General features: G+C 65.1%; 52 protein-coding genes and 3 pseudogenes (1 of these 55 only partly in view). 34 read left to right on the forward strand and 21 right to left on the reverse strand.

Features of this window, described 5'->3' with window-relative positions:
* Positions 1-270 precede the first annotated feature (270 nt).
* Positions 271-675, forward strand: a pseudogene (locus EAV90_RS16580) (hypothetical protein); the annotation flags it as partial.
* A 12-nt stretch (positions 676-687) separates the two neighbouring features.
* Here EAV90_RS16580 and EAV90_RS16585 read toward each other — a convergent pair.
* Positions 688-1,266, reverse strand: coding sequence for a MarR family winged helix-turn-helix transcriptional regulator (locus EAV90_RS16585; RefSeq protein ID WP_129144039.1), 579 nt, complete (start codon positions 1,264-1,266; stop codon positions 688-690).
* Positions 1,267-1,439: 173 nt separating this feature from the next.
* Positions 1,440-1,568, reverse strand: a complete 129-nt coding sequence (locus tag EAV90_RS41255) for a hypothetical protein (protein ID WP_283809951.1) — start codon at positions 1,566-1,568, stop codon at positions 1,440-1,442.
* 382 nt (positions 1,569-1,950) lie between these two features.
* Here EAV90_RS41255 and EAV90_RS16590 point away from each other — a divergent pair, with 382 nt between their 5' ends.
* Positions 1,951-2,838, forward strand: a complete 888-nt coding sequence (locus EAV90_RS16590; RefSeq protein ID WP_122401795.1) for a dienelactone hydrolase family protein — start codon at positions 1,951-1,953, stop codon at positions 2,836-2,838.
* A gap of 60 nt (positions 2,839-2,898) precedes the next feature.
* Here EAV90_RS16590 and EAV90_RS16595 read toward each other — a convergent pair whose 3' ends face one another.
* Positions 2,899-4,167 (reverse strand): serine hydrolase domain-containing protein, encoded by a 1,269-nt coding sequence (locus EAV90_RS16595; RefSeq protein WP_122401796.1) that lies wholly within the window; start codon positions 4,165-4,167, stop codon positions 2,899-2,901.
* Between the two features lie 122 nt (positions 4,168-4,289).
* On the reverse strand, positions 4,290-5,138 hold the full coding sequence (locus EAV90_RS16600) for an SDR family oxidoreductase (RefSeq protein ID WP_129144040.1): 849 nt from the start codon (positions 5,136-5,138) through the stop codon (positions 4,290-4,292).
* A 155-nt stretch (positions 5,139-5,293) separates the two neighbouring features.
* Between EAV90_RS16600 and EAV90_RS16605 the strand changes: the two genes are divergently transcribed.
* Positions 5,294-6,067 (forward strand): HAD family hydrolase, encoded by a 774-nt coding sequence (locus EAV90_RS16605; RefSeq protein WP_244607925.1) that lies wholly within the window; start codon positions 5,294-5,296, stop codon positions 6,065-6,067.
* A gap of 24 nt (positions 6,068-6,091) precedes the next feature.
* Here the strand turns inward: EAV90_RS16605 and EAV90_RS16610 are convergent, their stop codons facing one another.
* Both EAV90_RS16610 and EAV90_RS16615 read right to left on the reverse strand, forming a co-directional pair.
* The gene (locus EAV90_RS16610; RefSeq protein WP_122401798.1) at positions 6,092-6,499 is read right to left on the reverse strand and encodes a nuclear transport factor 2 family protein; all 408 of its coding nucleotides are present in this window, start codon (positions 6,497-6,499) and stop codon (positions 6,092-6,094) included.
* Positions 6,500-6,593: 94 nt separating this feature from the next.
* Positions 6,594-8,069: a mannitol dehydrogenase family protein gene (locus EAV90_RS16615; protein ID WP_208738508.1), complete on the reverse strand. Its 1,476-nt coding sequence runs from the start codon at positions 8,067-8,069 to the stop codon at positions 6,594-6,596.
* A 146-nt stretch (positions 8,070-8,215) separates the two neighbouring features.
* Between EAV90_RS16615 and EAV90_RS16620 the strand changes: the two genes are divergently transcribed.
* From EAV90_RS16620 to uxuA, 6 genes are all read left to right on the forward strand, one after another.
* Complete coding sequence (locus EAV90_RS16620; RefSeq protein WP_122406486.1) at positions 8,216-9,031, forward strand: FadR/GntR family transcriptional regulator; 816 nt, start codon at positions 8,216-8,218, stop codon at positions 9,029-9,031.
* A gap of 83 nt (positions 9,032-9,114) precedes the next feature.
* Positions 9,115-10,080, forward strand: coding sequence for a sialic acid TRAP transporter substrate-binding protein SiaP (locus tag EAV90_RS16625; protein ID WP_376707294.1), 966 nt, complete (start codon positions 9,115-9,117; stop codon positions 10,078-10,080).
* 111 nt (positions 10,081-10,191) lie between these two features.
* A complete protein-coding gene (locus EAV90_RS16630) occupies positions 10,192-10,770 on the forward strand; it encodes a TRAP transporter small permease (protein WP_122401801.1) in 579 nt (192 codons plus the stop codon).
* Positions 10,771-10,774: 4 nt separating this feature from the next.
* Positions 10,775-12,181 (forward strand): TRAP transporter large permease, encoded by a 1,407-nt coding sequence (locus tag EAV90_RS16635; RefSeq protein ID WP_122401802.1) that lies wholly within the window; start codon positions 10,775-10,777, stop codon positions 12,179-12,181.
* Positions 12,178-13,227, forward strand: coding sequence for an L-idonate 5-dehydrogenase (locus EAV90_RS16640; protein WP_129144042.1), 1,050 nt, complete (start codon positions 12,178-12,180; stop codon positions 13,225-13,227). The genes EAV90_RS16635 and EAV90_RS16640 overlap by 4 nt, the downstream gene beginning before the upstream one ends.
* Before the next feature lie 14 nt (positions 13,228-13,241).
* The gene (gene uxuA, locus EAV90_RS16645; protein ID WP_129144043.1) at positions 13,242-14,432 is read left to right on the forward strand and encodes a mannonate dehydratase; all 1,191 of its coding nucleotides are present in this window, start codon (positions 13,242-13,244) and stop codon (positions 14,430-14,432) included.
* 169 nt (positions 14,433-14,601) lie between these two features.
* Here the strand turns inward: uxuA and EAV90_RS16650 are convergent, their stop codons facing one another.
* On the reverse strand, positions 14,602-15,540 hold the full coding sequence (locus EAV90_RS16650) for a LysR family transcriptional regulator (RefSeq protein WP_129144044.1): 939 nt from the start codon (positions 15,538-15,540) through the stop codon (positions 14,602-14,604).
* Between the two features lie 211 nt (positions 15,541-15,751).
* On the opposite strand from EAV90_RS16650, the gene EAV90_RS16655 reads away from it, so the two are divergent.
* The 6 genes from EAV90_RS16655 to EAV90_RS16680 all read left to right on the forward strand — a co-directional run bounded on the left by EAV90_RS16655 (position 15,752) and on the right by EAV90_RS16680 (position 21,638).
* Positions 15,752-16,831 carry an ABC transporter ATP-binding protein gene (locus EAV90_RS16655; RefSeq protein ID WP_162500154.1) on the forward strand — a complete coding sequence of 360 codons (1,080 nt, stop codon included), beginning with the start codon at positions 15,752-15,754 and terminating at the stop codon, positions 16,829-16,831.
* 36 nt (positions 16,832-16,867) lie between these two features.
* Positions 16,868-17,584, forward strand: coding sequence for an HAD family hydrolase (locus tag EAV90_RS16660; protein ID WP_129144045.1), 717 nt, complete (start codon positions 16,868-16,870; stop codon positions 17,582-17,584).
* A gap of 14 nt (positions 17,585-17,598) precedes the next feature.
* Positions 17,599-18,906: an NAD(P)/FAD-dependent oxidoreductase gene (locus tag EAV90_RS16665; protein ID WP_129144046.1), complete on the forward strand. Its 1,308-nt coding sequence runs from the start codon at positions 17,599-17,601 to the stop codon at positions 18,904-18,906.
* A gap of 22 nt (positions 18,907-18,928) precedes the next feature.
* Complete coding sequence (locus EAV90_RS16670) at positions 18,929-19,975, forward strand: ABC transporter substrate-binding protein (RefSeq protein ID WP_129144047.1); 1,047 nt, start codon at positions 18,929-18,931, stop codon at positions 19,973-19,975.
* Positions 19,976-20,043: 68 nt separating this feature from the next.
* Positions 20,044-20,856 carry an ABC transporter permease gene (locus tag EAV90_RS16675; protein ID WP_162500555.1) on the forward strand — a complete coding sequence of 271 codons (813 nt, stop codon included), beginning with the start codon at positions 20,044-20,046 and terminating at the stop codon, positions 20,854-20,856.
* Positions 20,853-21,638, forward strand: coding sequence for an ABC transporter permease (locus tag EAV90_RS16680; protein WP_129144048.1), 786 nt, complete (start codon positions 20,853-20,855; stop codon positions 21,636-21,638). Before EAV90_RS16675 ends, EAV90_RS16680 begins: the two co-directional genes overlap by 4 nt.
* Before the next feature lie 16 nt (positions 21,639-21,654).
* Here EAV90_RS16680 and EAV90_RS16685 read toward each other — a convergent pair whose 3' ends face one another.
* Entirely contained in the window at positions 21,655-22,344 is a 690-nt protein-coding gene (locus EAV90_RS16685; RefSeq protein WP_129144107.1) for an aspartate/glutamate racemase family protein, read from the reverse strand.
* A 214-nt stretch (positions 22,345-22,558) separates the two neighbouring features.
* Here EAV90_RS16685 and EAV90_RS16690 point away from each other — a divergent pair, with 214 nt between their 5' ends.
* The 4 genes and pseudogenes from EAV90_RS16690 to EAV90_RS16705 form a co-directional block, all read left to right on the forward strand.
* The gene (locus tag EAV90_RS16690) at positions 22,559-24,220 is read left to right on the forward strand and encodes a thiamine pyrophosphate-binding protein (RefSeq protein WP_129144049.1); all 1,662 of its coding nucleotides are present in this window, start codon (positions 22,559-22,561) and stop codon (positions 24,218-24,220) included.
* Between the two features lie 4 nt (positions 24,221-24,224).
* A complete protein-coding gene (locus EAV90_RS16695) occupies positions 24,225-25,490 on the forward strand; it encodes an NAD(P)/FAD-dependent oxidoreductase (protein ID WP_129144050.1) in 1,266 nt (421 codons plus the stop codon).
* A 9-nt stretch (positions 25,491-25,499) separates the two neighbouring features.
* Positions 25,500-25,643: pseudogene (locus EAV90_RS40615) on the forward strand (aspartate/glutamate racemase family protein); the annotation flags it as partial.
* Between the two features lie 38 nt (positions 25,644-25,681).
* Positions 25,682-26,277, forward strand: a pseudogene (locus EAV90_RS16705) (SDR family NAD(P)-dependent oxidoreductase); the annotation flags it as partial.
* Positions 26,278-26,290: 13 nt separating this feature from the next.
* On the opposite strand, the gene EAV90_RS16710 reads toward EAV90_RS16705, so the two are convergent.
* From EAV90_RS16710 to EAV90_RS16720, 3 genes are read right to left on the reverse strand one after another with little or no spacing between them, the layout of a single operon-like run.
* Positions 26,291-27,085: an IclR family transcriptional regulator gene (locus tag EAV90_RS16710; protein WP_122401814.1), complete on the reverse strand. Its 795-nt coding sequence runs from the start codon at positions 27,083-27,085 to the stop codon at positions 26,291-26,293.
* 20 nt (positions 27,086-27,105) lie between these two features.
* Positions 27,106-28,839: an FAD-dependent oxidoreductase gene (locus EAV90_RS16715; RefSeq protein WP_129144051.1), complete on the reverse strand. Its 1,734-nt coding sequence runs from the start codon at positions 28,837-28,839 to the stop codon at positions 27,106-27,108.
* Between the two features lie 8 nt (positions 28,840-28,847).
* On the reverse strand, positions 28,848-30,062 hold the full coding sequence (locus EAV90_RS16720) for an ABC transporter substrate-binding protein (RefSeq protein ID WP_122401816.1): 1,215 nt from the start codon (positions 30,060-30,062) through the stop codon (positions 28,848-28,850).
* 525 nt (positions 30,063-30,587) lie between these two features.
* Here EAV90_RS16720 and EAV90_RS16725 point away from each other — a divergent pair.
* Entirely contained in the window at positions 30,588-31,889 is a 1,302-nt protein-coding gene (locus tag EAV90_RS16725) for an MFS transporter (protein ID WP_129144052.1), read from the forward strand.
* On the opposite strand, the gene EAV90_RS16730 is transcribed toward EAV90_RS16725, so the two are convergent.
* Entirely contained in the window at positions 31,878-33,377 is a 1,500-nt protein-coding gene (locus EAV90_RS16730) for a glycosyl hydrolase family 79 N-terminal domain-containing protein (protein WP_245509544.1), read from the reverse strand. The two genes, EAV90_RS16725 and EAV90_RS16730, sit on opposite strands and share 12 nt — an antisense overlap.
* 351 nt (positions 33,378-33,728) lie before the next feature.
* Here EAV90_RS16730 and EAV90_RS16735 point away from each other — a divergent pair, with 351 nt between their 5' ends.
* The 4 genes from EAV90_RS16735 to EAV90_RS16750 all read left to right on the forward strand — a co-directional run bounded on the left by EAV90_RS16735 (position 33,729) and on the right by EAV90_RS16750 (position 36,458).
* A complete protein-coding gene (locus tag EAV90_RS16735) occupies positions 33,729-34,190 on the forward strand; it encodes an Hsp20 family protein (protein WP_122401819.1) in 462 nt (153 codons plus the stop codon).
* Between the two features lie 74 nt (positions 34,191-34,264).
* Positions 34,265-34,756 carry an Hsp20/alpha crystallin family protein gene (locus EAV90_RS16740; RefSeq protein WP_122401820.1) on the forward strand — a complete coding sequence of 164 codons (492 nt, stop codon included), beginning with the start codon at positions 34,265-34,267 and terminating at the stop codon, positions 34,754-34,756.
* Between the two features lie 89 nt (positions 34,757-34,845).
* Entirely contained in the window at positions 34,846-35,187 is a 342-nt protein-coding gene (locus EAV90_RS16745) for a hypothetical protein (RefSeq protein WP_129144054.1), read from the forward strand.
* 164 nt (positions 35,188-35,351) lie between these two features.
* Complete coding sequence (locus EAV90_RS16750) at positions 35,352-36,458, forward strand: trypsin-like peptidase domain-containing protein (protein WP_129144055.1); 1,107 nt, start codon at positions 35,352-35,354, stop codon at positions 36,456-36,458.
* 79 nt (positions 36,459-36,537) lie between these two features.
* Here EAV90_RS16750 and EAV90_RS39540 read toward each other — a convergent pair whose 3' ends face one another.
* Together EAV90_RS39540 and EAV90_RS16755 are read right to left on the reverse strand one after the other, a co-directional pair.
* Positions 36,538-36,714, reverse strand: coding sequence for a hypothetical protein (locus EAV90_RS39540; protein ID WP_164936970.1), 177 nt, complete (start codon positions 36,712-36,714; stop codon positions 36,538-36,540).
* Entirely contained in the window at positions 36,711-36,932 is a 222-nt protein-coding gene (locus tag EAV90_RS16755; RefSeq protein ID WP_376707291.1) for a hypothetical protein, read from the reverse strand. The genes EAV90_RS39540 and EAV90_RS16755 overlap by 4 nt, the downstream gene beginning before the upstream one ends.
* 196 nt (positions 36,933-37,128) lie before the next feature.
* Here EAV90_RS16755 and EAV90_RS16760 point away from each other — a divergent pair, with 196 nt between their 5' ends.
* Together EAV90_RS16760 and EAV90_RS16765 are read left to right on the forward strand one after the other, a co-directional pair.
* Positions 37,129-37,926, forward strand: a complete 798-nt coding sequence (locus EAV90_RS16760; protein WP_129144056.1) for a fumarylacetoacetate hydrolase family protein — start codon at positions 37,129-37,131, stop codon at positions 37,924-37,926.
* Between the two features lie 146 nt (positions 37,927-38,072).
* Positions 38,073-38,456 (forward strand): hypothetical protein, encoded by a 384-nt coding sequence (locus tag EAV90_RS16765; protein WP_162500155.1) that lies wholly within the window; start codon positions 38,073-38,075, stop codon positions 38,454-38,456.
* Between the two features lie 48 nt (positions 38,457-38,504).
* Here the strand turns inward: EAV90_RS16765 and EAV90_RS16770 are convergent, their stop codons facing one another.
* The gene (locus EAV90_RS16770) at positions 38,505-39,356 is read right to left on the reverse strand and encodes an HpcH/HpaI aldolase/citrate lyase family protein (RefSeq protein ID WP_164936971.1); all 852 of its coding nucleotides are present in this window, start codon (positions 39,354-39,356) and stop codon (positions 38,505-38,507) included.
* Positions 39,356-39,859, reverse strand: coding sequence for a MaoC family dehydratase (locus EAV90_RS16775; RefSeq protein ID WP_347338425.1), 504 nt, complete (start codon positions 39,857-39,859; stop codon positions 39,356-39,358). The genes EAV90_RS16770 and EAV90_RS16775 overlap by 1 nt, the downstream gene beginning before the upstream one ends.
* A gap of 180 nt (positions 39,860-40,039) precedes the next feature.
* Between EAV90_RS16775 and EAV90_RS16780 the strand changes: the two genes are divergently transcribed.
* Positions 40,040-41,206, forward strand: coding sequence for an acyl-CoA dehydrogenase family protein (locus EAV90_RS16780; protein WP_092297474.1), 1,167 nt, complete (start codon positions 40,040-40,042; stop codon positions 41,204-41,206).
* A gap of 32 nt (positions 41,207-41,238) precedes the next feature.
* Here EAV90_RS16780 and EAV90_RS16785 read toward each other — a convergent pair whose 3' ends face one another.
* The 4 genes from EAV90_RS16785 to EAV90_RS16800 all read right to left on the reverse strand — a co-directional run bounded on the left by EAV90_RS16785 (position 41,239) and on the right by EAV90_RS16800 (position 44,251).
* Positions 41,239-42,813, reverse strand: a complete 1,575-nt coding sequence (locus EAV90_RS16785; protein ID WP_129144058.1) for an AMP-binding protein — start codon at positions 42,811-42,813, stop codon at positions 41,239-41,241.
* A 33-nt stretch (positions 42,814-42,846) separates the two neighbouring features.
* Positions 42,847-43,482: a uracil phosphoribosyltransferase gene (gene upp / locus EAV90_RS16790; protein ID WP_122401826.1), complete on the reverse strand. Its 636-nt coding sequence runs from the start codon at positions 43,480-43,482 to the stop codon at positions 42,847-42,849.
* A gap of 166 nt (positions 43,483-43,648) precedes the next feature.
* Entirely contained in the window at positions 43,649-43,777 is a 129-nt protein-coding gene (locus tag EAV90_RS41260; RefSeq protein WP_283810479.1) for a hypothetical protein, read from the reverse strand.
* Between the two features lie 6 nt (positions 43,778-43,783).
* A complete protein-coding gene (locus tag EAV90_RS16800; protein WP_122401827.1) occupies positions 43,784-44,251 on the reverse strand; it encodes a hypothetical protein in 468 nt (155 codons plus the stop codon).
* Between the two features lie 385 nt (positions 44,252-44,636).
* Here EAV90_RS16800 and EAV90_RS16805 point away from each other — a divergent pair, with 385 nt between their 5' ends.
* From EAV90_RS16805 to EAV90_RS16830, 6 genes are all read left to right on the forward strand, one after another.
* Positions 44,637-44,726, forward strand: coding sequence for a K(+)-transporting ATPase subunit F (locus EAV90_RS16805; RefSeq protein WP_091879689.1), 90 nt, complete (start codon positions 44,637-44,639; stop codon positions 44,724-44,726).
* Between the two features lie 40 nt (positions 44,727-44,766).
* Entirely contained in the window at positions 44,767-46,470 is a 1,704-nt protein-coding gene (gene kdpA, locus EAV90_RS16810) for a potassium-transporting ATPase subunit KdpA (RefSeq protein ID WP_129144059.1), read from the forward strand.
* Between the two features lie 24 nt (positions 46,471-46,494).
* Positions 46,495-48,612 carry a potassium-transporting ATPase subunit KdpB gene (kdpB, locus tag EAV90_RS16815; protein ID WP_129144060.1) on the forward strand — a complete coding sequence of 706 codons (2,118 nt, stop codon included), beginning with the start codon at positions 46,495-46,497 and terminating at the stop codon, positions 48,610-48,612.
* Positions 48,613-48,719: 107 nt separating this feature from the next.
* Positions 48,720-49,325: a K(+)-transporting ATPase subunit C gene (locus EAV90_RS16820; protein ID WP_129144061.1), complete on the forward strand. Its 606-nt coding sequence runs from the start codon at positions 48,720-48,722 to the stop codon at positions 49,323-49,325.
* A 40-nt stretch (positions 49,326-49,365) separates the two neighbouring features.
* Positions 49,366-52,089 carry a sensor histidine kinase gene (locus EAV90_RS16825; RefSeq protein WP_129144062.1) on the forward strand — a complete coding sequence of 908 codons (2,724 nt, stop codon included), beginning with the start codon at positions 49,366-49,368 and terminating at the stop codon, positions 52,087-52,089.
* The gene (locus EAV90_RS16830) at positions 52,086-52,775 is read left to right on the forward strand and encodes a response regulator (RefSeq protein WP_129144063.1); all 690 of its coding nucleotides are present in this window, start codon (positions 52,086-52,088) and stop codon (positions 52,773-52,775) included. The genes EAV90_RS16825 and EAV90_RS16830 overlap by 4 nt, the downstream gene beginning before the upstream one ends.
* Before the next feature lie 172 nt (positions 52,776-52,947).
* Here the strand turns inward: EAV90_RS16830 and ku are convergent, their stop codons facing one another.
* Positions 52,948-53,832 (reverse strand): non-homologous end joining protein Ku, encoded by an 885-nt coding sequence (gene ku / locus EAV90_RS16840; RefSeq protein WP_129144064.1) that lies wholly within the window; start codon positions 53,830-53,832, stop codon positions 52,948-52,950.
* A gap of 117 nt (positions 53,833-53,949) precedes the next feature.
* On the opposite strand from ku, the gene ligD reads away from it, so the two are divergent.
* On the forward strand, positions 53,950-55,695 hold the 5' portion of the coding sequence (ligD, locus tag EAV90_RS16845; RefSeq protein WP_129144108.1) for a DNA ligase D. 930 nt of this gene lie beyond the right edge of the window; only the first 1,746 of its 2,676 coding nucleotides appear in the window; its start codon is at positions 53,950-53,952; its stop codon lies off the right edge, out of view.

Here is a 55,695-nt window from a genome sequence, read left to right on the forward strand (position 1 = left end):
AAGCTGCGCAGCCCCGCCGAGCTGCGTAACCACTCTCGTCCAGTCCTCGTTCAGAAGCGATTCGTCTGCCATCCCGCCTTGGAATCACGTGTGATTCCAACACTCAAGAACAAACTTAACGCCTATGCGGCCTTCCCTGCGAGGGTGGAGCGACGAAGCAAAAGCTCGGGCGAAATCAGCCGCGAGAATGGGAGGGCATGTCTGCGATTCAAACGTGGATCGGGGAGCAGAGCAGCGCCGATGCCTCTTGCTCCGTCATTGCGGGCGCCCGCCTCATCCCTGGACCGGATCGAGCGGGTGAGTTCGTCCTCGACGGCGAAGCTCGACAAGCTCGCTCAGGTGCAGGCCCAGGCTCCCGCGCCGGCAATCGTGCAATCGCAGCCGGTGCCACAGCAAGGGCCGATGATGGCCTCGGTCACAGCGCCTGAATTCACGGGATCGGTGCCTGCGCCCGAGCGTGCGCCTGCGCCGCGGAAGACGATCAAGGGCTGGTCGGTCCGCCAAGCCTATGAGGGGATTGCGATCCTGCAAGGCCCGAACGGCGTCATCGAGGCGGTGCTCGGACAACAGGTGCCCGGTCTTGGCCGCATCGAAGAGATCAGGAACGAGAACGGACGCCTGGTGGTGGAAGCCGGCGGCGGCGTCATCTATTCGTCGCGCAAGGCAACGCCTTGATCGAACCGCCTCCTATTGGCGGTGATGCTCGAAGCTGGTGCATAGCAGCTCGACCTCCGCCTCCGCGATCGGCGCGCGAAACAGGCGGCAGCTGAACTCGACGGTCGTCTTGCCGTCCGTGCTGGTGCGATCTTCCCGCAAGAAGATGCACCGCTTGCAGATGTCCGTGTGGTGCCGCTGCTCGGCAGCATCCGAGTGGTCCAGCACGTGCCGGAACGTGTCGCGGAAGCGGATCTTGACCTCGTCGTCGAGAACGGCAATCGCCTCGACGAGAACGTTCACGGGGTCGCGCACCAGGAACTTCTTGCCCTGCTGCGTCACGCTCAACATCACCGACCGCTTGTCCGTGGCCGAGCGCTTTCGTTCGAGATAACCGAGCCGCTCGAGCTCGCCGATGATGAACGAGGCGGTACCGCGCGTGGTGCCGACGTAGCTCGCCAGCGCCGACGGCGTTCGGGAAAACCGGTTGGCGCGGGAGAGGAACCGCAGCGCCATCCATTCGCGGTCCCGCAAACCGTGCTTGGTGCCTTCGAACCATAGGATTCGCGCGGCCTGCTCCAACAGTTCAATCGATTCACGAGCCAAATTCATTTCAGTTCCAGGTCGGATAGACGTTTGTTCAATTGAGCCTTGGGCAGCGCAATCTGAGTGGACGGGAATGAAACCCGGGCGCTCTTTCGTCCGTTGCCGGGCGGCCGATCACGCGTCGGGGCGGAAGCCTCTCCGTTTCCGGCGATGGAACTTCCGGCCGTGGAACTAGGGCGTCACAAAGAAAATTCGAGTAAATCGCGCGACGCAGATTTTCCGAAAACTTCAATCAAATAACGACGGTTCGCACGAGAATTGGCGACGATCTGCGATGCATGAGCAACATGACTTGTCAGCGTCGTCATCACGATTGCCATTTGTTGCGGCTGTGCCTGTCGAGTGAACGAACAACAGCATTCACTGCGACGTCCGACGATCGGGCCCACAGGGAAGAACCGCATTTTTCGGTTAACGGATGTTGCGATGCAATGCAGCTAGACGGTTAAATCCGGCACACGCCCTATCCAGGGAACGTCGAAGTGTCGTTGGGAATCCAATGCGGTTCAGCGCTCAACCGTGTCGCATCGGCAGCCACTCTCGGCAACATCCTCAAAATTCGACGATCGCCGGCCCTCGTGGCTTGGCGTGAAAGCGAGCGTGCTCGCAGGCTGGTGACTTGCGTTCCGCCGGCAATTATCGGCGAATGCGTCGCCCCGGGGGATGCCAATCAGCAGGAAGGAATGGCCAATGAGCTTCGAAACCACCATGACGTCCGACGTCGTCGGCCTGACCAAAAGTGCTCCGGTCTCGCGCCGTGGATTCATGAGTGCCACCGCGGCCGTGGCGGCAGGCTATACGCTTGCGGCCGGGCCGGTCCGCGCCGAGGTGGTCACGACCGACACCAAGGGTCTCGAGGCCGGCGATGCCAAGATCAAGGTCGGCTCCGAAGAGATGCCCGCCTATTTCGCCCGCCCGGCCGGCAACACCAAGGCGCCGGTGATCATCGTGGCGATGGAGATCTTCGGCCTGCACGAATACATCAAGGACGTGACGCGACGCCTCGCCAAGCTCGGCGCGTTGGCGGTCGCACCCGACTATTATTTCCGCAAGGGCGTCGACCTGACCAAGATCGCGGACGTCAAGGACCTGCTGCCGGTGGTGAATGCGAAGCCGGATGCCGAGCTGTTGTCGGATCTCGATGCGTCGGTGGCGTGGGCGGGATCGCAAGGCGGTGACGCCACCCGGCTCGGCATCATCGGCTTCTGCCGGGGCGGCCGCACGGTTTGGGAGTACGCCGCCCACAGCGGCGCTCTCAAGGCGGGCGCTGCCTTTTATGGAACGTTGGTCGATCCCGCCAATCCGCTGTGGCCGAAGAGTCCGATGCAGCTCGCGCCCGAGATGAAGGCGCCGGTCCTCGGCCTCTACGGCGGTGCTGATACCGGCATTCCCGTTGCCCAGGTCGAGCAGATGAAGGCAGCGCTCGAGCAGAACAAGAAGACAGCCGAGTTCAAGATCTACCCCGATGCACCGCACGGCTTCCATGCCGACTATCGCGGTAGCTACCGCAAGGACGCCGCGGAAGACGCCTGGAAGCGGGCCGAGGCCTGGTTCAAGAAGTACGGCGTGTTGAGCTGACGTCGGGCCCAAACAAAAGGGCGGCCGATCGGTCGCCCTTTTCATGTCAGCGCACAGGCTTCACTTGGTCATCGCGCCATAGACGATGTCCTGAACCTGCTCGCGATAATATTTCCTGAGCTCGCCGGGCGCGGCCGTCCCCACCACCACGACGAGACGCTCCTTGGGATCGCAGAAGAATTGCGTTCCATAAGCGCCGTTCCAGGTGAACTCGCCGGGATTGCCGGGGACCGACGACAGGCCCTCGCTGGTCCGGACCGCCACCGAAAGGCCGAAGCCGAAGCCACCGCGATGCGGCTCGATATTGGCCACATTGTTCTTGATCTCGGGGCCGAGATGGTTGGCCGTCATGTGATGCACGGTCTTCGGGGAGAGGATGCGCTGCCCGTCGAGCTCGCCGCCGTTGAGCAGCATCTGCCCGAAGCGGATGTAATCGCCGACCGTCGCGAACGAGCAGGCGCCGCCACAATCGAACTTGGTTGGGGTGTCCAAGAGCTTGATGGCCTGCGGCTTGCCCGTCAGCGGATCGTTCGCGAATGGGCGGGCGAGGCGCGAACGCTGCGCGTCGATCGGGTGGAAGGTCGCATCCTTCATGCCGAGCGGCTGCCAGACATTGGCGGCGAGATAGTCGCCGAGCTTCTGCTCGCTGACCTTCTCGACGACCGCGCCGAGCACGTCGATCGAAAAGCCGTATTCGAACTCGGTCGAGGGCTGGTGCGCCAGCGGCAGTTTTGTAATGCGGTCGATGAAGGCCTGGGTGTCGCCTTCGATCGCGGGCGCGATGCCATCAGGATACTGCCGTGCGACCGGGCTCGATGAGTCCGGCCGGCCGCCATACATCAGGCCCGACGTATGCCGGTAGAGATCGTGGATGAAGATCGGCGAGGCCTGCGGCTCGAGCTTGAGCGAGCCGTCGCCCTGGGGCACGCCGACCTTCATGTCGGCAAAGCCGGGGTAATAATCAGACAGCTTGGCCTGGAGCGGCAGCCGGCCCTGCTCCATCAGCATCAGGCCGGCGACCGCTGCCATCGGCTTGGTCATCGAGGCCAGCGCGAAGATCGCATCGACCGGCATCGGCGTGCCCTTGTCCGGATCGAGCACGCCATAGGCCTTGTAGTGCACGAGCTTGCCGTCACGCGCGATCGCAACGACCGCGCCGGGGACGCGCTTGGCGGCGATCTCGCGTGCGAAGAAGCTGTCGAGCCGCGCAAGGCCTTGTTTTGAAAATCCAACATCGTCGGGACTGGCTTCGGGCAGCGGCGCGGCCCGCGCTGCGCTGAGCGTGACGACGGCAACCGTCGCCGCGATCATGGCGATCGTCTTGTTCATTGCATCCTCCCAAGGGACGAGCTCGTTGTTCGGTGGCTCGCTCGATGCCTAGATCACGACCGCGCTGGGATGAAGTCAAGCGCGGGCGAGGCATGGCTGGAAAGCGTGGGAGCGCAGGAGCCTTATCGCCCTTCGCCTGCGCGCCATAGTGCGTCGAGGCCGTGTCGATAGGTGGGGCAGGCCAGCGTGACGCCGAGCTCGCGCTTCAATTTCGCATTGGAGACACGTGCGCTGCTGGCATAGAAGCTGCGGGCTATTGCCGACATCTCGGCCGTCGTGAACGCTTCTTCAGGCGGCGGCGCCACCCCCATCAGCTTCGCCGCATAGGCGATCACGTCCTGTGGCGGCGCGGGCTCGTCGTCGCAGACGTTCCAAATGCCGCCGCCCTGGTGATGAACAGCGGCCATGATCGCGCTCGCGATGTCATCGACATGGATCCGGTTGAAGACCTGTCCCGGCTTGATGATGCGCCTTGCCGTTCCCGCGCGCAGCGTTACCAGCGCATTGCGGACCGGGCCGTAGATGCCCGCAAGCCGCAGGATCACGGCATCGCCGCGCGCCGCGTCCATCCAGGCCTGCTCCGCAGCAACCCGCATGCGCGTGCGGTCGAGGGTTGCCTGCGGCGGCGTGCTCTCGTCGACCCATCCACCGCCGTGATCGCCGTACACCCCGATGGTGGAGAGATAAACGACCTTGCAGCGGCTCCCCTGGAACACGCCGCCGAACGCCGCGATCGCGGGATCTCCGCCGTTGCGGGGCGGGATTGACACCAGCAGGACATCGGCATCGCGAAGCTGTTGAACCGTCTCGCGCGACGGAGGGCGGCCGGAAAACGGATGCACCTCGAGGCCGGCGAGATCGTTCCGCTGCGCGGGATCGCGCACGGTGCCGGCGATGTGCGAGAAGCCGTCGCCGTATTTGCCGACGAAGTGCCGGGCGCTGTAGCCGAGGCCAAGGATGAAGAGCCGCATGCGTCTCCCGTGCAGGTCGAAAGTTCCCGTTCGCGACGTCGCGCGTAGTTCGCTCATAAGAGATTTTTGGGTCCGGCAAAAGATATTGCGATTTGTCTCGCCTGCCACTTCGCGGGATGGTCATCCGTCACAGGTAGGTCGGGAGGGAGGCGCAGTTGGCGACCGGGTCGATCACGCAGAGAGAGGCGCCCGCGACAGTGCGATGCGACGCCAACGAGCTGATCCGCCGTGCGGCCGCACTAATCTTCGATGTCGACGGCACCTTGGCAGAGACCGAGGAGCTGCATCGGCAGGCTTTCAACCACGCCTTCGCTCGCCACGGTCTCGACTGGCGGTGGGACCGCGCCGTCTACAAGGACCTGCTGCGGGTGACGGGCGGCAAGGAGCGCATGCGCGCCTACCACGCCAGGCTGGGGGCCGCTCCGCCATTGTCGGACATGGAGATTGCAGAGCTCCACCGCATCAAGACCGCGCATTATGCCGAGCTGGTCGAGGCCGGCTGCTGCCCCTTACGGACGGGCGTGGCGGACCTGCTCGCTGCGGCGAGGGCGCGGGGCCAGCGGCTTGCGATCGCGACCACCACCTCGCACGGCAACATCGACGCGCTGCTCTCGCGGGCGCTGGGCAAGCGCTGGGCCGCGGATTTCGAGGCGGTCGTCGCCGGCGATGATGTCAGCCACAAGAAGCCCGCGCCGGACGTCTATATCGAGATCCTGGCGCGGCTGAAGCTGGACGCCGCCGCGTGCGTCGCAATCGAGGATTCCGCCAACGGGCTGATCGCGGCCTCGCGCGCCGGTATCCCGGTTCTGATCACGCGCAGCATGTTCTTCGGCGACGATGACTTCACCGCGGCGCGGGTCGTGCTGGATGATCTGTCGGACCTCGGGACCGCCAAACAAAAAACTGAAAAACAACCCCATGCACAGTAGATCACGCTGGCGTGATCGCCACGCTCAGTGGACGCGGTGACTCGTTCTATCGTCCTCAGCCTGCTCGACAATCTGCGCGATCGGGCTCGACTGATGGTGTACTAGGCGCCAGTCGTCGCCGACGCGGCGGAAATGGTTGGCGGCGGCCAAGGCGGTGCCGTCGACGATCTCGATGCAGAGCACGCGGGCGCTGTCGCCGTCGATGATCGCCTGCGGCTCGGCGCAGACGATCTGCGGCCGGTGCGGGTTTTGCAGGATATCGCGCCAGCTTCCGATCACGGTGGCGCGCCCGATGATGGCCGGCCAGCCGGGATGGATGCAGGAGATGGAGTCGTCGTCCGCCCACATCCGTTCCATGCCGGCGAAGTCGCCCGTCGAGAACGCGGCGTAGAAGGCCGCGTTGGCGGCGATGACCTTGTTGTCCTTTCCCATCGCTCTCGGGTGGGCCAATGACTGGCAAAAAGCAAGCGCGACTTCCGTCGATTTTGGCTGCAGTGCAGCATTCAAGATGCTGCCCGCTTCGTGGTCATGCCGAGACGTGCGTTGCCACGGCCTGCCGCGCGCCAACCGTGTAGAGACGGCCGAGCGCCGCGGTGACGGCCTCGCGCAGGGCGCCGAGCGGGCCGAACACCTTTGCGACACCAAGCAGCGCGGGCGCGAGCCGCTCGGCAACAGGTCCCGCCTCGCGCGCCAGCGCGGCGAACTCGCCGGCGAGTGGATCGCGCACGTCGATCGATCGGCCCTGCTCGTCGAGGCCGGTGACGTAGCGCATCCAGCCGGCCACCGCGAGCGCATGCGTTGCGATCGGCAGGCCCCTCGCAAGGCGATCCTGCATCGCGCCGAGCAGCCGTTGTGGCAGCTTTTGCGAGCCGTCCATTGCGATCTGCCAGGTGCGGTGATGCAGCGCCGGATTGGCGAAGCGCTTGAGTAGCGAGGCGCGATAGGCGGCGAGGTCGGTGCCCGCGGGCATCGTCAGCGTCACCGCGGCTTCTTCCATCACCTGCGCGGCAAGGCGCGCAAAATGCGGATCCTGCATGGTATCGGCGATGGTTTCGTAGCCCGAGAGATAGCCGAGATAGGCGAGCGCGGAATGGCTGGCGTTGAGCAGCCGCAGCTTCATCAACTCGAACGGCTTGACATCAGTGACGAGCTCGACGCCCGCTGCGGCAAGGTCCGGCCGGCCCGCCGTGAAGCGGTCCTCGACCACCCATTGTGTGAAGGGTTCGGTCATGACCGGCCAGGCGTCGCGCATGCCGAGCGCCGATTCGACCGCATCGCGGTCGCGAACCGTCGTCTCCGGCACGATGCGGTCGACCATGGTCGAGGGGAAGGCGACCGCATCCGCGATCCACTTGCCGAGATCCTTTGAGCGCAGCGCAGCGAACTGCGTCACGATCCGCCGCACCGTATGGCCGTTGGCGGCGAGGTTATCGCAGCACAGCACGGTGAACGGCATGGCGCCTAGCGCCCGCCGGCGTGCCAGCGCGGCGACGATGAATCCGGGCGCCGAGCGCGGCGCATCGAAATTGTTGAGATCGTGCACGATGTCGGGATGCCGCTCGTCGAGGTCGCCGGTCTGCGGCGTGTGGCAATAGCCCTTCTCGGTGACCGTCAGCGACGCGATGCGCGTAGCGGGATTGGCCATCCGCTCCACCAGCGCGGCCGGCTTCTCGCGCGCGACGACGCTGTCGAGCAGGGCGCCGATGACGCGGTGCTCGGTGCCTTCGGCGGCGCGCACGGCAATTGTGTAGAGATGATCCTGCGGGGCGAGGGCGTCGCGCGTGTCCGGACTGCGCAGGCTGGCGCCGACGATACCCCAGGACGTGGCTCCGGCGGCAAGGCAGTCATCGATGACAACCGCTTGGTGCGCGCGATGAAACGCCCCGAGGCCGAGATGCACGATGCCAGGCGTGACGCGCGAACGATCATAGGCCGGGCGGCGGATGGCTGGCGGCAGCCGGTCGAGGTTGGCGCGGCCAAGACGCATCGAAGTCTGGCGCATGGTCGTCTCTCCCTGTGTTTGGCCGCTGCTTGACATGGCGCCCGTACCAGGTCAATGCTCCGGTCAATTGGTAAGACCAATTTTCCAAAATTGGCGGGCCGCGGGGGCGACGGCTGCCTCGCGCGGACCCTTTCGGGAGGACCAGCGTGCCGCTGGAAGCTGTGGAGGCGAGACGGCTCTATCGCCAGGTCGCCGATCAATTGCGAAGTCTGATCGACAGCGGCGAGTACGCGGTCGGCAGCCGCTTGCCGACCGAGCGCGAGCTCGCCGAGCAGCTCAAGGTGTCCAGGCCGACGGTGCGCGAAGCCTTGATCGCGCTCGAGGTCGAGGGCCGCCTCCGTATCCGTGTCGGGTCCGGCATCTATGTGATCGAGCCTGCCGCCGTGGCCGCGCCTGCTCCCGCCGCCGTCATCGAGGGGCCGTTCGAGCTCTTGCGCGCCCGCGAATTCCTGGAAAGCGCCATCGCCGAGCAGGCCGCGCGCGTCGCGACCAAAGACGATCTCGCCCGCATCAATGCGTCCCTCGTCGCGATGGAGAATGTCGAACATCCCGGCGAAGCCTCGATGGTGCACGACCGCGCGTTCCATATCGCGATCGCCGGAAGTCTCGGCAATGCCGTTCTGGTGCGCGTCGTCGGCGAGCTGTTCGACCAGCGTCTCAATCCATATTTCGCGAAGCTCGCGCATTATTTCGAGAGCCCGGGTACGTGGCGCACGGCGCTCGACGAGCATCGCGCCGTGCGCGACGCGATCGCCGCGCATGATCCCGATGCCGCGCGCGAAGCCATGCGCGCGCATCTGGCGCGATCCCAGCAACGCTTTGCGCAGAATTTCGGTGCCGAGACCGCGGCGGGGACGACTTCAGGGCAAGGCCGCGCGGTGCGATCGGCGGCAAGACCGTCGAAACCGAAACATGCGCCGAAGAAGAAGCCAGCCGCGAGCGGCGGTGCGCGGCGGCGATGAGATTGGGCGGCCCGCATCCGCTTCGGCTGGGGGCGAACAAGAAGCAGACTTGAACGATGGAGGAAAAATCGATGTTGAAGAAGATGACGATTGCCGCGGCGATCTCCGCCGCCACCCTGCTGGCCGCGACTAGTGTCAGCATGGCGCAGACCAAGCTGAAATGGGCCCATGTCTACGAGACCTCGGAGCCGTTCCACACCGCATCGGTCTGGGCCGCGCAGGAGATCAATAAGCGCACCAACGGTCGCTACCAGATCGAGGTCTATCCGGCCTCGCAGCTCGGCAAGGAGGCCGACATCAACCAGGGCCTGTCGCTCGGCTCGGTCGACATCATCGTCTCCGGCTCGAGCTTCGCGGCCAAGAGCTTTGCGCCGATCGGCGTGACCTATTATCCCTACACCTTCCGCGACGCCGATCATCTGCTCGCCTACACCAAGAGCGACATCTTCAAGGAGCTCGCCAAGGGCTATGAGGACAAGAGCGGCCATCACATCGTCGCGGTGACCTATTACGGCGTGCGCCAGACCTCGTCGAACAAGCCGATCAAGACCTGCGCCGACATGAAAGGCCTGAAGATGCGCGTGCCCGACGTGCCGGCCTACCTGGCGATGCCGCGCGCCTGCGGCGCCAACACCGCGCCGATCGCGTTTGCCGAGGTCTATCTCGCGCTGCAGAACGGCACCGTCGAGGCGCAGGAGAACCCGCTGACCACGATCGAGGCCAAGAAGTTCTACGAAGTGCAGAAGCACATCGTGCTCACCGGCCACATCGTCGATCACCTCAACACCGTGATCGCCGGCGGGCTATGGAAGAAGCTCTCTGATGAGGACAAGAAGATCTTCACCGACGTCGCGCAGGAGGCGGCAGCCAAGGCCACCGGTGAGATCAAGCAGAACGAAGCCAAGCTGGTCGCTTTCTTCAAGGACAAGGGCCTGACGGTGACCGAGGTCGACAAGAACGAATTCCGCGACACCGTGCTGAAGAACGTCCCGTTCGAGACCTTCGGCTACCGCAAGGCCGACTGGGAGCGGATCCAGGAAGTGAAATGACGACGTAGTCGTCATCCGGGGCGGTCCGTAGGACCGAACCCGGGATCTCGAAGTTCCGGGTTCGGCGCTAACGCGTCGCCCCGGAACGACGATTTGGAGAGAGGTAACCCCATGTCGACCGCCGAACTACACCGGCAGATCACCGCGGACGAGATCGCCCACACCTTCGAGGAAGAGGCGACGCCGAAGGTCGATCTCGGCATCTACGCTTTCGAGGACTGGGTGGCGCTGGCGATCTTCTGGGTGATGGCGCTTGCCGTCTTCCTGCAGTTCTTCAGCCGCTACGTGCTCAACGACAGCTATGCCTGGACCGAGGAGATCGCGACCTATTGCCTGATCGGGGTGGTCTTCATCGGCGCCTCGATGTGCGTGCGGCTGTCGCGGCACATCCAGGTCGACCTGGTCTATCGCTATCTGCCGCGACTCGTGGGACGTGCGCTGTCGACGGTGATCGACCTGATCCGGATCGCGTTCTTCGGCTACGCCATCAAGCTGGTTTGGGTCTACATCCAGATCATCGGCGACGAGCAGATGACCACGATCAATTTCGCGAAGAACTACGTCTACTACGCCGTGCTGCTCGGCTTCGTGCTGATGTTCGCACGCTCCGTGCAGGTGGCGGCGCAAAACTGGCGGCAGGGCTACTCGGTCCTCGAACGTCCCGGTGCCTACGACGGATCGGAGATATAATATCATGCTGCTGCTGCTCGGAGGCTTTCTCATCCTGATGCTGCTCGGCGTTCCCGTGGCGATCGCCATGGCCGCGTCGTCGCTGCTCTACATCCTGGTCAGCGGCGTGACGCCCGACGTCACGCTGGCGCAGCGCATGATCGCCGGTGTCGAGAGCTTTCCGCTGCTCGCGGTGCCGTTCTTCATCCTGGCCGGCAATCTCATGAACATCGCCGGCGTGACCGGGCGCATCTACAAATTCGCCGTCGCGCTTGTGGGGTGGATGCGCGGCGGGCTCGGCCACGTCAACATCATCGGCTCGGTGATCTTCTCCGGCATGTCCGGCACCGCGATCGCGGATGCCGCGGGTCTCGGCACCATCGAGATCAAAGCGATGAAGGACCACGGCTACTCCACCGAATTCTCGGTCGGCGTCACCGCAGCCTCCGCGACGCTCGGGCCGATCATCCCGCCGTCGCTGCCCTTCGTGATCTACGGCATGATGGCGAACGTCTCGATCGGCGCGCTGTTTTTAGGCGGCGTCATTCCCGGCGTTGTCCTGACCCTGTTCATGATGGCCACCGTCACCTACTTCGCGCACAAGAACAAATGGGGTAGCGACACGCCGTTCTCCTGGCCGCAACTCGGCTCGGCCGGTCTCGAGATCGTCATCGTGCTGTCGTTCCCGATGGCGATCTGGCTGATGGTACTCGCCGGCCTCTCGGTCAACATGGCGGTCGTGATCGGCCTCGGCACGCTGCTCGTGATCGACTGGTACTTCGATTTCTCGGCAGTGATGGCGCTGATGGCGCCGGTGATCCTGATCGGCGGCATGACGCTCGGCTGGTTCACGCCGACCGAAGCCGCCGTCGCCGCGGTGATCTGGTCGCTGTTCCTCGGCCTCGTGCGCTACCGGACCATGACGTTCCGGACGGTCGCCAAGGCGACCTTCGACACCATCGAGACCACGGCCTCGGTGCTGTTCATCGTGACCGCAGCCTCGATCTTCGCCTGGCTGCTGACGGTGTCGCAGGCGGCGCAGATGCTGTCGGACTGGATGCTCAACATCACCCACAACAAATGGGTGTTTTTGGCACTCGCCAACGTGCTGATCCTGTTCGTCGGCTGCTTCATCGACACCACGGCGGCGATCACCATTTTGGTGCCGATCCTGCTGCCGATCGTGCTCAAGCTCGGCATCGACCCCATTCATTTCGGCCTGATCATGACGCTGAACCTGATGATCGGCCTGTTGCATCCGCCGCTCGGCATGGTGCTGTTCGTGCTCGCCCGCGTGGCAAAGCTCTCGGTCGAGCGCACGACGGTGGCGATCCTGCCATGGCTGGTGCCGCTGATGCTGGCGCTGATCGCGATCACCTACATTCCCGACCTGACCCTCTGGCTGCCTAAATACATGGGACTCTCCAAATGACCTCGACCGCTCTCGCCGCAACGCTGTTCGGCCCCGAAGACCTGCGCATGATCGAGCATCCGCTCGACAAGCTCGCCGACGGCATGGTGCGCATCCGCTTTGGCGCCGGCGGCATCTGCGGCTCGGACATGCACTACTTCCGCCATGCCCGGACCGGCGATTTCGTGGTGAGGTCGCCGCTGGTGCTCGGCCACGAGATCTCCGGCGAGGTCGTGGAGATATCCGGCACTGCTGCGAACCTGAAGGTTGGCGACCGCGTCGCCGTGAACCCGTCGCGCTGGTGCGGGCATTGCGTCGCCTGCCGTGAAGGCCGGCCGAACCTCTGCGAGAACATCTACTTCATGGGCTCGGCCTCGAAGACGCCGCACATGCAGGGCGGCTTCGCCAACTATTTCGATGCGATCCCCGCACAGTGTGTGAAGATCCCCGATCACGTATCCTACCAGGCCGCCGCGCTGGCCGAGCCGCTCGCGGTCTGCCTGCACGCGGTCGCGCGTGCCGGCAAGATCGAGGGCAAGCGAGGCATCATCTTCGGCGCCGGCCCGATCGGGCTTCTGACCATGCTCGCCGCACAGCGTGCCGGCATGGCCGACATCACGGTGGCCGACATCGCGCCGGCACCACTGGCGTTCGCGACCAAGCTCGGCGCCTCGCACGTCGAGAACGTCTCTGCAGGCGAGGAAGGCTTGAAAGCACAAGCCGCGTCGCGTCCCTATGACGTCGCTTTCGAAGTCTCCGGCACGGCTGCAGGCCTTGCGAGCGCGATCGGTATCGTCAGGCGCGGCGGCGTCGTGGTGCAGATCGGCAATTTGCCCGGCGGCCAGATTCCGACGCCGTCGAATGCGGTGATGGCGAAGGAGATCGACCTGCGCGGTTCGTTCCGGTTCGGCTTCGAGTTCATGACCGCGGTGGAACTGATTGCCGCCGGCAGCGTCGACGTGCTGTCGCTGGTCACCGCCGAGCGGCCGCTCTCGACCGCACCCGACGCGCTCAGGCTCGCGCTCGATCGCTCGCAGAGCGTCAAGGTCGTGCTGACCGCGAACTGATTGGGAGAGTGGGTATGATGCTGGAGGGTTGGCGCTGGTACGGGCCGGATGACCCGGTCTCGCTCGACGACGTCAGGCAGGCCGGGGCGAGCCATATCGTCTCGGCACTGCATCAGGTGCCGATTGGGGAGGCCTGGACGCGCAAGGCGGTCGAGGAGCGGAAGAATTTCATCGAGAACGGCCAACCCGGCCGCTCGCAGCTGACCTGGTCGGTGGTGGAATCGATTCCGATCCCCGACGACGTCAAGCGGCTCGGCGGCAAGGCGACCAAGTCGATCGAGGCGTGGATCGCGAGCCTGGAGGCGGTCGCGGCCTCCGGCATCAGGATCATCTGCTACAATCTCATGCCAGTAGTCGACTGGTGCCGCACCGATCTCGAATGGGAGCTGCCGAACGGCGCCCGCGCCATGCGCTTCGACCAGGACCGCTTTGCAGCGTTCGAGCTGCACATCCTGAAGCGCCCGGCCGCCGCGCAGGACTATTCGCTCGAGCAGCAGGCGCGCGCGAAGGCACTGTTCGAGAAGATGAGCCAGGCCGATATCGACTACCTCATCATGGTCATCGCCAGCGCGCTGCCCGGCTCGACCACCGAGCCGATGACGATCCCGCAATTCCGCGACCGCCTGGAGGCCTATCGCGACATCACGCCTGAGATACTGCGGCAGCATCTCGTCGAGTTCCTCGCGCGCGTCGCACCGGTCGCCGAGCAGCTCGGCGTCTCCCTGACGCTGCATCCGGACGATCCGCCGCGGCCGTTGTTCGGCCTGCCGCGCGTTGCCTCCAGCGCTGAGGACTACCAGGCGCTGTTCGACGCCGTGCCGTCGAAGGCGAACGGCATCTGCCTGTGCACGGGCTCGCTCGGCGTGCGTGCGGAGAACAACCTGCCTGAGATGGCGGAGCGGTTCGGCCCTCGCATTGCGTTCGCCCATCTGCGCGCCACCAAGCGCGAAGCTGATGGCCTGTCGTTCTACGAGTCCGATCATCTCGACGGTGACGTCGACATGGTCGCGGTGCTCAAGGCGCTGCTCAAGGAGAACGCGCGGCGTTCGCCCGACACGAAAATTGTGTTCAGGCCCGATCATGGCCACCGCATGCTCGACGATCTCGCCGCCACCAAGCGCACCAATCCCGGCTACACCGCCATCGGCCGCCTGCGCGGCCTCGCGGAGTTGCGCGGTGCAATCAGGGCAATCGAGCATCGGTAGAGCCAAAGCTCTATCCACATCGTCATTGCGAGCCAACGGGTCCGCGCGAAGCGCGGCCCGATGACAGGCTCCGCGAAGCAATCCAGAACCCCTCTGCGGAAAGACTCTGGATTTGCTTCGCTGCGCTCGCAATGACGTGGAGAGAGGGGCTTCCCCCAACACCGCCTGCTTAGTAACAGGCGTCCATCGCGCCGAGCTTCGGATAGAGCCGGTCGATCGCAGCGATCTCGCTTTTCATCTGCGCGATGATCCAGTCGCGGATCTCGGCGGCGATGGGGCGCATCGGCCGGTTGCGCGGCGGCAGGAATTCGCATACGCGGCGCGTGGTGGTGAGCGTGTCGGAGGCCGGCACAAGCGCGCCGGTGAGAAGCCAGTGCGAGGCAACGGTCAGCCAGCCGAGTGCGATGCCCTGGCCGAGCAGCGCGGCCTGCACCACGACGGCATAATCGGTGAAGCTCAGCGCCTTGGCCGCCCCACGGCGCCCGGTGAGGAGCGAGGCGTAATCGGCGGCCCAGTCGCCCGGTGTTTCGGCAAGGCGGATGATGGTGTTGCCTTCGGTGGGATCGGTCTCGCCGAGATAGCCGGGGCTGCACATCGGCAGCATCACTTCCTTCATCACCAATGTGCCGCCCGACGACGGCTCGTCGCGGTCGCGAAAGCGCATGCCGAGATCGACATTTTCCACCGGTCCGCGCAGCGCGCCGGAGATCAGCTGGAAGCGCAGATCGACTCGCGGAAACTGCTTCTGGAGCTTGTCGATGCGCGGCATCAGCCAATGCGTGGTGAAGGCGGAGGAGACCGACAGCGTCACGGTCTCGGTACCCTTGCGGCGCTGCTCGATATCGAGGAGCCCGCTCTCGATGCTGCGAAACCCTTCGAGCACGCGGCGATAGAGCCGCTCGCCTTCCTCGGTGAGCACCGCGCGTCCCCCTCTGCGGTCGAACAGGCGGACGCCGAGATGCTCCTCGAACTGGCCGAGCATACGGCTCACCGCCGGCTGCGTGACGTTCAATTCGGCGGCCGCAGCCGTGAAGCTGCCATTGCGCGCCGCTGCGTCGAAGACGAACAGGGCGTTGCTGGACGGCAGCATGCGGCGCAGCTCGGGCATAACGCCATGTTATGAGGCCGGTGAGAATTTGGCAATTGCCGGATTTTGCCAAGTCTGGTGTCATTGGCATGACAGCCTACAGACAGGGGCTTGCGGGAGAAGATTTGGTGCGCTGCACGCTTCGTCCGTGAGTGCCCGAAATCCTTGTCTATAAAGCAGGCTTATGGCGCGCAGTGAGGCACGCCAGCACGGGACATGGCGAGGTCGATCGTTGGACAAACGAGCGGAAAGCGTCGAGATCAGGTCCGCCAGCAAGGCCTATGGCGCCGTTCGCGCTCTCGATGACGTCTCCCTTGATGTCGGCGCCGGTGAATTCGTCTCTCTGCTCGGCCCCTCCGGCTCCGGCAAGACCACGCTGCTCGGCATTTTGGGCGGCTTCATCCTGCCCTCGTCGGGCACGATCCTGTTTGGCGGCCGCGACGTCACATACGTGGCGCCACACAAGCGCGACATCGGCGTGGTGTTCCAGAACTACGCGCTGTTCCCGCATATGAGCGTCGGCGAGAACGTCGCGTTTCCCCTGCGCGCCCGGCGCCTGCCCAAAGCGAACTGGCCTGACAAAGTGCGAGCGGCGCTCGCCATGGTCGGCCTCGCCGGCTATGAGGCGCGCGGCATCGCGCAGCTCTCCGGCGGCCAGCGCCAGCGCGTGGCGCTGGCCCGCGCCATGATCTTCGAGCCGCGCCTGATCCTGATGGACGAGCCGCTCTCCGCGCTCGACAAGCAGCTCCGCGAATCCATGCAAATCGAGCTGCGCGCGCTGCACAAGCGTATCGGCGCCACCATCATCTATGTCACCCATGACCAGCGTGAGGCGCTGACCATGAGCGACCGCGTCGCGGTGATGAAGGACGGCCGGCTGATCCAGATCGACCAGCCCGAGCGGCTGCACGACCATCCCGCAAATTCCTTCGTTGCGAGTTTCATCGGCGAAGCCACGCTGCTGCCGGTCCGCCGCGCCGATCCCAGCAGCGTTGCGCTCGGCAATGCGCTGCTGCGCAGCGCCCGCGCCATTCCCGATGGCGACGCCCTGATGCTCGCCGTGCACAGCGAAAAGCTTCTGATCGACGATGGCGCGCAGGATGCCGCCTGCAATCGGTTGACGGGCACGGTCACCGACATCGTCTATCAGGGCGAGAGCCTGCGCATTTTCCTGGCGCTCGAAGGCGGCATCGCGCTCAGCCTGCGCCAGCCGAGCTATCACCAGGCCTACAGCCGCATCCCGCCGCTCGGCGGCAGCCTCACCGTGACCCTTCACCCCGAGGACACCATCGTCGTCCCCAAGGTGGACTGAACTCAAGCCTCATCCAACCCGAGAGAAGAAACGAACATGTCGACCCAAGCCGCGTTCAGCAATTTCAAGGTTCTCACCTTCGACGTCGTCGGCACCTTGATCGACTTCGAGACCGGCGTGCTGTCCGCGGTGCGCAGGATTTCGGGCAAAACGCCGGCCGAGCTCAGCGACGACCAGATCTTCGAATCCTACAAGCGCGGTCGTGACAAGCATTACGAGCGCTCGAGCGAGGTGATGTTCCACGTCTACCGCTATCTGGCCAAGGAGCTCGGGCTGCCGGCCGACGATGCGTCCTGCGAAATGTTCCAGCTCGCCGTGTTGCGCTGGGGGCCGTTCCCGGACTCGGTCGAGGCACTCAGGCGCCTGCGTACCAAATTCCGGCTGGTGGCGATGACCAATGCCGACCGGGTTGCGCTCTCCTGCTACGCGCATGCGCTCGGCAATCCCTTCGACGACACGGTCTGCGCCGACGACACCGGCGTAGCCAAGCCGAACCCGGAATTCTTCGCCTACAACAAGGGTCGCCAGTCCGCCTTCGGCTACAAGCAGTCGGACATCCTGCACGTCGCGCAGAGCCAGTACCACGACATCGGGATCGCTCGGAAGCTCGGCTACAAGGTGTGCTGGATCGAGCGCCGCCAGGGCATCGCCGGCTTCGGCGGCACGCCGGCGGTGGAGAAGCTGACCAAACCGGACTTCCATTATCCGACGCTGAAGGCGCTCGCCGACGCCGCGATCGGTCCGGCGGCGTAACGAGGAGCGGCGGCATGACACGGGACTGGAGCGCGCTGCCATCGGCCAACTCGCTGTGGGAAGCGACGGCCGAGCCGGCGCGCGAGTTCCAGGTCCTGTCGGGCGAGCAACAGGCGGACGTGGTGATCATCGGCGCGGGCTACACCGGCCTCTCCGCCGCGCACCACATCGCCAGAAGCGGGCTTGCCCCGGTCGTGTTGGAGGCCAACCGCCCCGGCTGGGGCGCGAGCGGCCGCAATGGCGGTGTGATCACGGCAAAATTCCGCCTCTCGTTCCGCGAGATCGATGCGGTGCACGGCCGCGCCATGGCGCGGCGCATGTACGAGATCGCGCATGAATCGACCGACATGGTCGAAGAGCTCGTCTCCGAGTTCGGCATCATCAGCGCTCAGCTGACGCGCACCGGCCAGGTCAAGGCGGCACATAACGAGACGACGCTGAAGGCCGCGATCGATGAAGCCGACTGGATGAGGCGAGAGATGGGCGATGCGGAGGTCCGCATCCTCGACAAGCGCTCCGTGCGCGACGAGACCGGCTCGGACATCTTTGTCGGCGGCGTGCTCAATCCCGGCTCGGGCGGTATTCATCCGCTGAACTATTTGCGCGGCCTTGCCGATGGTGTCGCGCGCCGCGGCGTTCCCATCTACCAGGAGTCGCCGGTGGTCAAACTCCGGCGGGAGAATGGCGGCATCGTCGCCGAGACGCCGAGAGGCGCGGTGCGGGCGAAGCAGGCGATCATCGCCACTAACAGCTATTCGGATCTGACCGATGCCACCGCGCAGATGCAGCGCACGCTGATCCCGTTCCGCAGCGCCATCATCGCCACCGACAGGCTGCCGCGCAATCTCGCCGGCAAGCTGATGCCGACAGGGCGAACCTACACCGAGACCAAGCGCATGATGCGCTGGTTCCGCATGGTCGACAATCGCGTCGTCTTCGGCGGCCGCGGCGCCTTCGGCAAGCAGGATTCGCAAGCGGCGTTCGACGCCTTGCGCAAGGCGATGGTCGGCATCTTCCCCGATCTCGCCGATATCCCGCTCGAATACAAATGGTCGGGCCTGGTCGCGATGACGCTTGACTCGGTGCCACATATCGGCCGGCTCGACGACCGCACGCTGGTCTCGATCGGCTACAACGGCGCCGGGGTTGCGATGTCGAGCCTGATGGGCCGCTATCTCGCCGCCTTCGTGCGCGGCGAGACGCCCGAGGTCGGCCTGCTCGATATCAGGCGCATGAGAGCAATTCCGTTCTATCCGCTGCGCGAACCCGCTGTGCGCATGGTCGCCGGCTGGTACCAGTTTCTCGACGCGATTGGTCAGTGAGATCTGTTTGGAGGAGGCGAGGATGATCATGAAGCGGACTATTGGATTGGGCTGCGCGCTGCTGGGCGCCATCGGACTGACCACCGCGGCGGATGCCGCCGAGCAGATCACCTTCGTCTCGCAGGGCGGGGCCTATCAGCAGGCGCAGACGGTGGCGATCCTCGACCCCTCCGCCAAGAAGCTCGGCATCACCATCAACCAGGATTCCATTCCCGACGCCTGGCCCGCGATCAAGACCCAAGTCGGCAGCGGCAAGCCGATCTGGGATGTCGTGGACACGCCGACCGGCTATTGCCTGCGCGGCGGCGAGCAGGGGCTGATCGAAAAGTTGGATTTCTCGAAGATCCCCAATGCGGCGGCGATGCCCGAGGCGTATCGCAGCCCATATTCGGTCTCCTACGAGTTCTATTCCAGCGTGCTGGCCTACAGCCAGAAGACGTTCCCGAAAGATGCGCCGAACAGCTGGGCCGATTTCTGGGACGTGAAGAAATTCCCCGGCCGCCGCGCGCTGCGCAACCATCCGATCGCCACGCTCGAGGCGGCGCTGATGGCGGATGGCGTCGCGCCCGACAAGCTCTATCCGCTCGACGTCGACCGCGCCTTCAAGAAGCTGGAAGAAATCAAGCCGCACATCACCGTGTGGTGGACCTCGGGCGCGCAATCGGCGCAGCTTCTCAACGATGGTGAGATCGACATGGAGATGGCCTGGAACGGCCGCGTCAGCGCGGTCGCCAAGGAAGGCGCGAAGGTCGCGTTCACCTACAATCAAGGCATCCTGCAGAGCACTTCGCTCTGCATCCTCAAGGGCGCGCCGAATCTGGAAACAGCGGTGAAATTCCTCAACGAGGCCGTCGATCCCGTGCACCAGGCCAACCTGCCGCTCCACATCGACTACGGCCCCGGTAACCCGAAGGCGTTCGAGACCGGCGTGATCAAGCCCGAGCGCGCCGCGCAGCTGCCGAGCGAGCCGGCGAATGCGGCCAAGCAGGCGCTGATGTCCTACGCCTGGTGGTCCTCGCCCGCGGGCGAAGCGGCCGAGAAGCGGTGGGCGTCGTTCATGCAGAAGTGAGCGAGGCAGCGTTGACGACATCCCTGCCAGATCCCTCCCAAAAGCATCAGCGCCGTGAGCACGGCCTGATGCTGGCATTGGTGTCGCCGGCGCTGCTGGTGATCCTGGCCCTGATCGTGCTGCCGGTCGGCTGGCTGGCGTGGCAGTCGGTCTATCATGACGGCTTTACCCTGGAGAATTATCGCCGCGTCTTCACCGAAGACGTCTATTGGCGCAGCTTTGCACTGACCTTCGAGATCAGCCTCGCGGTCACTGGAATCGCGCTGCTGCTCGGCTATCCCGTGGCCTATCTCGCCAACTCGGTGCCGAAAGGCTGGAGCATTCTGATCCTGTCGCTGGTCGTGCTGCCGTTCTGGACCAGCGTGCTGGTTCGCGCGTATGCCTGGCTGGCGCTGCTGCAGCGCACCGGCGTGATCAACCAGTTCCTGCGCTATCTGGACGTCATCTCCGAGCCGCTCGCATTGGTCCACAACACGTTCGGCACGGTGGTTGCGACCGTGCACATCCTGCTGCCGTTCATGGTGCTGCCGCTCTATGCCACCATGCAGAAGATCCCCGGCGATCTCATGCAGGCCGGCGCCAGCCTGGGTGCGAGCCCGTCGCTGACATTTTTCCGCGTGTTCCTGCCGCTGTCGCTGCCGGGCGTGCTCGCCGGCTGCACCATGGTGTTCGTGCTCTGCCTCGGTTTCTACATCACGCCGGAGTTGCTCGGCGGCGGCCGCACCGTGATGGTGTCGATGCTGGTGAGCCGCAATGTCGAGCTCTACAACCAGTTCGGGGCTGCCAGCGCGGTCGCGGTGGTGCTGCTCCTGAGCGTGCTTCTGATCTTCTTCGCCGTCAGCCGCTTCATCTCGCTCGATCGTGTGTTGGGGCAGAAATGATGCGCACTTCGCCCACCCGGATTGCCCTCTACGCGATCAGCGCGCTGGTGCTGGTGTATCTGATCCTGCCCGTCCTGATCATCGCGCCGATCTCGTTCTCCAGCGCGCGCTTCCTGACCTTCCCGCCGCCGTCGTTCTCGCTGCGCTGGTACCAGCAGTATTTCGCCAACTCCGCCTGGATGCAGGCGACGCGGGTGACGCTGACGGTCGCGCTGCTGACGGTCGTGATCGCGACCCCGCTCGGCGTGGCCGCTGCCTATGCCATCAGCCAGTCGAAGCTGCGCATCATGCGCATCATCCACATGGCGCTGCTGCTGCCGCTGGTGGTACCGATCATCATCACCGCGGTCGGCATCTTCTTCGTCTACGCCAAGGTAGGCCTGGTCGCGACCATGTCCGGCCTCGTGCTCGCCAACGTGATGTTGGGATTGCCCTATGTCGTCATCTCGGTGCTCGCGGGCCTGCAGAGCTTCGACCCCGCGCAGGAGATGGTGGCGCGCAGTCTCGGCATGAACCGTCTGCGCAGCTTCTTCGCGGTGACGCTGCCGCAGATCAAGTCGAGCGTGATCGCCGGCGGCATCTTCGCCTTCATCTCGGCAATGGACGAGACCATCGTCGCGCTGTTCATCTCCGGCGGCCAGTTCCAGCCGCTGACCAAGCGCATGTTCACCGCGCTCCGGGACGAGATCGACCCGACCATCGCCGCGATCTCGACGCTGATGACGGCCGCATCCTTCATGCTGGTGCTCCTTGCGAGCGCGCGACAGAAGCGGAGCGGATGAAATCGACGAGATCAGATCAGCCGATTGCGAAATCGGCTGCCGTCTCTGCGTGAATGGCGGTGGTGTCGAACGTCTCGACTGACGTGTCGTCCGCACCGACCAGCATGGTGATCTCGGTGCAGCCGAGGATGATGCACTCTGCGCCACGGGCGACGAGGGCCGCCATCACCTCGCGGTAGCGGCGGCGCGACTGCGCAGCGACGTTGCCGAGGCACAGCTCGTCGTAGATGATGCGGTTCACCTCGGCGCGCTCGTCCGCGGGAGGAATCAGAACGTCGAGATCGTGCGCGCGCAATCGGTCGATGTAGAAGTCTTCCTCCATCGTGAACTTGGTGCCGAGGAGCCCGACCCGCCGATATCCCCTGGCCCGGATCCGCTGCGCCGTCGCGTCGCCGATGTGGATGAACGGCACGGTCACGCTCGACATGATCTCGGGCGCTAGTTTATGCATCGTGTTCGTGCACAACACGATCGCCCGCGCGCCGACGCTTTCGAGGCGCCGCGCGACTTCCGCCAGACTGGCCGCCGCCTCCTGCCAGCGGCCGCCATACTGCATCTGCTTGATCTCCTCGAAGTCGTAGGAATACATCAGCAGCGGAGCCGAATGCAGCTTGCCCATGCGGTCGCGGACGCGCTCGTTGATGAGCTTGTAATAAAGCGCGGTGCTCTCCCAGCTCATGCCGCCGATCAGGCCGATGGTTTGCATTCCGCTGCTCCAGACGATTTGGGTCGGCCGATCGTAGACGAAGATGCCGAGGCTCGCCATCATGGCCGCGGCAGGGCCTGTAGTGCAAACGGTAAGGATGGGCATGACGCCTGCGCAGGCTGCGAGAAGCCTTTCGACCTTGCGCACTCTCTCGGCCTGTCCTAGGCCAGTTCCCCGAACAAGGGCGCATCGCCAGAGCCTCGAGGGAGCCGATATGACCATTCGCAACACCCGCACCGGGGGCCAGATCCTGATCGATCAGCTCGTCGCCCAAGGCGTCGAGCGCGTCACCTGCGTGCCGGGCGAGAGCTATCTCGCGGCCCTCGATGCGCTGCATGACAGCCCGATCGACGTCGTGATCTGCCGCGCCGAAGGCGGCGCTGCGATGATGGCGGAGGCCTATGGCAAGCTCACGGGGCGCCCTGGAATCTGCTTCGTCACCCGCGGTCCCGGCGCGACCAATGCCAGCCACGGTGTCCACATCGCGATGCAGGATTCGACGCCGATGATCCTGTTCGTCGGCCAGGTCGATACCGGCATGCGCGAGCGCGAGGCGTTCCAGGAGCTCGACTACAAAGCGATGTTCGGCTCGATGGCGAAATGGGCGGTCGAGATCGATCGCCCCGACCGCATTCCGGAGCTGGTCGCGCGCGCGTTCCGCGTCGCCATGCAGGGCCGCCCCGGTCCCGTGGTGATCGCGCTGCCGGAGAACATGCTGACCGAGACCGCGGCTGTTGCCGACGCCATGCGCATCGAGCCCGCGGTGAGCTGGCCCGCGCCGGCCGATATCGAAAAGCTCGGCGCCATGCTCGCGGCAGCCAAGGCGCCGCTCGTCATTCTCGGCGGCTCGCGCTGGACCGATGACGCGGCGAAGAGCATCGCGCGATTCGCGGAGCGGTTCGACCTGCCGGTTGCGACCTCGTTCCGCCGGGCCTCGCTGATCGATGCCGACCATTCGCACTATGCCGGCGACCTCGGTATCGGACCGAGCCCGGGCCTGAAGGCGCGCATCGAGGGTGCCGACGTCATCCTGCTGATCGGTGGCCGCATGTCGGAGATGCCGTCCTCCTCCTATACGCTGCTCGACATTCCCACTCCGCGGCAAAAGCTGATCCACGTGCATCCAGGCTCGGAAGAACTCGGCCGCGTCTATCAGCCGGCGCTGGCGATCCAGGCGACGCCCGCCGCCTTCGCCGCCGCCGTCGAGACGCTGAAGCCGGCTGGAACCGTGGCCTGGAAGGGCGAGGCAGCCAAGGCGCATGCCGATTATCTCGCCTGGACCGAGAAGGCGCGCGAGCTGCCCGGCAAGTTCCAGTACGGCCAGGTGATGACCTGGCTGCGCGACCGCTTGCCGAAGGATGCGATCGTTTGCAACGGCGCCGGCAATTATGCCGGCTGGATCCATCGCCATCACCGTTTCCATAGCTTTGCCGCCCAGCTCGCGCCGACCTCGGGCTCGATGGGTTACGGCGTGCCCGCGGGCGTGCTCGCCAAGCGGCAATATCCGGACCGTGTCGTCGTCGCCTTTGCCGGCGACGGCTGCTTCCTGATGAACGGTCAGGAATTCGCCACCGCCGTGCAATACGATGCGCCGCTGATCGTCATCATCGTCGACAATTCGCAATACGGCACCATTCGTATGCACCAGGAGCGCGACTATCCCGGCCGCGTCGTCGGCACCCAGCTCAAGAACCCCGACTTTGCGATGTACGCCAAGGCGTTCGGCGGCCATGGCGAGCGCGTCGAGCGCACCGAAGAGTTCGCACCGGCGTTCGAGCGCGCGCTGGCTTCGGGCAAGCCGTCGATCCTCCATTGCATCATCGATCCGCGCGCGATCTCGGTCGGCAAGGATTTCACGCCGGCGGTGAAGGCTTAAGGCGATGGCGGCCGGTCGCCACGTTGCGATCATCGGAGCCGGCGCGGTCGGCGTGATCAGCGCCATCGAGGCGTTGCGCGAGGGCCATCGCGTCACACTGATCGATCCCGGCGAGCCTGGCGGCGAACAGGCGGCGAGCTATGGCAATGCCGGCTGGCTGTCCTCGCATTCGGTGATTCCGCCGGCGGAGCCAGGCGTCTGGAAGAAGGTGCCGGGTTATCTGATGGACCCGCTCGGCCCGCTCGCGATCCGCTGGTCGTATTTGCCGAAGGCGCTGCCCTGGCTGGTCAAGTATCTGCTGTCCGGCTGGACCGAGGCGCGGGTCGAGACGACGGCGTTCGCGCTGCGCGCCCTCCTCAAGGACGCGCCGCTGCTGCACCGCAAGCTCGCGGAAGAAGCCGGCGTGCCCGAACTGATCGAGCGCAACGGCGTGATGCATGTCTTCACCTCGCGCGGCAATTTCGACGACGATCTCGGCTGGCGCCTGCGCAAGAAGGTCGGAGTCGAATGGCTGGAGCTCAATGCCGACGAGATGCGCCAGCGCGAGCCGGACCTGCATCCGCGCTACACCTTTGGCGTGGTGGTGGAGGAGGCCGGCCGCTGCCGCGATCCCGGGGCTTATGTCGCCGCCCTCGCCAACCATGCGATCGCCGGTGGCGCGAAGCACGTGCGGGCCAAGGCGACCGGGCTGAAGCTAAACGGCAACAAGCTCGTGGCTGTTCTCACCGAGACCGGCGAGATTCCTTGCGATGCCGCGGTGGTCGCGGCTGGTGCCCGCTCGAGGCAACTCACCGCGTCGGTCGGCGATTCCCTCCCGCTCGAGACTGAGCGCGGCTATCACGTCATGATTGAGAATCCGGAAGTAGGTCCGCGCAGCTCGATGATGGCATCCGACGCCAAGATGGTGGTGAACTGGACCAACAAGGGCCTGCGCGCCGCCGGTACGGTCGAGATCGCCGGCCTCGAGGCCGCACCGAACTGGAAGCGGGCCGAAATCTTGCGCAACCACCTTCTCGGGATGTTCCCGAAGTTGCCGAAGGACATCCCAGCTTCGCGCATCAAGACCTGGTTCGGCCATCGCCCCAGCATGCCGGACGGACGTCCCTGCATCGGCTATGCGCGCGCCTCCCGCGACATCGTCTATGCTTTCGGCCACGGGCATGTCGGCCTGGTCGGCTCGGCCCGTACCGGCCGGCTCGTCGCCCAGCTTGTCAGCGGCAAGACGCCGGAGATTCCGCTCGGCCCCTTCGCACCCGGACGTTTCCTCTGAGGCCGCAGCATGACCAGTTCAGTCAATCCGTCCGCCCGCATCGCCCGCGTCGGCAAGGCCGTGTACGGCGCGCCGCTCGGAATCCTGATGCTGGAAGCACGCTTTCCCCGCATTCCCGGTGACATGGGCAACGGCACGACCTGGCCGTTTCCCTGGGCAAGCCCGAGGAGCTGTATGCCCTGCCGTGCCACGTCGCGCGGCGCGCGGACGTCGATCGCGCGGTCGCCACCGCGGTCCGGGAGTTCGGCCGGCTCGACATCATGGTCAACAACGCCGGCGTCGCCCGCAATCAGGACATTCTCGATATCACCGAGCAGGATTTCGACGAGATCATCGGCATCAATTTGAAAGGCGCGTTCTTCGGCGTGCAGGCCGCGGCGAAGCAGATGATTGCGCAAGGTGGCGGCGGGGTCATCATCAACATGTCCTCGGTGAATGCGCTGCTGGCGAACCCGACGCTTGCGACCTATGCCATCTCCAAGGGCGGCATGAAGCAGCTCACCTCCGTCGCGGCCGTCGCACTGGCCCCGCACAACATCCGCGTCGTCGCGGTCGGGCCCGGCACGATCCTGACCGATTGGTGGCGTCGTCCACCTACACTTCCGAGGAGGCCGGCAAGACCGTGATGTCGCGTACGCCGGCGGGCCGTGGCGGCGAGCCGAGCGAGGTGGCCTCCGTGGTGGCGTTCCTTGCCAGCGACGATGCGTCCTACATCACCGGACAGACGATCTATCCGGATGGCGGCCGGCTGGTTTTGAACTACACGGTGCCTGTGAAGGAGAAGTAGGGCTCACTGCCTCTCACTCCGCCGCGACCGTCATGCCGTGGCCGAGCCGCTTCGAGATGCCGCCGGCGCAATCGCGCAGCGCATTTGCGATCGGGCTGTCCCAGCGCGCGTCGAACGTTCCTTCCGGCCCCATCGCGGTGATGACCAGCGCGACGTGGCCGGAATGGTCGAACACCGGCGCCGAGAATGCGTTGACGCCGGGCAGGGGATCGCCGAGCGCGCGGGCGAGCCCGTGCGTGCGGACCTCAGCGAGCATCTCGGCAACCTTCGCGCCTTTCACGGCGCGCTTTGGATTGTAGCCGACGCCGTGACGGTCGAGACCGCTTTCGAGCGCGGCATTGATCGTCTTCTCCGGCAGGAACGCCGCGAAGGCGCGGCCGGTCGCAGTCTCCAGCAGCGCCATCACGGAGCCGACGCGCATCACGATGTGCACCGGCTGGGCCGGCTCCTCGAGCTGAACCACGGTCGGGCCGTGCGTGCCCCAGACCGCGAGCGAGACTGCGTGGCCGATCTGGCTCGCGAGGCCCGCGATCTTGGGACGTGCGATGCGGACGCCGGAGAGCCGGCGCAGGCTGATCAGGCCGAGCTCCAGCGCCAGCGCGCCGATCTCGTAGCGGCCGGTGGTCTCGTCCTGCTCGATCAGGCCGATACGCGAAAAACTGGCGAGATAGGGATGCGCCTTGGCCGGCGTCATGCCGGCCTCGCGCGCGAGATCGCGCAGCATCATCGGCTCGCCGCTTCTTGCGAGCGCGCGAAGCAATTCTCCGCCGACCTCGATCGACTGGATGCCGCGGCTCTCTCTGTTCATGTGCCTCCCGGCGTTTTCGCTCACGCCGCGTTGCGCTTGGCGGCGCTGTCGGCAAGATGACGGCCGGCAATGTAGCCGAAGGTCAGCGCCGGCCCAAGGGTGATGCCGGCCCCGGGATAATTGCCGCCCATGATGCTTGCCATGTCGTTGCCGGCGGCATAGAGGCCGGGAATGACGCGGCCTTCGGCATCCAACGCCCGCGCGTTCTCGTCGGTGACGATGCCGGCATAGGTGCCGAGATCGCCGATCACCATCTTGATGGCGTAGAACGGGCCGTTCTCGATCGGCGCGACGCAAGGGTTGGGCCCGTGCAGCGCGTCGCCCTGGTAACGGTTATAGGCTTTCGAGCCCTTGCCGAAGGCGGTGTCGTGTCCCAGCGGCGCCGTCGCATTGAACTGCCTGACGGTTTCGGCGAACGCCTTCGCATCGATGCCGGCTTTCGCCGCGAGCGCCTCCAGCGTGTCGGCGCGCATGAGGTAGCCGGTATTCAAATGATGACCCAGCGGCATCGGGAAAGGCGGCACGCAGCCGAGGCCATACTTCCGCAGCGTCTTGTGGTCGCAGACCAGGAAGGCGGCGATCTCCTCGCCGGGTTTGGCCGCCTTGACCATGGCCTGGACGAAGTCGTGATAGGAATTGCCTTCATTGGCAAAACGCTTGCCGTCGCGCATCACCGCGATCACGCCGGGCTTGGCGCGGTCGATGAAATGCGGCATCACGCCCTTCGAGCCATCCTTGCGCGTAGTCAGCGAGACCGGCACCCAGGCTGCCGCGTTCGGCAGGCGATCCTCGATGCGCCCACCGGCGCTTTCCGCAAGGCGCAGGCCATCGCCGGTATTGCCCGCGGGCCCGGGCGAATAGTGCTCATTGCCGGTCGGCGCGTGCGGAAACATTTTTCTGCGGCGTGCCACGTCGTGCGGAAAGCCGCCGCAGGCGAGCACGACGCCTTGCCTTGCACGAACGCGCACCTCGCGTCCCTCGCGCGAAACGATCGCGCCAGTCACGGCGCCGTTCTCGACCGTCAGCTCGCGCACCGGTGAGGACAGCCACATCGGAATCTTCAGATCGAGCGCGGATTTCGCGAGGCGCCCTGCGAGCGCATTGCCATTGGTCAGCGTCATGCCGCGGCCGTGGCGCAGCACGTCCATGAAATGCCGCGACAGCCGCTTGGCGACATAAACGGCCGAGGTCAGCGACTTCGTCACGCGCATGAAGTGGATGATCTCCTTGCCGGAGCCCAGCATCATGCCGAACACGGTGAGCTCGGGCAGCGGCGTGCCGAGGGTCTTGATGAGGTCGCCGAGCTCGCGGCCGTCGAATGGACGCGTCACCATGGAGCGGCCGCCCTGCGCGCCGCCGGGCGCTTCGGCGTGATAATCGGGAAACACCAGCGGCATGTCGAAACGCAGCGCCGTCTTGGTGGTGAAGAACTCGACCGCCTCGGGGCCGGCCGATAAAAATGCATCGACGCGTGCCGCATCGTAATTGTTGCCGGCCTCGTGGCGTAAGTATGTGCGGGCCTGCTCCGGCGTCTCCTCGATGCCATAGGCCTTCGCCAGCGAGGTGCCGGGAATCCAGAGCCAGCCGCCGGAACGCGCGGTGGTGCCGCCGAAGCGCGGCTCCTTCTCGACGATCAGCACATCGAGCCCACGATAGCGCGCGGTGATCGCGGCCGACATGCCGGAGCAACCCGATCCGGCCACGAGCACGTCGCACTCGTAAGTCTCAATGGCGCTATGCTCGTTGCCGGTCATCGCTCACCTCACTTCTTCAGGAGCGGACATTTGGATTCGGAGACCGGGCGGAAGGCGTCTTCGCCCTTCACGGTCTTGACGATGTCCAGATAATCCCACGGCTCCTTGGACTGCTCGGGCTTTTTTACCTTGGCGAGATACATGTCGCGGATGACGCGGCCGTCCTCGCGCAATTTGCCGCCGTGAACGAAGATATCCTCGATCGGCAGTTCGCGCATCTTGGCCATCACCTTGGCCGGATCATCGGTGCCTGCGGCCTTGATGCCTTTCAGGTAATGCAGCACCGAGCCGTAGACTCCGGTCTGGATCATGGTCGGCATCACCTTGGTGCGCTCGTAGAACTTCTTCGACCAGGCGCGGGTGGCCTCGTCCATGTTCCAATACGATGCCGTGGTCATGTAGGTGCCCTGCGCGGCCTTCAGCCCGATCGCGTGCACGTCGGTGTCGAACATCAAGAGGCCGACGAGCTTCTGGCCGCCCTGGACCAGGCCGAACTCGCCGGACTGCTTGATGGCGTTGTCGGTGTCCTGGCCGGCATTGGCGAAAGCGACCACGTCGGATTTCGAGCTCTGCGCCTGCAGCGCGAAGGAGGAGAAGTCCGCCGTGTTGGTTGGGTGCTTGACGCCACCGAGCACTTTGCCGCCCATCTCGTTGATGAAGCGCGTGGCATCCTTCTCGAGCTGCTGGCCGAAGGCATAGTCTGCCGTGATGAAGTACCAGGACTTGCCGCCTTCCTTGATGACGGCCGAAGCCGTCACCTTCGACAGCGCATAGGTGTCGTAGGTGAAATGCACTGTGTTGGGACTGCACAGCTCGTCTGTCAGCGAGCTCGCGCCGGGACCGGAGAGCAGGGCGATCTTATTGCGCTCGCGCACCATGTTGTGCACGGCGATGGCGATGCCGGAATTGGGGATGTCGACGACGGCGTCGACCTTGCCGTTGTCGAACCAGCCGCGCACGATCTGGACGCCGACGTCGGTCTTCATCTGATGGTCGGCACTGATGATCTCGATCGGCTTGCCGAGCACGGTTGGCCCGAATTCCTCCACGGCCATCTTGGCCGCCTCGACCGAGCCCGGCCCGCTATTGTCGCGGCCCCAGCTCGACAGATCCGTCAGCACGCCGATCCGCACCGCGTCGTCGGAGACTTGCGCGATCGCAACATTGGTCATGGCAGTCGAAGTCATGGCCGCGAGCACAGCACAGGCCAAAAACCCTCTCATCGTCGTTTCCTCGCTCTTTCGGGCCGCTTGGCGCGGCTGGTCGTTCTGGTGGTTAATTAGATAAAGGCGAATGAATTTGTCAATGACGAATAAAAAGTGGCAGTTCCGCACTGGCGAACGCCACGACGACGATCGTGAGGCAGGGGATGCACACTTGCCTCACCACCGTCATTGCGAGCGCAGCGAAGCATCCAGAGTCTTCCGTTGAGGGATTCTGGATTTGCTTCGTCGCAAGGGCTCCTTGCAATGACGGCTGGACGAGCAGTTGCTCCGAACGCTCTCGTGTCCCGGACGCGCCGCGGCGCTCTTGCGCTGCTGCGCAGAGCCCGGACCCATGCCGCGCGGGGCTGCTTGAGGAAGCGCAGGCCCCGGCTCTACAGCGCATCACCATAGTGCGTCGAAGACGCGCGTCATCGCGCCTTCAGTGCTGCGCAGCGTCTGGGCGAGAGCAGTCAAATGCGCGGGCAGGTTGCAACCCTACCTACGATTGGCCATTATGCCGTGTGGAACCTTTTGGGGCAGGCCATGACGACGGCAACGGGGGTCTCCGCGGCGGCGGAGAGATCGACGACGGCGCATGTGGTCTGGGCGAGCGCGCTCGGCACCGCCATCGAATGGTACGATTTCCTGATCTACGGCACGGCGGCCGCGCTGGTCTTCAACAAGCTCTTCTTCCCGAGCTTCGATCCCCTCGTCGGCACGCTGGCGGCGTTCTCGACCTACGCGGTCGGCTTCGTCGCGCGGCCGATCGGCGGCGCGATCATCGGGCATTACGGCGACCGGCTCGGCCGCAAGACCATGCTGGTTGCGACCATGATCGCGATGGGACTCGGCACCTTCCTGATCGGCTGCCTGCCGACCTACGGTCAGATCGGGGTCTGGGCGCCGATCCTGCTCGTGATCCTTCGTTTCGTTCAGGGCATCGGGCTCGGGGGCGAGTGGAGCGGCGCGGTCGTGATGGTGATCGAGCACGCCGGCAATCGCCGCGGCTTCTACGGCAGCCTGGTGCAGGTCGGCTTTCCCATCGGCGTCGCTGCCTCCACCGGCATCTTCGCCTTGATGACGAAGCTGCCCGAGGCGGACTTCCTCGGCTGGGGCTGGCGCGTGCCGTTCCTGATCAGCATTCTGCTCGTCGGCGTCGGCTTCATCGTGCGGCTCAAGCTCGCGGAGACGCCTCACTTCAAGGAGATCGTCGAACGCAAGGAGGTGCTGGCGCAGCCGGCCCTCGAGGTGCTGCGCCGCGACTGGCGCAGCTTTCTGCTCGCGATCGGCATCACGGTGTCGGAGGTCGGGCTCGCTTATCTCCTCACCGTGTTCACGGTGGTCTACGCGACGACGAAGCTCGGTCTGCCACGGCAGGTGATCCTGGATGCCGTGGTCTATGCCGCGATCGTCGAGTTCGCGACCTTGCCGCTCGCGGGTTGGCTGTCCGACATCTTCGGACGCAAGGCGCTGTATCTCGCCGGCGGCGTCTTCTCGGTCGCGCTGGCCTTTCCGCTGTTCTGGTTCCTCGACAGCAAGGAGCCGGCGCTGATCACGCTCGCGCTCGTCGTCACGATGACTCTCACCCATGCGCTGCTGTTCGGGCCGAAGGCCGCGTTCATGCCGGAGCTGTTCCGCACCCAGGTGCGCTACAGCGGGGCCTCGCTCGGCGCCAACGTCGCGGCGGCGCTGAGCGGCGGCTTCTCGCCGCTGATCGCGGCTGCGCTGTTGGCGTGGGCCGGCTCGTACTGGGCGGTATCGGTCTACATCGTCGCGCTGTCGATCGTCACGATCATCGCGACGCTGATGGCGCCGGAGACGGCGCGGGATTCGCTAAGATCCTGAGCGCCCGGACGAGCAAGCGGGATTTGCAGCGTTCGGAAACACCAGGAAGGTGATGGTCGCCGGCGCAAACTTGACTGCTCCCGGCGGCGTTGCGCGTGCCTCGAGCCGGGGCAGCTGGCCATCCGTCGTCAGCGCGAGCCTCTTGCCGTTCAACTGCACAGCCGTGCCCTGCAACCGCGCCGCATGCAGCGTGTACCGTTCGGCGGAATCCGAAAGCGTCAGCGCGTGTGACATGCGACGCGAGGTGTTGATTGCGAGCAGCGACACCGCACCTGCCACGGCCGGGTGGCACTGCGCATAGAGATGGAGACCGCGCGGAGCAGCCTTTCCTGCGTCGAGCACAATCGTTCCCATCAGCCGGCGCCAGAGCAGCGCGGCCCAGTAGCTCGGCCGCGGCCGGAACGTCGTTTCGTCGAGCAGGCCGTAATCGCTGGCGGCCAGCGTGTTGTGCATCACCACCTGGACGCCGGCCCTCGCCAGGCGTCCGAGCTGGTCGACATAGCGGAAGGTGTCGAGAAAGGTCCGATCCCATCGGTTGCCGCCGCAGGCCGCATCGGCCGTCTCGGTCAGCCAGATCGGCTTGCCCGGCTCGAATGCGTCGCGCAGGGCCTGATAAGTGCCGAACGTCGCATCCGTGCGCGCCAGCCAGTCCTCCGAGAGGGCCTGCGCCGGATCATCGTGCCCGCCGCAGCGCGGCGAGATCGTGTTGTAATGGTGATAGGAGAAACGATCGACGCCGGAACCGGATGCGGCAAGCAGGTCGCGTGTGGTGATGCCCGACCCGGATGGCGACGGTGCATCGCCGACCGAGCCGGGGCCGAGGATCAGCGTCTCAGGCGTGGCGCGCCGCATCCAGTCGCGGAAGATCTTGAAGTCGCGGCCATAGGCGGTCGCGTCATAGCCCGCCGGTGCGCCGCCGGTCGCTGCGAGCGTCGGCTCGTTCATGAATTCGGCGGCGGCGATGCGGCCACCCTGCGCGCGCGTGGTGTCGATCAGCTGCTGCGCCTGGTCCGGCTTCCATACGCCATTGGCATCGCGGCTGCCGGGACTGATCGCAAACGAGGTGACGATCTCCGCATCGACAGCGCGCGCGAACTCCACGACGCCGTGCCACTGCGCGCGGCTGAGCACCGAGCCATATCCCGGCGGCGGCTTTCCCGGCGCCTCGGCAAAGAACGTTGCATTGGCCCAGGTGCCGCTCACGCGCAGATAAGCCGGCGACAACGCCGCGGCGAGCAGGCGCAGTCGCGCATTGGCGAGATCGATCGGCGGTCGCCCGCTGTAACGATCCCGCCCATCGAAAGCACGTCCCATTGGCGGATAAGGCCGCCAGAACCGTCCGCCGGTCACCTCCACCATCTCGATGTTGTAGGATTGAAAGCGCTCGTCGATCGTTCCGATCGCATTCAGATTGGAGGGCGAGATGGCAACGCCGCCGGCGTGCGCCGCGCACATCGTTACGGTCGCGAGCAGCGCGATCGTCGTCATGCGCCGGTCCAGATGCATGAGAGGCAACCCTGGCCTTTATCCAGATCGACAATTTATCTGTATTTTACTGCATCATCGACGCCGAGTGCCCGCCGCCGGCGCCTCGGGAGCCGGCCGCCGCGGCGGAAAGGGATGGCCCCCCGGCGCCATTGACCAGGGTGGGCACAAAAAAATCTTCCGGCCCCCTCTTGAAACCGATGTCCGGTTTTCTAAGTCGTTTTTCGCCGCGAGAGCGGTGTGCCGGATGCCAAAATCGGGTCCGGCACGGGCGCCGGGCTGGTCTTTTCGGACCCGTCTGAATCCCCGCCTTGCGCTCCTTCGTATCCATCTTGCTCTTTGGAGGACTTGGTTATGAGGACCAGTTTCGACTTCGCGCCCCTGTGGCGCTCCACCATCGGCTTCGATCACCTGGCCGACCTCGTCGACAGCACGCTGCGCCAGGCGACCGAGGACAACTATCCCCCCTACAACATCGAGCGCTCCGGCGAAGACCACTACCGGATCAGCCTTGCGGTGGCAGGTTTCGGCGCCAGCGATATCACCGTGACGGCCGAGCAGAACGCGCTCACCATCGAGGGCAAGAAGCCCGAGACCGCTGCGCGCGAATACCTGTACCAGGGCATCGCCGCGCGTCCGTTCCGGCGTGTGTTCAATCTCGCCGATTACGTCCAGGTCAAGCAAGCCTCGTTCCAGGACGGGCTCCTGATCATCGACCTCGTCCGCGAGGTTCCGGAAGCGATGAAGCCGCGCCGGATTCCGATCGCGGGCGGCGCTCCTGCGGCATCGCAGATCGAGCAGAAGAAAGCAGCCTGAGCGCTCGATCGGTCCACGGCGGACGCGGCGCGCGGATGCGCGGGCCGCGCTCCCGATGCATGAAGGAGAGAACCATGGCTTTTCGTGATCTCATTCCCTGGTCGAGAAACCAGGAGCTCGCGCCGGCGCGCGACAATTTCGATCCGTTCCTGACGCTTCACCGCGAGATGAACCGTCTGTTCGACGACGTCTTCCGTGGCTTCGGCGGGACCGGCCTGTCGCCGCTGATGGAAGGTCGCTTCGGCTGGCCGAAGCTCGAGCTCAGCGAGACCGACAAGACGATGACGATCTCGGCCGAGCTTCCCGGCCTGACTGAGAAGGACGTCCAGGTCGAGATCGCCAATGGCGTCCTGACAGTCCGCGGCGAGCGGAAGGCGGAGCGCAACGGCGAAGGCAGGTACTTCACCGAGCGCTATTACGGCGCCTTCGAGCGGCAGATCCCGCTGGAGGGCGTCGAGGAGGACAAGGCCGAGGCGTCGTTCAAGGACGGCGTCCTGACCGTGTCGCTGCCGAAATCGGAGAAGGCGCGCGAAGGCGTCAAGCGCATCGCGATCAATACGCATTAGTGTCAAGCGGGGCGGCGGCGATTGGCCCCGCCGTCCCGCAGTCAACAACCCCGTCCCCTATGGAAAGGAGTTTGAGGGAGGCACCGCCAATGACCAACGTGAATACCAATATCGGCACTCTCAATCCGCTGTTTCACCCTGCGGCCCATTACAACTCGCCTACCGAAGTCCTGAATGCCGAGGAGCTCTCCACGCCTGAGAAGCGCATCATCCTGTCGTCCTGGGCATCCGACATGTACGCGGTCGAATCCTGTCCGGCCTTGCGCGAGATTCCCGGCATGAGCCACACGGTCCGGCTCGCCGACATTCTGGCCGCCCTGCGCAAGCTCGACGGTGACGGTGACAACGACAACGACGACCCACCGCGCGGCGGCGGCGTGCCGATGCGGCTGCGGCGGCCATGGGCCGCCGCGGAGAGGCAGGCCGCATGATGTTTACGCCCGCCGTTCTCGGACTCGTGCTGCTCGGCCAATCCTCGGCAGCCTGGGTCGTTCCGCTTCTGGCTCTGCAGGGCTGGATCGTCGCACCACGCGACGAAGGCTGAAGCCACCAAGGTCTCGAATATCCACACAATACCAAGCGGCAGGTGAAGATGATGAATGCTGTGCGTCTGCTTTTCCTGGCCTTGCTGGTGCTGACGCTCACAGCGTCGCAGCCTGCCGCCGGCCAGATTCCGGATATGAAGACCGGCGGCTCGGTGCCGACCCTGGCGCCGCTGGTGCGTCAGGTCACGCCCGCCGTGGTCAACATTTCCGTGCACGGGCGCGTGCGCGAGGACAACCCGCTCTATCGCGATCCGCTCTTCCGCGAGTTCTTCGACGTTCCCCGGCAAATCGAGAAGGAGGTCAATGCGACCGGCTCCGGCGTGATCGTCGATGCCCAGCGCGGCTATGTGCTGACCAACAATCACGTGGTCGAAGGCACCTCCGCGGTTCAGATCACGACCAAGGACGGCCGGCAGTTTTCCGCCAAGGTCATCGGCCGTGATCCGCCCACGGATGTCGCGGTGCTCCAGGTCCAGAGTCCGGCCGGGCTCAAGGCGCTTCCCTTCGGGGATAGCGACGGGCTCGAGGTCGGTGATTTCGTCCTTGCGATCGGCAATCCCTTCGGCCTCGGCCAGACCGTGACATCGGGGCTCGTCAGCGCGCTGGGGCGCACCGGCCTCGGCAAGCAGGGCTATGAGGATTTCATCCAGACCGATGCAGCTATCAATCCCGGCAATTCCGGCGGAGCGCTGGTCAGCTTGCGCGGCGAACTCGTCGGCATCAACTCGGCGATCATCTCACCCGCGGGCGGCAATGTCGGCATCGGCTTTGCCATTCCGGTCAACATGGCGCGCAAGGTGATGGAGCAGATCATCGCCAAGGGGCGCGTCGAGCGCGGCCGCATCGGCGTTTCGCTGAAGGACCTGCATCCGTCACTCAACAAGGGACTGAATCAAGGCGCCGTCGTCGCCGAGATCGCCGCGGATTCGCCGGCAGAGAGGGCCGGCTTGCGCAAGGGAGATATCGTCACCGGCGCCGACGACCGCCCGATACGCACCGCCGCCCAGCTCCGCAACACGATCGGCCTTGCGCGCGTCGGCGAGGATGTGAAGCTCACTCTGCTGCGCGACGGTACGCCGCTCACCGCCACGGTGAGGGTGGCGCCAGCGGCCGAACCGAGCAGTGCGCTCGCGGGCCCCAACCGCCTCGTTCGCTGAACCGGATGCAGCGGCAATCCGCGAACGGAAGCGCGGTTTGCTTTCCGCTGCAATGGTCGCAGACGTATGATCTCCCAGCTCAGGCCGCGCGGTGATCCAGCCCGTCTTGCAGGTCCCGGATAAGCCGCCGCTCGCGTTCGATGCGCTGGCGATAGAGCTCGCGCTCATGCTCGCTCTTCGCGCTGGCAAGAAGCAGCTCGTAATGGCCAATGACCTTCTCGCTGCCTCGAATGAGCAGGTCTCGCTGACTGTTCATTGCGCCATCCCCGTCGCATTGGCCGGCGCTCCCGGGGCGCGGAAGCTGACAGGAAAGATCGCTGCGGTCAGGGCATCGAGCGCCGATTGCTCTTCTGCGAGGCGCCTCTCGATGAAATGGCGCTCCAGCTCCGACAGCCTGGTCTTCAGCAGGCGCCGGTAGCGGTGGATGTTGTTGCGGTGCGCACGAATGCGGGCCAGATTCTCATCGAGCATCATCGTCTCTCCAGACGGTCGCGTTAAGTCCTTTGATTTCGAGGGTGAGAAACTTCTCGACGAAAAAATATGCGGCGGGTGAACGGTGTCAAGATGCTCGAAGCCCGTGCCAGTCCTTGTTGCTGGCAGGCTGAAGATCGACTATTAGCCGGATCGGAGCGCTTGACGCTGCCCAAGGACAAGGAAGGAAGCACCTGACATGAGAAGGATCTCACCGACGCGACGCGACCTGATTGCAACCGCGGCGGCGGCCACCGCAGCTTCGCTGGCCGAGATCGCACCGGCCGCGGCGCAGGCCGGACCGAAGCCGATCTTCCCGGTGCCGATGGTCACGATCCCGATCGTCGGCGAGAGCCAGGTGTTTCAGGTCCGCCGCATCTACTGCATCGGGCGCAACTATGCGGCACATGCGATCGAGCGCGGCTCGGATCCGAACCGCGAGCCGCCGTTCTTCTTCCAGAAGCCGACGGACGCGATCCAGAACGTCGCGATCGGTGAGGTCGCCGAACATCCCTATCCGTCGCTGACCAAGAATTATCATCGCGAGGTCGAGCTGGTCGCCGCGCTGAAGTCCGGCGGCACCAATATCCCGGTCGATAAGGCGCTCGACCACGTCTATGGATACGCCCTCGGCCTCGACATGACCCGGCGCGATCTCCAGAACGGCATGGCCGCGGAGAAGAAGCCTTGGGAAATCGGCAAGAGCTTTGACCACGCCGCGGTGCTTGGCCCGATTCACCCGGCGAGCAAGACCGGTCATTTCGAGAAGGGCGCGATCTCGCTGGCCGTCAATGGTACGGTGCGGCAGAACTCGGATCTCAGCAAGATGATCTGGAGCGTGGCCGAGCAGATCGCGAAGCTGTCGGAAGCGTTCGAGCTGAAGGCCGGCGACATCATCTATTCCGGCACGCCCGAGAATGTCGGCCCCGTCGTGAAGGGCGACGTGCTGCTCTGCAAGCTCGAGGGCCTGCCCGACATGTCGATCAAGATCGTGTAGTTGCCATGCCGCCGCAACCACCAGTTGGCGGCGGAAGGCTCAGGAATCGCCGAGTTCCGCGGATCGATTGCCTTTTGTTGGCCGGCAAGTGAACCTCGTGCGGCCATATTTGAGAACGAGTGAATTCCCGTGAGGGAGGCGCTCCGATGAACAAAGCTCTGATCACTGCTATCGCGATGCTGGCCTGCGTGCCCGCGAGCGCGGTTGCGCAGGAGCGTGCGGGCGATGCGGCGCTGGGCGCGGTATCGGGCGCGGTCGTGCTGGGCCCGGTCGGTGCGGTCGCCGGAGCCTTGATCGGCTACACGGCCGGACCTTCGATCGCCCGCTCCTGGGGCACGAGAGGTTCGCACTCGGCAAGGCACCGGCAGCCGCCGCGCCGCGCCGCCGCGACCGGGGGTCCGTCGCGCACGCGCGAGGCGATGGCAGCCAACGGGCAGATGCGCGCTGCCGGCAATCCGGCCCCGCCGGTTCAAGCCGCACCTGCCGTCCCGGCGCAGACCTCGACGCCGCCCGTTCAGGGATTCGATTGAGGCCGGCAGCTTCAAGCCCTCGCCTGTCTGGCGAGGCTTCGTCCCGATCTAGGACTGGCCGAGGATCTTCTTGGCGGCGCGAAGGTGCGGCTTGTCGATCATCTGGCCGTCGAGCCGCAGCGTGCCGGAATCGGGATTGCTCGCGAACGCCGCGATGACCTTCTCCGCCCATGTGCGTTCGGCGTCCGTCGGCTCGAAGGCCGCGTTGACGATGTCGACATGCTTAGGGTGGATCAGCGCCTTTGCCGAAAAACCATCGCGCCGCGCGGCGCGCGTTTCCTGCTCGAGGCCAGTGAGGTTGTCGATATCGGTGTAGACCGTGTCGATGGCCGCGACCTCGGCCGCGGCCGCGGCCATCAGGCAGAGATCGCGCGCGAGGCGATAGGGGCTGTGGAACACGCCGCCGCTCGCTTTCTCGGTGGCACCAAGCGAGGCGGAGAGATCCTCAGCGCCCCACATCAGCCCGGCAAGGCGAGGGGAGCAGCCCTTGTAGCTGCCGAGCCCGAAGATCGAACTGGCCGTTTCCGTCGCCACGCAAACGATGCGGGTCGCGCCGACCTCGATGCCGGCTGCCGCCTCGAGCGCTTCGAGCCAGGTCGCGACCTGCCGCACGTCGTCGCCGCCTTGCGATTTCGGCAGCACGATGCCGTCGGGCCTGCCCGGCATCACCGCCGCGAGGTCGGCCAGCGTCATGCCGGTATCCAGCGCATTGACGCGGACGTAGAGCTGGTGTGGGCCGGGACGGCTCTTCAGCATCGCAACTGTCAACTCGCGCGCCTCCGCCTTTTTCTCTGTGACGACGGAGTCCTCGAGATCGATGATCAACGCGTCGGCCTTGCCTTCGCTCGCCTTCTCGAACTTGCGCGGGGAATCGCCCGGCACGAACAGCATCGAACGCATCAGACCGGCCTCTTGTGCATCATCGCCATGCGGCGGCATTTTCCGACGATCTCGTCGTTCTGGTTCAGGGCGTGGTGCTCGAACTCGACGATCCCGGCCGTGGGCCGCGATTTGGATTCTCGCACCGAGAGCACCTTCGTCGTCGCCCGCAAGGTGTCGCCATGGAAGACCGGCTTTGGAAAGGTGACGTCGGTCATGCCGAGATTGGCGACGGTGGTCCCGAGGGTCGTATCATAGACCGTCATGCCGATCATGATGCCGAGGGTGTAAAGGCTGTTGAAAATGCGCTGGCCGAACTCGGTCTTCTCGGCGAAATGGGCGTCGATGTGCAGCGGTTGCGGATTGAGCGTCAGCAGACTGAACATGGTGTTGTCCATCTCCGTAACGGTCCGGGTCAGCGGGTGCCTGAACTCCTGGCCTACGGAAAAGTCTTCGAAATAAAGTCCGGCCATCGCGGTTTCCTCCCTGCGAAATAACGGCGCGCTCGCACCGTCGCGCCGCATGACCCTATGCATGGTACACACAGTCTACGGATAAATTCACGTATCTGTGCCCAGTTTTTCGAGCTAAGAACGCGAGCAAAGGCGCGACCGAGGCACAGCAATCGGTCGTGGCCTTGGTGTGGGGAACGCGAAGGCAAGGGAGATGGCGGGGTCGCGGCTCCCAGGGAGGAGATCAAGAACATGGATTTCGCGCTCACCGATCAGCAGGAAGCCATTCGCGACGCGATCGCCAAGATCTGCGAGGGCTTTCCCGATGCCTACTGGCTGAAGAAGGATCACGACGGCGGCTTCCCGCACGACTTCCACAAGGCGCTGGCGGACGCCGGCTGGCTCGGCATCTGCGTGCCGGAGGAATACGGCGGCTCCGGGCTCGGCATCACGGAAGCCGCGATCATGATGCGTACCATCGCGGAGTCCGGCGCCGGCATGTCCGGTGCCTCGGCCGTGCATATCAACGTATTCGGGCTCAATCCGGTGGTCGTGTTCGGCACCGAGGAGCAGCGCAGGCGCATGCTGCCGCCGATGGTCGAAGGCCGCGAGAAGGCGTGCTTCGCCGTCACCGAGCCCAACACGGGACTCAACACCACGCAGCTCAAGACCCGCGCGGTCGCCAAGAACGACCGCTACATCGTCAACGGCCAGAAAGTGTGGATCTCGACCGCACAGGTCGCGCACAAGATACTGCTGCTGGCGCGCACCACCCCGCTGGAGGAGGTGCGCTCGCCCACCCACGGCCTCAGCCTGTTCTATACTGATTTCGACCGCAACAGGATCAAGGTCCACGAAATCGAGAAGATGGGCCGCAAGATCGTCGATTCCAACGAGCTGTTCTTCGAGGACTTTGAAATCCCGATGGAGGATCGGATCGGCGAGGAAGGCAAAGGCTTCCAGTACATTCTCGAAGGGATGAACCCCGAGCGCATCCTGATTGCGGCCGAAGCCGTGGGTCTCGGTAAGCTCGCGCTGTCGCGCGCGACGGAGTACGCCAAGACGCGCACCGTGTTCAACCGCCCGATCGGCAAGAACCAGGGTATCCAGCATCCGCTCGCGGTGAACTGGGTCGAGCTCGAAGCGGCCTGGCTGATGGTGATGTCGGCGGCGTGGCAATACGACAAGGGCATGCCGTGCGGCGCTGCGGCCAATGCCGCGAAATATCTGGCGGGCGAGGCGGGCTTCTCGGCCTGTGAGCAGGCGGTGATGACCCATGGCGGCTTCGGTTATGCCAAGGAATTCCATGTCGAACGCTATTTGCGCGAGGTGCTGATCCCGCGCATTGCGCCGGTCAGCCCGCAGCTCGCACTCAGCTTCATCGCGGAAAAGGTGCTGGGGCTCGCGAAGTCCTACTGAACGAGTCTCGCGGCGCAACCAAACAGGCCGGCTTATTCGGCGGCGATGCGTTCCATCGCCATGGCACGAAGCCTGGCGCGTTGGATCTTGACGCCGTTGGCGCTGTCGGTGACGGGGAAGGCGTCCACGACATAGATCTGCGCCGGCACCTTGTAGCCGGCGAGCCGTTCGCGCAGATGAGCGGTCAGCGCCTCCTGTCGCGGTGGATCTCCAGTCGGGATCACGAAGGCGACGCAACGTGCTTGACCCCTGAGATCGACCGCGACGACCTGGGCGTCGGCGACGCCGGTGCAGGATTTGAGCTCGTCCTCGATTTCGCCGGGCGCGACCAGGAAGCCGCCGAGCCGCATCGCATCGCCGGCGCGCGTCTCGTAGACAAAGGAGCCGTCGCCGCGCAGCCGGCCGATGTCCCCGGTGCGGAAGAACCCGTCGGCGGTGATCGCTTCATGCGTTGCCGCGGGATTGTTGAAGTAGCCGAGGAAGCGTGACGGCGCGCTGATCTCGATCTCGCCGGACACGCCTTGGGGTGCAAGCTCGCCGGTCTCGACATCGCGTACGCGGACTTTCGCGTCAGGCGACATCGGCCAGCCGCCGCCCTCGATGCGGTCGGCGAAAGCATCACCGGTGCGGCCGATCGAGAACAGCGCCTGCACCTCGCTCGAACCGTAGAGACCGAACAGCTTCATGCCGCGCGCCTCTGCTTCGACTGCCAGCTCGCGCCAGCCGGGCTGGAACGCGGCGAAGCCACAGACTTCGAGATATGGAAATGGGCGCGGCGCATCGGTGAGGGCGAGAATGCGCCGGAACATCTCGTCGGAGCCGAAGGAATGCGTGATCCTGCACGCGCTGAGAATCTTGAGGGCCGGCGCGGCTTCGAAGGCGTCGAGCACATGGATGGTCGCGCCGGCTGCGATGAAGCCGAGCAGGCTCGTCATGCCGAACGTGCCGCAGAACGGCAGCATCGCCAGCAGCGAATGACGCCGGTGATCGAGTTGGAGCGCGCGGGCGACGGAGGCGGCGTGCGTCGCCAGCGTCCGCTGCGAATGCGCGACCAGCTTCGGGCCCTTGGTGGTGCCTGACGTCGTGTAGAGCAGCACGGGCAGGTCGACGTCGTCCTGGGCCGGCGGAGCCGGTGAATAGGATTTCTCAAACGCGTCGAACCGCACGCAGGGCCAGTGTGCCGGGATCGCATCCGCGCCAACCACCGCGAGCCTTTGCAGCGCCGGCACCTCGTCTTTGGTGATGCCTGCGAGGATGGCGGCAAAATCGATCGAGCGGAATGCGGCCTCGACCACCATGAGCTTCGCACCGGACACGCGAAGCAGATGCGCGACTTCCGCGCTGCGGTAGCGCGTGTTGACGGCGGCGACGACCGCGCCGAGCCGTGCGGCGGCGAACAGCAGTGCGAGCCATTCGACCCGGTTGACCAGCCAGACCGCGACGACGTCGCCCTTGCCGATGCCCTGCGCGGCGAGCCAGGCGGCGGTCTGCTCGACCTTTGCCGCGAATTCCACGCGGGAGAAGAGTGTGCCGTCGAATACGAAGGCAGGATCGGCGGCGGTCTCGATCCGGATCAGCGATTGCAGCGAAAAAGCGTCGGCGCTCATGCCGACTGGAGTAACGCGCCCGCGCAAACCTGTCTACTTGGTGCCGAACATCCGGTCGCCGGCATCGCCCAGGCCCGGCACGATGTAGCCGTGGTCGTTGAGCCGCTCGTCGATTGCGGCGGTCCAGATCGGCACGTCGGGATGCTCGCTCTGGAACTGGGCGATGCCCTCGGGCGCGGCCAGAAGGCAGACGAAGCGGATGTCGCGGGCGCCGCGGGCTTTGAGCAGTGAGGCGCCGGCGCAGGCCGAATTGCCGGTCGCCAGCATCGGGTCCATCAGGATCACGGTGCGGTCGGACAGGTCCTGCGGGGCCTTGAAGTAATATTCCACGGCCTGCAACGTCTCGGGGTCGCGGTAGAGCCCGATATGGGCGATGCGCGCCGAAGGCATCAAGGCGAGCATGCCGTCGAGGAAGCCGACGCCGGCGCGCAGGATCGGCGCCAGCGTGAGCTTCTTGCCGGCGATCTTCGGCGCCTGCATTGGCGCGATCGGCGTCTCTATCTCGACCAGCTCCAGCGGCAGGTCACGCGTCACCTCGTAGCAGAGCAGCATCCCGATCTCGTTCAGGATCTCGCGAAAGCTCTTGGTCGAGCGATCCTTCTCCCGCATCAGGGAGAGCTTGTGCTGGACCAGGGGGTGGGCGACGACGTTGACGCTGCTTGTGCTCATGAAACCGATCTACACGGTTCCGTGAAATTGCGCCAGATCGGGCAGGCCTTTTCCGCGGGACAGCTTGCCTCAACCCGGCATTGCGACTGCGCTGCGCGCGCGGTTGCTCGCTTCAAAGGCCGCCATGGTCAGCTCGCGTGCCGTTGCCGCGCGCGGCGGCGCGACCCTAAACGCCCAGGCCGCGTGCTGCTAGCGCGATCGCGAGCGTCAGCACGGCGCCCCAGATCATGCTCAGCGTCATCGTCAAGACGATAACGGTGACCACCCGCTCCAGATTTCGCGTGCCGGTCTGCATGCGCGTTTAACCGACATTGTCGCAGCCGATCGGCTCGTAGAGCGGATCGCGGGCCGGACGAACAGAGGGAACGCTCGGCCGGGCTGCCTCCGCGGTCAGCACCTGCACCTCGGCAAAGGCCGACATCAGAGAGAGCGCAAGGTCGGCATGGCGGCCCTCGACCGCGGAGTCCAGCCAGTCCGGCAGTTCGCGTTGGCGCGACAGGGCGCAATGCCACTCCCCATCGTCATAGGCGATACGGCGGACCTGCCAAAGCGGCAGCTCGAGCTCCATCAATGCGAGCGCGGCATCGGCCCAAGCCTCGACGTCGATCAGGCTCATGACGCGCGCGGTGCCTGCGCTTTGCCTGAGCGAGGGGAAGCGTCGGCACGCCCTATCGATGATCTCGATCATCAACGGCCGAGTCGCTGCGCTCGCGGCGCGAATGCGTTCACCCAGCAAGAGCAGATCACGGCGTTCGAGAGCGGCGGTCACTTGGGCCTCGTGGACATCTGCGTCGGTCAGTCGGCCGGCGTGTCCAAGATGGCTGGAACGGCATTTGAAAACGAGGTGAGAAAGGGGCGGAAGATATAAGGATTTCATAAAGGCGCGGATGCACTTGCCCGACCGACCACGGCAAGCCGGCTCGCCGGCCTTTATGAGATTCCTATAACTTCGCCGCGGCCTCCGTCTCGAAAACCTATGTCCGCGGTGGCACGTCAGCGTCGTGCCGCCGGCAGGCCGAGAATAATTGCCGGACATAGGGACAGACGAGGATCATCTCCATGATGGACATTCTGATGCTGGCGCTGGGCTTTGTCTTGTTCGCGCTCGCGGTCGGCTATACCTACGCCTGCGAACGGCTTTGAGGGAGCGGACCATGATCTTCGATTATGCGCTCGCCGGCGCCGTCTCGTTCGGCCTCCTGATGTATCTCACCTACGCGCTGCTGCGGCCCGAACGGTTCTGAGCGGGCGCCGCTCTAACGCGATTCCACAAAGGCTCTCTCCATGACCGTGATCGGTTGGCTCCAGATCATTCTCTATTGTGCCATCATCGTCGCGCTGACCAAGCCGCTCGGCTGGTACATGACGCGCGTCTTCAGCGGCGAGCGGACGTTCCTGTCGCCGGTGCTGCGCCCGATCGAGGCCGGCATCTACCGGATCTCCGGCGTCGACGAGAAGCGCGAGCAGCACTGGCTGACCTACACGGTCGCCATGCTGCTGTTCCATGTCGGCGGCTTCCTCATCATCTACGGCCTCATGCGGCTCCAGGCCGTGCTGCCGTTCAATCCGGCCGGGCAGTCCGCGGTTGCCGAGGATCTGTCCTTCAACACCGCGATCTCCTTCATCACCAACACCAACTGGCAGAACTACGCCGGCGAGAGCACGCTCTCCTATCTGACCCAGATGGTCGGCCTCACGCACCAGAATTTCCTGTCGGCGGCGACCGGCATCGTGCTCGCGGTGGCGCTGATCCGCGGCTTTGCCCGCGCATCCATGCGCACCGTCGGCAATTTCTGGGTCGATGTGACCCGCTGCACGCTCTACATACTGCTGCCGATCTGCGTCGTGTTCGCGCTGTTCCTGGTCTGGCAGGGCATGCCGCAGACGCTGGGCAACTACGTCGAAGCGACCACGCTCGAAGGCACCAAGCAGACCATTGCGGTCGGTCCGGTCGCCTCGCAGGTCGCGATCAAGATGCTGGGGACCAATGGCGGCGGCTTCTTCAACGCCAATGCCGCGCACCCGTTCGAAAATCCGACCGCGCTGTCGAATTTCGTGCAGATGCTGTCGACCTTCGTGCTCGGTGCGGCGCTGACCAACGTGTTCGGCCGCATGGTCGGCAACCAGCGCCAGGGCTGGGCGATCCTCGCCGTAATGGGCGTGCTGTTCGTCGCGGGCGTCGCCGTCGCCTACTGGGCGGAGGCTCAGGGCACCTCGACGCTCCAGGCGCTGGGCCTGACCGGGGGCAACATGGAGGGCAAGGAAGTCCGCTTCGGCATCGTTGCGTCCGCGCTGTTCGCGGTCATCACCACCGCCGCTTCGTGCGGCGCGGTGAACGCCATGCACGACAGTTTCACCGCGCTCGGCGGCATGATCCCGCTGATCAACATGGAGCTCGGCGAAATCATCGTCGGCGGCGTCGGCGCCGGTATGTACGGCATGCTGCTGTTCGTCATCCTCGCGATCTTCGTCGCAGGCCTGATGGTCGGCCGCACGCCGGAATATGTCGGCAAGAAGATCGAGGCGCGTGAGGTCAAGATGGCGATGCTCGCCATTCTCGTCCTGCCCCTGATGATTCTCGGCTGGACCGCCGTCGCCGTGGTGCTGCCGTCGGCCGTGGCATCGATGGCCAATGCCGGCCCACACGGTTTCGCCGAAGTGCTCTATGCCTATACCTCCCAGACCGCCAATAACGGCTCCGCCTTTGCGGGCCTCACCGGTAATACGCCGTTCTACAATCTGACCGGCGGCGTTGCCATGTTCGTCGGCCGCTTCTTCATGATCGTGCCGGCGATGGCGATCGCGGGATCGCTGGCGGAGAAGAAATCCATTCCGCCGTCGATGGGGACCTTTCCGACTACCGGCGGCCTGTTCGTCGGCCTCGTCGTCGGCGTCATCCTGATCATGGGCGGCCTGACCTTCTTCCCGGCGCTCGCGCTCGGCCCCATTGTCGAGCACCTCGCGATGAACGCCGGCAACGTCTTCTGATCCAGCTCTTTCGGAGTGACCTCCATGGAACCCGTCCATAAACCCAACAAGCGCATGCCGGTCTCGGCGATGCTGGATCCCAGGATCGTGGTGCCCGCCCTCGGTGCAGCCTTCACCAAGCTCGATCCGCGGTCCATGATCAAGAACCCCGTGATGTTCGTGGTCGAGATCGTGGCCGCGCTCACCACCGTGATCTTCGTCCGCGACCTCGTCATCGGCGGGGAAAATCTCGCCTTCACCTTCCAGATCATCCTCTGGCTGTGGTTCACCGTGCTGTTCGCAAACCTTGCCGAAGCGGTGGCCGAGGGCCGGGGCAAGGCGCAGGCCGAGACGCTGCGCAAGACCCGCACCGAGAGCCAGGCCAAGCTCCTGAGCGGCGCGGGCCGCGACTACAAGCTCGTATCAGGCACGAGCCTGAAGGTCGGCGATCTCGTGCTGGTCGAGGCGGGCGACACGATCCCATCGGACGGTGAAGTGATCGAGGGCGTCGCCTCCGTCAACGAGGCCGCCATCACCGGCGAGTCCGCGCCCGTGATCCGCGAATCCGGCGGCGACCGCTCGGCCGTGACCGGCGGCACGCAGGTGCTGTCGGACTGGATCCGCGTCCGCATCACCGCCGCGCAGGGCTCGACCTTCATCGACCGCATGATCAAGCTGGTCGAGGGCGCCGAGCGGCAGAAGACGCCGAACGAGATCGCGCTCAACATCCTGCTCGCCGGCCTCACCATCATCTTCGTGTTCGCCACCGTGACCATTCCGAGCTACGCGGCCTATGCCGGCGGCTCGATCTCCGTGATCGTGCTGGTCGCGCTGTTCGTGACGCTGATCCCGACCACGATCGGCGCGCTGTTGTCGGCGATCGGCATCGCCGGCATGGACCGCCTGGTGCGCTTCAACGTGCTCGCCATGTCCGGCCGCGCGGTCGAAGCTGCCGGTGATGTCGACACGCTGCTGCTCGACAAGACCGGCACCATCACGCTCGGCAATCGGCAGGCGACCGCCTTTCGTCCCGTGCGCGGTGTCACCGAGCAGGAGTTGGCCGATGCCGCCCAGCTCGCCTCGCTCGCGGACGAGACGCCGGAAGGCCGCTCCATCGTCGTGCTCGCCAAGGAGAAGTACGGGATCCGTGGCCGCGACATGGCCGAGCTGGGAGCGACCTTCGTTCCGTTCACGGCGCAGACCCGCATGAGCGGCGTCAACGCCGGCGGCTCGTCGGTGCGCAAGGGTGCGGTCGATGCCATCCTCAACTATATCGGCGGCGGCGCGCCGATCGCGATCGCCTCGGGCAACGCGGCACGGGCCTTGCAGCCCGCGGCTTTGTCCGAGGCCGGCCGCGAGATCAGCGCCATTGCCGACGAAGTCGCCAAATCGGGCGGCACGCCGCTGGCTGTCGCCAAGGACGGCAAGCTGCTCGGAATCGTTCAGCTCAAGGATATCGTCAAGGGCGGCATTCGCGAGCGCTTCGCCGAGCTGCGCCGCATGGGCATCCGCACCATCATGATCACCGGCGACAATCCGACGACGGCCGCTGCCATCGCGGCGGAGGCCGGCGTCGACGATTTCCTGGCGCAGGCAACGCCCGAGGACAAGCTCAAGCTGATCCGCGACGAGCAGGCCAAGGGCAAGCTGGTGGCGATGTGCGGCGACGGCACCAACGACGCCCCGGCGCTCGCCCAGGCCGATGTCGGTGTCGCCATGAACACCGGCACCCAGGCCGCGCGCGAAGCCGGCAACATGGTCGATCTCGACTCCAACCCGACCAAGCTGATCGAGGTGGTCGAGATCGGCAAGCAGCTCTTGATGACGCGCGGCGCGCTGACGACGTTCTCGATCGCCAACGACGTCGCAAAATATTTTGCGATCATCCCGGCGATGTTCCTGGCGTTCTATCCCCAGCTTGGCGTGATCAACGTCATGAGCCTGTCGAGCCCGCAGAGCGCCATCCTGTCGGCGATCATCTTCAATGCGCTCGTCATCATTGCGCTGATCCCGCTGGCGCTGAAAGGCGTTGCCTATCGCGCGGTCGGCGCCGGTGCGCTGCTCCGGCGTAACCTCTTGATCTACGGGCTTGGCGGCATCGTCGTGCCCTTCATCGGTATCAAGGCGATCGACCTCGTCGTCGTCGCCTTGCATTTGGCCTAACGCGTCATTGCGAGGAGCGAAGCGACGAAACTATCCAGACTGCCTCAGTGGAAGGACGCTGGATTGCTTCGCTTCGCTCGCAATGACGAAAGAAATAGGAGAAGCACATGCTCAGAGAAATCCGCCCGGCCATCGTGCTCTTGCTGGTGCTCACCGCCATCACGGGCCTCGCCTATCCGCTCGCGATGACGGCCATCGCCGGTGCGCTCTTCCCGGCGCAGGCGCAAGGCAGCATGATCGAGAAGGACGGCAAGGTGATCGGGTCCGCCCTGATCGGGCAGGAGTTCAAGGACGACAAGTACTTCCACGGCCGCCCTTCGGCAACGCTGGCGCCGGACCCGAATGATTCGACCAAGACGGTTGCGGCGCCCTACAACGCCGCCAATTCGGGCGGCTCCAACCTCGGCCCGACCAGCAAGGCGCTGGCCGACCGGCTGAAGGAGGATGTGGACAAGCTCAAGACCGAGAATCCGAATGCGCAGGTGCCGGTCGACCTGGTCACCACCTCCGCCAGCGGTCTCGACCCTGACATCTCGCCGGAAGCAGCGGAATTCCAGGTGCCGCGCGTTGCCAAGGCCCGGAATATGCCGCAGGACGCTGTGAAGCAGATCGTGGCGGCCAACGTTCAGGGCCGCTTGCTAGGCCTGATGGGCGAACCTCGCGTTAACGTACTGGCGCTGAACCTCGCGCTGGATCGCGCTGCAGCCAAGTAGCGGTCTAGGCTCGCGGTGCGCAGATGATTATATTGATAGCATGGTCCGAGAGCGCCGCGATCCCGAACAACGTCCCTCTCCCGAGGCGCTGCTGGAAGCTGCGCGTCGGGAGGAGAGCGCGAGCGGCAGGCTGAAGATCTTCGTCGGCGCCGCGCCCGGCGTCGGCAAGACCTATGAGATGCTGCAAAGCGCCCATGCCAAGCGCAAGGCCGGCATCGACGTGGTGGTCGGCTTCGTCGAGACCCATGGCCGCGCCGAGACCGAGGCGCTGGTGCGCGATCTCGAAGTGGTCCCGCGCAAGAGGCTGGACTACCGCGGCCAGGTTGTCGAGGAGATGGATCTCGATGCGGTGATCGCGCGGCGGCCGCAGATTGCGCTGGTCGACGAGCTCGCCCACACCAACGCGGCCGGCAGCCGCCATCCCAAGCGCTATCTCGACGTCGAGGAGCTGCTCTCGCACGGCATCGACGTCTACACCGCCGTCAACATCCAGCATATCGAGAGCCTGAACGACGTCGTTGCGCAGATCACCCATGTCAGGGTGCGCGAGACCGTGCCGGATTCGGTGTTCGACCGCGCCGACGCGATCGAGCTGATCGACCTCACGCCCGACGATCTGATCCAGCGGCTGAAGGAGGGCAAGGTCTATGTGCCCAAGCAGGCCGAGCGGGCACTGGAGCATTATTTCTCGCCGGGCAATCTCACGGCGCTCCGCGAACTCGCACTGCGGCGCACCGCCGAGCGGGTCGACGAGCAGCTCCTCAACCACATGCAGGCGAACGCGATTCCCGGTCCCTGGGCCGCGGGTGAGCGCATTCTCGTCTGCGTCAGCGAGGATCCGCGCGCGGCCGGCCTCGTGCGCTACACCAAGCGGCTGGCCGATCGGCTGCATGCGCCGTTCACCGCGATCTCGATCGAGACGCGGCGATCCCTGCAATTGTCCGACGAGGAGCGGGATCGGCTGGCCGATACGTTGCGGCTTGCGGAATCGCTCGGCGGAGAGGCGCTGACCATTCCCGCCGTCGGCCGCCGCATCGCCGACGACGTCGTCAATTTCGCGCAAGGCAACAACGTCACCCAGATCGTGATCGGCAAATCGACGCGCTCGCGCTGGTTCGAGATGACGCGCGGCTCCGTCGTGCACGACCTGGTGCGCCGCGCCGGCAACATCACCGTCCACGTCATCGCAGGTGACGAGCTGCCCGGCGAGGCCGCGCCCAAGACCGCGGTGCAGACCGCTGCGCGCTCGGAGCCGTTCGATCCGCTGCCCTATCTGAAGGCGCTCGGGATCGTGCTGATCGGCCTCGGCGCCGCCGAGCTGATCCAGCCCCGGTTCGGGCTCGAGAACGTCGACCTCGTGCTGCTGACCTCGGTCGTCGCGGTTGCCGTGCGCTATGGCTTATGGCCGTCGCTGCTGGCGACGGTGGCGGCTTCACTGTGCTACAATTTCTTCTTCATTCCGCCGATCTACACGTTCACGATCACGGATCCGACCAACGTCGCCGCCTTCGTGCTGTTCATGGTGGTGGCGATGCTCGTCTCCAATGTCGCAGCGCGCGTGCGTACGCAGGCCGATGCGGCGATCGGCCGGATCAGGATGACCGAGCAGCTCTATGCCTTCAGCCGCAAGCTCGCCGGCACCGCCACGCTCGACGACGTCTTGTGGGCGACCGCCTACCAGATCGCGCTGATGCTGAAGGTGCGCGTCGTTCTGCTGTTGCCCGACGAGGGTCTGCTCACGGTGAAATCGGGCTATCCGCCGGAGGATGAGCTCGATCAGGCCGACCTCGCTGCGGCCAACTGGGCCTGGAGCAACGATCGCGCCGCCGGCCGCGGCTCGGACACCTTGCCGGGCGCAAAACGACTGTTTCTGCCGATGCGCACCGGCCGGCGTCCGATCGGTGTGATCGGCATCGACAACGACCGCACCGGCCCGCTGCTGACGCCGGACCAGCGCCGGCTGCTCGATGCGCTGGTCGACCAGGGCGCGCTCGCGATCGAGCGCGTGCTGCTGGTCGAGGACATGGACCGCGTCAAGCGCACTGTCGAATCCGAGCGCCTGCGGTCGGCGCTGTTGACCTCGATCTCGCATGATCTGAAAACGCCGCTCGCCTCCGTGCTCGGCGCAGCCTCGACCATGCGCGATCTTGCCGGCGCTCTCTCTGACACCGAGAAGCGCGACCTGCTCGCGACCGTCATCGACGAATCCGAGCGGCTCAACCGCTTCATTGCCAATCTGCTCGACATGACCAAGCTCGAATCCGGCGCCATCGTGCCCAACACGGCGCTGCACGATCTCGACGAAATCGTGGGCAGCGCGCTCCGGCGCGCCAGCAAGATCCTTGGCGCCCACAAGGTCGAGCTGGTGCTGGCCGCCGATCTGCCGATGCTCCAGCTCGATGCCGTGCTGTTCGAGCAGGTGCTGTTCAATCTGCTCGACAATGCCGCCAAATACGCGCCATCCGGGACCACGATCTCGATCCGGGGCCGGCGCGACAGCAGTCACGTCGTGCTCGAGATCGCCGATGAGGGCGCCGGCATTCCCCCTGACGAGCTCGAGAGTGTGTTCGACAAGTTCTATCGCGTGCAGAAGGGCGATCACGTCCGCCCGGGGACCGGGCTCGGGCTCGCCATCTCCCGCGGCTTCGTCGAGGCGATGCGCGGCACGATCTCCGCTGCCAATCGCAGCGAGCGCAGCGGCGCGGTCCTCACCATCCGCCTGCCCGTTCCGGCAGAGAGTCACGCATTGGATACCGCCGCATGAGCGCTGCTCCGATCAAGGTCCTGGTCATCGACGACGAGCCGCCGATCCGCAAATTGCTGCGGATGGGGCTGACGACCCAAGGCTACGAAATCCTGGAAGCGTCGACCGGCAAGACCGCGCTGGAAAAGCTCGGCGAAGAGCCGGCGCTGATCATTCTCGATCTGGGCCTGCCCGACGTTCAGGGGCACGAGCTGCTCCGCACCATCCGCACCCGCAACGAAGGCGTGCCGATCGTGGTGCTGTCCAGCCGCGGTGACGAAGCCGGCAAGGTCCAGGCGCTCGATCTCGGTGCCGACGATTATCTGACCAAGCCGTTCGGCATGGAGGAGCTCCTGGCGCGCCTGCGCGCCGCGTTGCGCCACCAGCTTCAGATCAAGGGCGAGCGCCCTTTGTTCCGCACCGGCGATCTCTCGGTCGATCTCGTCCGCCGCATCGTCAAGGTCGGGGACCGTGACGTGAAGCTCTCGCCGAAGGAATATGACCTGTTGCGCGTGCTGGTGCAGCATGCCGGCAAGGTGCTCACCCACCGCTTCCTGCTGAGGGAGCTCTGGGACGAATTGACCGACGCGCAGTACTTGCGCGTCTATGTCCGCCAGCTCCGCCAGAAGATCGAAGCCGATCCCGAACGGCCGCAATATGTGCTCACGGAAACGGGCATCGGGTACCGGCTGAAGGCGGGGGATTGAGCGTTCGACTTGGCGGCATGGTGTGCTGGCTTGAGGCGCACTCGTCATGGCCGGGCTTGACCCGGCCATCCACGTCTATCGGCGTGTGAGGACAGGCGTGGATGCCCGGGTCGAGCCGGGCATGACGACAGAGGTTGTGGCGCAAGCCTGTTTCCGCAATGACGGTGCAAGGTCAACCCGCCTTCCTGTGCCTCGCAGCTGTCCGGTGCGTCTTCTTCGCGGCTCGGTGCCGTCCCGTCGCACGCCGCGCATGTGACTTCGCCGCAGTCTTCTTGCCGCCGCGCCCCTTCAGGCTCTGCTTCAGCGCGTCCATCAGGCTGATGACGTTGCTCGGTCGCTCCTCGGGCTCCGGCAGTTCGATCTTCTTGCCGCTGGCCTTGCGCTTCACCAGTGCCTTCAGCGCGTCCTCGTATTCGTCCTTGAATTTGCTGGGATCGAAATGTGCCGCCTTGGTCTGCAGGATGTGGCCGGCGAGCTCGACCATGTCCTTGGTGATCTTCGGGCTCTTGATGTCGTCGAAGAACTGGTCCTCGTCGCGCAGCTCGTAAGGGAATCGCAGCGTGGTGCCGAGCAGGCCCTTGCCGAGCGGCTCGATCGCCATGACGTGCTCGCGATTGGTGAGAACGATCTTGGCCAGCGCCACGCGGTCCTCATCCTTCATGGCGTCGCGGATCACCGCGAAGGCGTCGACGGCGGCCTTGCCGTCGGGCGCGATGTAATAGGGATGGTTGAGATAGCGCTTGTCGATTTCCTCGCGCGGCACGAAGCTTTCGATGTCGATGGTGTGGTTGCTTTCGATCTGGACTGCCTCGAGCTCCTCCGGCTCGATCTCGACATATCTGCCCTTGCTCAGCTCGTAACCGCGCCCCTTCTGATCGCTCTCGACGACGTCGCCGGTCTCGGAATCGATCATCTGCTGCTTGAGCCGGTTCCCGGTCTCGCGGTTGATGAGATGAAACCGCGTCTTCTCCGCGGCGGTTGCCGCCGGGTAGAGCACCACCGGGCAGCTCACCAGCGAGAGCTTCAACGTTCCCTTCCAATAGGCGCGCGGGGCCATTCCATTCTCCAGCGTTTTCAAGGCGTTTTGGAACCCCAACCGTCGCACAGGGTTTTGGTTCCGGACGGGACTTTGACCGTGATAGGCTTGAACGCCGAAAGAGAAGCGGGACCGGTCGTGCTGCAAAAACTCTCCACTTACCGACAGAAGCGTGACTTCGAGAAGACGCCCGAACCATCGGGCAGGACCACAGTGGCCCCCTCGAAACAGCGGCGGTTCGTGATCCAGAAGCACGATGCGACGCGCCTGCATTACGATCTCCGGCTCGAACTCGACGGCGTGTTCAAGTCCTGGGCGGTGACGAAAGGGCCCTCGCTCGATCCGCACGACAAGCGCCTCGCGGTCGAGGTCGAGGACCACCCGCTCGAGTATGGCGATTTCGAAGGCACGATTCCCGAAGGCCAATATGGCGGCGGCACCGTGATGCTTTGGGATCGAGGCTATTGGGAATCGGAAGATCCGGAAGCCGGCTTCAAGAAGGGTGATCTCAAGTTCACGCTCCACGGCGACAAGCTGCATGGCAGCTGGGTCCTGGTGCGCATGCGCAAGCGCGGCGGCGAGAAGCGGACCAACTGGCTGCTGATCAAGCATCGTGACGAATATGTCCGCGAAGGCGCGGACAACGACATTCTGGAGCAGGACAAGTCCGTCGCCTCCGGCCGCGCGATGGAGCAGATCGCCGAAGGCAAGGGCCGCGCGCCGAAGCCGTTCATGCTGGCCAAGGGTCCCAAGGGCAAGGCCGATGCAGTCTGGCAGTCCAACCGTGCCGAGGAGACGAAAGGGCGTACGGTGAAGCCGGCGCCGCGAACGGCGTTGAAAGCCGGCAAAGCAGGGAAGAAGAGCGCCACGACCGCGACGAACGCCGAGAAGGTCTCGGAGATGCCGGACTTCGTTGCGCCGCAGCTCTGTACGCTGGTCGAGCGGCCGCCGCCCGGCGAGGGCTGGTGCCACGAGATCAAGTTCGACGGCTACCGGGTGCAGCTCCGGGTCGAGGACGGCGAGGCGACGCTGAAGACGCGCAAGGGTCTCGACTGGACCGGCAAGTTCGCCTCGATTGCCAAGGAAGCGGCAGCGCTGCCGGACGTGATGATCGACGGAGAGATCGTCGCACTCGACCATACCGGTGCGCCGAACTTCTCCTCGCTGCAAGCTGCGCTGTCCGATGGCAAGACCGACGAGCTGATCTTCTTTGCCTTCGACCTGCTTTTCGCGGAGCACGAGGATTACCGTCGTCTGCCGCTCGGCGAACGCAAGGCCCGGCTGAAGGAGCTGCTGGGCCAGCGCAAGCGGAAATCGAGCCAGATCCGCTATGTCGAGCATTTCGAGAGCGGCGGTGATGCCGTGCTCAGATCGGCCTGCAAGCTCGAGCTCGAAGGCGTGGTGTCGAAGAAGCTGGATGCCCCGTATCGGTCCGGCCGCACCGAGAGCTGGGTCAAGTCGAAATGTCGGGCCGGCCACGAGGTGGTGATCGGCGGCTACAAGACCACCAGCGGCAAATTCCGCTCGCTGATGGCCGGCGTGCAGCGTGGCGATCATCTCGCCTTCGTCGGCATGGTCGGCACCGGCTTTGGCGCGGACAAGCTCAAGCGCATCATGCCTCTTCTGAAGGCCATGGAGACCAAGCAAAACCCCTTCGGCGGCAAGAACGCACCGAAGAAGACCCGCGACGTGCACTGGCTGAAGCCGGAGCTCGTCGCCGAGATCGAGTTTGCCGGCTTCACCGCCGACGGCAATATTCGCCAGGCGGCATTCAAGGGATTGCGGCAGGACAAGCCGGCCGAGGAGGTCGAGGCCGAGGCGCCGGTCGATACCGAGCTCGCCGAACCCTCGGCCAGGAAGCCGGCGCGCACGAAGGCGGGCGGA

The organism is Bradyrhizobium vignae (assembly GCF_004114425.1).
GTDB classification, from domain to species: Bacteria; Pseudomonadota; Alphaproteobacteria; order Rhizobiales; family Xanthobacteraceae; genus Bradyrhizobium; species Bradyrhizobium vignae.

Coding starts and splice junctions, on each gene's coding strand:
- EAV90_RS16585 (WP_129144039.1), bottom strand. CDS start 1,266: ATGAATTTGGCTCGTGAATCGATTGAACTGTTGGAGCAGGCCGCGCGA.
- EAV90_RS41255 (WP_283809951.1), bottom strand. CDS start 1,568: ATGACGACGCTGACAAGTCATGTTGCTCATGCATCGCAGATCGTCGCC.
- EAV90_RS16590 (WP_122401795.1), top strand. CDS start 1,951: ATGAGCTTCGAAACCACCATGACGTCCGACGTCGTCGGCCTGACCAAA.
- EAV90_RS16595 (WP_122401796.1), bottom strand. CDS start 4,167: ATGAACAAGACGATCGCCATGATCGCGGCGACGGTTGCCGTCGTCACG.
- EAV90_RS16600 (WP_129144040.1), bottom strand. CDS start 5,138: ATGCGGCTCTTCATCCTTGGCCTCGGCTACAGCGCCCGGCACTTCGTC.
- EAV90_RS16610 (WP_122401798.1), bottom strand. CDS start 6,499: ATGGGAAAGGACAACAAGGTCATCGCCGCCAACGCGGCCTTCTACGCC.
- EAV90_RS16615 (WP_208738508.1), bottom strand. CDS start 8,069: ATGCGCCAGACTTCGATGCGTCTTGGCCGCGCCAACCTCGACCGGCTG.
- EAV90_RS16625 (WP_376707294.1), top strand. CDS start 9,115: ATGACGATTGCCGCGGCGATCTCCGCCGCCACCCTGCTGGCCGCGACT.
- EAV90_RS16630 (WP_122401801.1), top strand. CDS start 10,192: ATGTCGACCGCCGAACTACACCGGCAGATCACCGCGGACGAGATCGCC.
- EAV90_RS16635 (WP_122401802.1), top strand. CDS start 10,775: ATGCTGCTGCTGCTCGGAGGCTTTCTCATCCTGATGCTGCTCGGCGTT.
- EAV90_RS16640 (WP_129144042.1), top strand. CDS start 12,178: ATGACCTCGACCGCTCTCGCCGCAACGCTGTTCGGCCCCGAAGACCTG.
- uxuA (WP_129144043.1), top strand. CDS start 13,242: ATGATGCTGGAGGGTTGGCGCTGGTACGGGCCGGATGACCCGGTCTCG.
- EAV90_RS16650 (WP_129144044.1), bottom strand. CDS start 15,540: ATGCCCGAGCTGCGCCGCATGCTGCCGTCCAGCAACGCCCTGTTCGTC.
- EAV90_RS16660 (WP_129144045.1), top strand. CDS start 16,868: ATGTCGACCCAAGCCGCGTTCAGCAATTTCAAGGTTCTCACCTTCGAC.
- EAV90_RS16665 (WP_129144046.1), top strand. CDS start 17,599: ATGACACGGGACTGGAGCGCGCTGCCATCGGCCAACTCGCTGTGGGAA.
- EAV90_RS16670 (WP_129144047.1), top strand. CDS start 18,929: ATGATCATGAAGCGGACTATTGGATTGGGCTGCGCGCTGCTGGGCGCC.
- EAV90_RS16675 (WP_162500555.1), top strand. CDS start 20,044: ATGCTGGCATTGGTGTCGCCGGCGCTGCTGGTGATCCTGGCCCTGATC.
- EAV90_RS16680 (WP_129144048.1), top strand. CDS start 20,853: ATGATGCGCACTTCGCCCACCCGGATTGCCCTCTACGCGATCAGCGCG.
- EAV90_RS16685 (WP_129144107.1), bottom strand. CDS start 22,344: ATGCAAACCATCGGCCTGATCGGCGGCATGAGCTGGGAGAGCACCGCG.
- EAV90_RS16690 (WP_129144049.1), top strand. CDS start 22,559: ATGACCATTCGCAACACCCGCACCGGGGGCCAGATCCTGATCGATCAG.
- EAV90_RS16695 (WP_129144050.1), top strand. CDS start 24,225: ATGGCGGCCGGTCGCCACGTTGCGATCATCGGAGCCGGCGCGGTCGGC.
- EAV90_RS16710 (WP_122401814.1), bottom strand. CDS start 27,085: ATGAACAGAGAGAGCCGCGGCATCCAGTCGATCGAGGTCGGCGGAGAA.
- EAV90_RS16715 (WP_129144051.1), bottom strand. CDS start 28,839: ATGACCGGCAACGAGCATAGCGCCATTGAGACTTACGAGTGCGACGTG.
- EAV90_RS16720 (WP_122401816.1), bottom strand. CDS start 30,062: ATGAGAGGGTTTTTGGCCTGTGCTGTGCTCGCGGCCATGACTTCGACT.
- EAV90_RS16725 (WP_129144052.1), top strand. CDS start 30,588: ATGACGACGGCAACGGGGGTCTCCGCGGCGGCGGAGAGATCGACGACG.
- EAV90_RS16730 (WP_245509544.1), bottom strand. CDS start 33,377: ATGACGACGATCGCGCTGCTCGCGACCGTAACGATGTGCGCGGCGCAC.
- EAV90_RS16735 (WP_122401819.1), top strand. CDS start 33,729: ATGAGGACCAGTTTCGACTTCGCGCCCCTGTGGCGCTCCACCATCGGC.
- EAV90_RS16740 (WP_122401820.1), top strand. CDS start 34,265: ATGGCTTTTCGTGATCTCATTCCCTGGTCGAGAAACCAGGAGCTCGCG.
- EAV90_RS16745 (WP_129144054.1), top strand. CDS start 34,846: ATGACCAACGTGAATACCAATATCGGCACTCTCAATCCGCTGTTTCAC.
- EAV90_RS16750 (WP_129144055.1), top strand. CDS start 35,352: ATGAATGCTGTGCGTCTGCTTTTCCTGGCCTTGCTGGTGCTGACGCTC.
- EAV90_RS39540 (WP_164936970.1), bottom strand. CDS start 36,714: ATGAACAGTCAGCGAGACCTGCTCATTCGAGGCAGCGAGAAGGTCATT.
- EAV90_RS16755 (WP_376707291.1), bottom strand. CDS start 36,932: ATGATGCTCGATGAGAATCTGGCCCGCATTCGTGCGCACCGCAACAAC.
- EAV90_RS16760 (WP_129144056.1), top strand. CDS start 37,129: ATGAGAAGGATCTCACCGACGCGACGCGACCTGATTGCAACCGCGGCG.
- EAV90_RS16765 (WP_162500155.1), top strand. CDS start 38,073: ATGAACAAAGCTCTGATCACTGCTATCGCGATGCTGGCCTGCGTGCCC.
- EAV90_RS16770 (WP_164936971.1), bottom strand. CDS start 39,356: ATGCGTTCGATGCTGTTCGTGCCGGGCGATTCCCCGCGCAAGTTCGAG.
- EAV90_RS16775 (WP_347338425.1), bottom strand. CDS start 39,859: ATGCGGCGCGACGGTGCGAGCGCGCCGTTATTTCGCAGGGAGGAAACC.
- EAV90_RS16780 (WP_092297474.1), top strand. CDS start 40,040: ATGGATTTCGCGCTCACCGATCAGCAGGAAGCCATTCGCGACGCGATC.
- EAV90_RS16785 (WP_129144058.1), bottom strand. CDS start 42,813: ATGAGCGCCGACGCTTTTTCGCTGCAATCGCTGATCCGGATCGAGACC.
- upp (WP_122401826.1), bottom strand. CDS start 43,482: ATGAGCACAAGCAGCGTCAACGTCGTCGCCCACCCCCTGGTCCAGCAC.
- EAV90_RS41260 (WP_283810479.1), bottom strand. CDS start 43,777: ATGCAGACCGGCACGCGAAATCTGGAGCGGGTGGTCACCGTTATCGTC.
- EAV90_RS16805 (WP_091879689.1), top strand. CDS start 44,637: ATGATCTTCGATTATGCGCTCGCCGGCGCCGTCTCGTTCGGCCTCCTG.
- kdpA (WP_129144059.1), top strand. CDS start 44,767: ATGACCGTGATCGGTTGGCTCCAGATCATTCTCTATTGTGCCATCATC.
- kdpB (WP_129144060.1), top strand. CDS start 46,495: ATGGAACCCGTCCATAAACCCAACAAGCGCATGCCGGTCTCGGCGATG.
- EAV90_RS16820 (WP_129144061.1), top strand. CDS start 48,720: ATGCTCAGAGAAATCCGCCCGGCCATCGTGCTCTTGCTGGTGCTCACC.
- EAV90_RS16825 (WP_129144062.1), top strand. CDS start 49,366: ATGGTCCGAGAGCGCCGCGATCCCGAACAACGTCCCTCTCCCGAGGCG.
- EAV90_RS16830 (WP_129144063.1), top strand. CDS start 52,086: ATGAGCGCTGCTCCGATCAAGGTCCTGGTCATCGACGACGAGCCGCCG.
- ku (WP_129144064.1), bottom strand. CDS start 53,832: ATGGCCCCGCGCGCCTATTGGAAGGGAACGTTGAAGCTCTCGCTGGTG.